Raw genomic sequence first — 56,787 nt, forward strand, 5'->3', positions numbered from 1 at the left:
CGGGCCATTGGTGACTGGATCGGCTTCTATAACACCCGGCGCCCGCATCAGGCACTGGGCATGAAAACGCCTGCTGAGGCATTCGCTTTAGCAGCATGATCTGAGCAGATTCTGCTGGGTCGATACAGGTTTCCGCTGCCGCGCTGGCGCTTCTTGCGTCCTGCGGCGGTGGCGGGGGCAGCGTTTCCGGTCCCGGCATCGGTGGCGATGCCGGAAATTCCGGCGGGTATGGCAACGGCATCGCCGGCACAGCGGCCGACATGCCGTCCGTTCCACAAGCGTCGCGCATGCTCGCGCAGGCTAGCTTCGGCGCAACCACAGCCGACATCGAACGCCTGACCGCCACCGGCTATACCGCCTGGATCGAAGACCAGTTCGCAAAGCCGCAGGCACTGCACCGCGCCTACATCGACAGCATCACCGCTTCGCTCGGCACCTCGGCAACGCAGAACCACTTCCAGGAATCATTCTGGAAGCAGGCCGTCACCGGCGAAGACCAGCTGCGCCAGCGCATGGCCTTCGCGCTGTCGCAGATCTTCGTCGTGTCGGCGCAGGACAGTTCGGTCAACAGTTATCCGCGCGGCGTGGCTTCTTACTACGACACCCTGGCCGCGCATGCCTTCGGCAATTTCCGCAACCTGCTGGAAGCGGTTGCCCTGCATCCGATGATGGGCATCTACCTGACCTCGATGCGCAACCAGAAGGAATCGGGCACGCGGGTGCCGGACGAGAATTTCGCGCGGGAAGTCATGCAGCTGCTGACCATCGGCCTGAATGAACTCAACCCCGACGGCTCGCTGAAAATGATCGACAACCAGCCCGTCGAAACCTATACCAGCGCCGACATCAGCGGGCTGGCCAAGGTGTTCACCGGCTGGAGCTGGGCCGGCGCCGACAAGAGCGACAGCCGCTTCTACGGCGGCAATGCCGATCCCAACCGGGACTGGCTGCCGATGCAGTCCTACCCGAAGTTCCACTCAACCTCCGAAAAGCGCTTTCTCGGCGCAACCGTGCCGGCCGGTGCGACGCCGGAGGTCAGCCTGAAAATCGCGCTCGATACCCTGTTCAATCATCCGAACGTCGGCCCTTTCATCGGCCGGCAGCTGATCCAGCGCCTCGTCACCAGCAACCCCAGTCCGCAATACATCGGCCGGGTGGCGGCCGCCTTCGCCAACAACGGGCAAGGCGTGCGCGGCGACATGAAAGCCGTGATCCGCGCCATCCTGCTCGACCCGGAGGCACGCAGCGATGCGGTACTCGCCGATCCGCGCAGCGGCAAGCTGCGCGAGCCAGTGCTGAGGCTGGCCAACTGGATGCGGACCTTCGGTGCCAAGTCGACTTCCGGGCGCTTCCTGATGTCGAGCAGCCTCGACGATCCGCTGACCTCGCTCGGCCAGACGCCGATGCGCAGCCCGTCGGTCTTCAATTTCTACCGTCCCGGCTATGTGCCGCCGAACACGGCGATCGCCGCCGCCGGCCTAGTCGCGCCGGAGATGCAGATCACCGGCGAAACCTCCGTGGTCGGCTATCTCAATTTCATGCGCGACGTGATTGCCAACGGCACCGGCAACACGCGCGACGTCAAGCCGGACTACGGCATCGAACTGACGCTGGCCGACACGCCCGACAAGCTGGTCGACCGCATCAATCTCCTGCTGATGGCGAACCAGATGCCGACGAGCCTGCGCGGCATGATCATCAATGCGGTGAACTCGGTCGCCATCTCGGCAAGCAATGCCACCAGTGCCGCCACCGCGCGCAGGAACCGCGTCTATCTCGCGGTGTTCCTCACGATGGCGTCGCCGGAATACCTGGTGCAGAAATAGGATCGATCATGACTCACAAACCCAACGCCTCCCGCCGGCACTTCCTGCGCGCCGCATCGCTGATGTCGGTGGTCGGCACCGCCAGTGCGCCTTTCGCGCTGAACCTGCTGACGATGGGTGCGGCCGCTGCCCAGACCGCCGGCGATTACAAGGCCATCGTCTGCCTGTTTCTCGCCGGCGGCAACGACCATGCAAATACGGTGCTGGCGACCGATCCCGGTTCCTGGTCTTCTTACACGTCTGTGCGCACGACCAACGAAGCCGGCTCCATTGCGCTGCCCGCTGCAGGCATGCAGGGAGGCGTACTGCCCATCGTGCCCAATACCGTGCAGCCGGGCCGCGAGTTTTCGCTGCATCCCAGCCTCGGGCCATTGAAGGACCTGTTCGACAGCGGACGCGCCGCCGTGGTCGCCAATGTTGGCCCGCTGGTCATGCCCACCACGAGGGCTCAGTACAAGGCGCAGAGCATTCCGCTGCCGCCGAAGCTGTTCTCGCACAACGACCAGCAATCGCTGTGGCAGTCGTCGCGCCCGGAAGGCGCCAAGTTCGGCTGGGGCGGTCGCATGGGAGACCTGCTGGCGTCGATGAACGGCAATGCGACCTTTACCTCGGTATCGGCGGCCGGCAATGCAGTATTCCTGGCCGGGCAAAGAATCAACCAGTATCAGGTCAATGCCTCCGGCGCGGTGCCGATCGGGGGAGTGAACGGCACGCTGTTCGGTGCGCCGGCCGGATCGAATTCTCTGCAGGCCATCCTGACGGGCAGCCGCAGCAATGTGTTCGAGCAGGATCATGCAGCCATCGTCAAGCGCTCCATCGACGCGCAAGGCGTGCTGAGCACGGCGATGGCGCCGGCCGGTGCCGCCGGCGTGCCGAATCCGACGCAGTACACCAATCCCAATACCGGTGCGCTGGCCAACAATCCGCTCGCCGTGCAGCTGCAGACAGTAGCGCGGGTGATTGCCGGACGTGGCGGCCTGGGCGCGCAGCGGCAGATTTTCTTCGTCAGCATGGGCGGCTTCGACACGCATGATTTCGAGAAAACCAACCATGCCGACCTGATGGCCAAGCTGGCGCATGCGATGTCGTATTTCGATACGACACTGGCCACGCTGGGCGGCGCCGACCTGCGCAAGCAGGTGACGCTGTTCACCGCATCCGATTTCGGCCGCACCTTCACCAGCAATGGCGACGGCACCGACCACGGCTGGGGCTCGCATCATTTCGTGATGGGCGGCGCGGTCAAGGGCAAGGATATCTACGGCACCTTTCCGGTGACGGGCCTTAACCATGCGGAGGATGTCGGCTCGGGCAGCCTGCTGCCGGCGATTTCGGTGGATCAGTATGCGGCCACGCTGGCGAAGTGGTTCGGGCTGAGTAATGGGCAGATCGCCGACGTGTTTCCGAACATCGGCAATTTTTCGGCGCGCGACCTGGGGTTCATGGCATGAATCCGGTACGCGGTTCGAATTTCAGTCTCTCCTGAGTGGGCTGCTTCCCCGTGCGGGGAAGTTTCGGGTGCGGGCGCGACTGCGTGGAGTACGCGGTATCGCATGCAATCCCGCCCTTGCCTGACCCTTCCCCCGGATTTGGGGGAAGGGTTTTTTTTCGGGCGTGGGTGGATGGGACTGGGTAACGGTTGGATTTGAGTCCTTGGGAGTGACAGTTCGTTGCGCTTCCACTCCCTCCCCTTCAAGGGGAGGGTTGGGGTGGGGATGGGTTACAAGGGCATCAATTTCAGCCGCGTCATTTAACCCCATCCCCCTCCTGGCCTCCCCCTTGAAAGGGGAGGAACATTCTTTATGTTTTGACGTCCCCTCTTGAGAGGAAGGCCCCTTCTCTATCTAGCAAGCACAGCAGACACTCAGGGCCATTCCGGTCATCCACCTCCCTCAATTTGAGAAATGGATAACACCCGGAGCCGAAATCAAGTCTTCGGCAACGTCACCCCATGCTGCCCCTGGTACTTCCCGCCCCGGTCCTTGTAGGAAGTCTCGCACACCTCATCGCTCTCGAAGAACAGCACCTGCGCGCAGCCCTCGCCGGCGTAGATCTTCGCCGGCAGCGGCGTGGTGTTGGAGAACTCCAGCGTCACATAGCCTTCCCATTCCGGCTCGAAGGGCGTGACATTGACGATGATGCCGCAGCGCGCATAGGTCGACTTGCCGAGGCAGATGGTGAGCACGCTGCGCGGGATGCGGAAGTATTCGACGGTGCGCGCCAGCGCGAAGGAATTGGGCGGGATGATGCAGACGTCGCCCTTGAAGTCGACGAAGGATTTCTCGTCGAAATTCTTCGGATCGACAATCGTGCTGTTGATGTTGGTGAAGATCTTGAATTCGTCGGCGCAGCGGATATCGTAGCCATAGGAGGAAGTGCCGTAGCTGACGATCTTGTGGCCGTTTGCTTGGCGCACCTGGCCGGCCTCGAAGGGTTCGATCATGCCGTGGTCCTGGGCCATGCGGCGGATCCACTTGTCGGATTTGATGCTCATTGTTTTCGCGAAGTCTTGGGGGAACGGGGCCGGCGCATCACTGAAACGCTCCGGTCCCGGACCGTGGCACTTCCTTGCAATGCGCGAATTCCCGCGATTTTACGCGAAATCAAGGCGCAACCAGCAATCCGGCGCATCTCTTCCAGAGAAATGCCGACTTGGCCGGAAGAGACGCTAAACCGCCTGGCGTGCCGGCTCCGGCTGCAGGCCGGGCGGGTTGTGGAAGATCGAAGACTGGTGCACGTAATGCTGCTGCACGCATTCGGTGTAGGCATCCTTGAGCACCATCGGATCCTGCAGCAGACGGTCCTTCCATTCGCCGAGACGCACCTGGTGCTGGATCAGGCCGCGCAGCACGCCGGAATACTCGGTCAGGCCGACGGTATTGCTGCCGACGAGGATGTCGCGGCTGAATTCCAGGCGCATGTACTTGTAGTTGGCCTGATCGGCGAATTCCACCCACTGCCCGCCGCGTATGCCCTGCCAGTGGCCGAAGGACGCGGAAATCAGGCCCATGGTGTCGTACACGTCGATCTGGCGCACCGCGCGTTGCACGGCATGCTTGTCGGCCATGTTGAGCGCCGCGCAGTAAGCCTGGTCGCCGGCATTCGGCTGGACGCCGGCAATGATGCTGCGGCCGGCGGCTTCGTCGAAGGTTTCGGCACAGTCGCCGGCGGCATACACGCCGGGGACGTTGGTCTGCATGGTTTCATCCACCACCACGCCCTGCAGGAACTTGACCCCACTGCCGCGCAGGAAGTCGATGTTGGGAACGCTGCCGGCGCAGTAGACAATGAGGTCGGCCTGCAGCTGTGCGCCGCTGGAGAGGCGCGCGATGTGCGGCGCGCCAAGGGTCTGCAGCGTGCTGGTGCCGATGGCGACCACGCGCGTCGACGTATGGACCTTGATGCCCTTTCTTTCGCACCAGCGCATGACCATGTCGCCCGCGCCGCGGCACAGCGCGCTGGCCATCATGCGGTCGCGCTTCTCGACCACGGTGAGGTCGACACCGCGCCTGGCCAGTGCTTCCATGACGAGACAGCCGATGAAGCCTGCGCCGATCAGCACCACGCGCGAGCCGGGCTGCGCAAGCGCCGCGATCCGGCGCGCATCCTGCAGCGTCCAGCAGGCATGCACGCCGGGGAAGTCGATGCCGGGAATGGCGGGAACGCGCGGCTTGGACCCGGTGCAGATGAGAAGCTTGTCGAATTCGATGGCGCTGCCGTCTTCCATCTTGACGGTGCGCGTACGGGTGCTGACGTGCGCCGCGCGGCCGAAGACCTGCTCCACTCGGAGCCGTTCGAAATAATCCTTGTCGCGCCGCAGGCGCATGCTGGCTTCGCTGATCTGCCCGGCTATCAGGCTGGGCAGGGCCGTGCGCGAGTAAGGCATCTCTACCTCGTCGCCGACGAGGATGATGTCGTCGGCCGGCGCATTCTTGCGCAGGGTTTCGGCGGCAATGACCCCTGCCGGGCCGTTGCCGAGAATCACATGTCTCATGGAGCCACCCTGCCTTCGCGGCGTGCGTGCAGGCTGTTGAGGCTGTTGGCCGAATTCGTGATGAACCGCATTTCCGTCTCCTGTTGGATAGGACGTCTTTAGGTCTCACTATATTGGCCGTGCCTGTCAGCTCCGTTGAACAAGCTCAATCGGGAGATATGAGCCAGAACAAAGGCGCTGGCGCGAGGCAGAGGCGGATCAAGGAATGATTGCCCAGAAAAATTCCTCGGCGCAAGAATACGTCGTACTTTGGGTGCCCTGTTGAAAAAGCCCTGCCGAAGCAGGCAGCTTCGACAGGGGTTCGACAGTTTCCTTCCATCCACGCATCTGGACTTCGCAAGCAGATGCGCCGTACGCACCATGCCCGCAGAGCCGTCGGCGACCTCTCAACGCTGCATCGATTCCCACACCTTCTGCAGGCGCTTGACCGACACCGGCATCGGCGTGCGCAGTTCCTGCGCAAAGAGCGACACGCGCAATTCCTCCAGCAGCCACCGGAATTCCTGCATCTTGGGGTCGGAATTCTTCTGCCTGTCCTTCTGCGCGCGCTGCCAGGGCGCAGCCACCTGCATCCACTCCGCCATCAGGCGCGCATCGCGTGCAGGGTCGGCGCGCAGCTTCTCCAGGCGGATATTGATCGCCTTTAGATAGCGCGGGAAATGCGCAAGCTGGCCATAGTCGTTGTCGGCGATGAAGCGCTTGCCGACCAGCGACTGCAACTGCGACTGCATGTCTGCGGCGCTTTGCGCATGTGTCTTCGCGCCCTGCAGCTTCTTGGGCAGGGTGTAGTACTCGGACAGCACCTGTGCGGCGAGACGTGCGATCTCGTTGACCAGCAGTCCGATGCGGGACTTGCCTTCGTCCTTGCGGCGGTTGAATTCCTCCGCGTTCTTCGGCAGCGGGTCCTGCATGCAGGCGCGGTCCAGCGCCGCCTGTATGATCTGCTCGCGCAACTCTTCCTGCGAGCCGAGCGACATGTACTGCATGCCCATCTGCTGCAAGCCGGGCACGTTCTTCTCGAGGAACTTGATCTGCTCCCTGAGCTGCAGCGCGAACAGCTTGCGCAGGCCCGCATGGTGCACGCGCGCGGCTTCGGCGGGATCGTCGAAGACTTCGAGGTCGCAGTGCGAGCCCTTGTCCACCAGCGCCGGGAAGCCGATCAGGCTTTGCTTGCCCTGCTGGATTTCGAGCAGTTCGGGCAGCTCGCCGAAGGTCCATGCGGTGAGGTTCTGGTGCTCCGCGGCCGCGGTCTTTTGCGCCTGGCTGGCGGCATTGTTTCCCGCCTTGCTTTCCGCCTTGCCGGCATTCGAAGCCTGCGGCTTGTCGGGCGTGCCAGCGTCCATGGCCTCCATCGCCGCTACCGCATTCTTCTCCGCGATGCGCTGGAAGCTCTCCCTGGCCTGCCCGCCGAACTCCGCCTGCAGGTTGGCCAGGGTGCGCCCCATCTCAAGCTGCCTGCCGTGCTCGTCGATGATCTTGAAGTTCATGAAGTGATGCGCAGGCAGGGTCTCTAGCTTGAAGTCAGTGGTCTTGACGGTAATGCCGGTCTGCTCGCGCACGTCGGCGATCAACATGTCGATCAGGTTGCCCTTGCCGAACTCGGCGCGCTCGCAGAACCCGGCCGCATAGTCGGGCAGCGGCAGGCAATGCCGGCGCAGCTTCTGCGGCAGCGATTTCAGCAGCAGGTGCACCTTTTCCTTCAGCATGCCCGGCACCAGCCAGTCGGCGCGCTCGGCCGATACCTGGTTCAGCGCATACAGCGGCACGGCCAGCGTCACGCCGTCGCGCGGGCTGCCGGGCTCGAAGTGATAGGTCAGCGTCATCGGCACGCCGGCCACCTGCATGGTCTTCGGGAACAGGTCGGTGGTGACGCCCGCTGCCTCATGACGCATCAGGTCGTCGCGGTTCAGGTGCAGCAGCTTGGGATTGCCCGCCGTCGCATCCTTGAGCCACTTTTCGAAGGCGATGCCGGCATGGATCTCCTGAGGGATCAGCTTGTCGTAGAAGCCTGCGATCAGTTCCTCGTCAACCAGCACGTCGAGACGGCGCGACTTGTGTTCGAGGTTTTCGATTTCCCGCACCAGCTTCTGGTTATGCGCGAGGAAGGGAAAGCGGGTCTCGTACTCGCCGGCCACCAGCGCGCTGCGGATGAAGATCTCGCGCGCTTCCTTGGGATTGATCTGGCCGTAGTTGATGCGCCGCTGGCTGTAGACCACCAGACCGTAGAGCGTGGCGCGCTCAAAGGCGGACACCTGAGCGGTGCGCTTTTCCCAGCGCGGGTCGCCGTAGGATTTCTTCAGCAGATGGCCGCCCACCCGCTCCAGCCACTCCGGCTGGATCTGCGCGATGCAGCGCGCGTACAGCCGCGTGGTTTCCACCAGTTCGGCGCCCATGATCCAGCGGCCTGCCTTCTTCGCCAGGCTCGATCCGGGCCAGATATGGAACTTGATGCCGCGCGCGCCGAGGTAGATCGCCTCGTCCTCGGCCTTGTAGCCGACATTGCCCAGCAGGCCGGTCAGCAGCGCGGTATGCAGCTGTTCATAGGTGGCCGGCGACTCGTTCATGCGCCAGCCCTGCTCCTTCACCAGCGTCAGCAGCTGCGAATGCACATCGCGCCACTCGCGCAGCCGCAGCTGCGACAGGAAGTTGGCGCGGCAGCTGTCCATCAATTGCCGGTTGGATTTCTTGTGCTCGATGGCTTCCTCGAACCATTTCCAGATCTTGAGATAGCTGAGGAACTCGGACTTGTCGTCGGCGAATTTCTTGTGCGCGTTGTCGGCGGCGTCCTGCGCATCCAACGGCCGGTCGCGCGGGTCCTGCACCGAGAGCGCGGCGGCAATGATCAGCACCTCGTTGAGCGCGGCGTTGTCACGCGCGGCGAGGATCATGCGGCCGACGCGCGGATCGAGCGGCAGCTTGGCGAGCTGGCGGCCCAAGGGTGTCAGCTGGTTGTTATCGTCGACCGCCCCCAGTTCCTGCAGCAGCTGGTAGCCGTCGGCGATCGCGCGGCCCAGGGGCGGCTCGATGAAGGGAAAGGTTTCGACATCGGCCAGCCGCAGCGCCTTCATGCGCAGGATGACCGCCGCCAGCGAGGAGCGCAGGATCTCCGGATCGGTGAATTTCGGCCGCTGCAGGAAATCCTGTTCGTCGTAGAGGCGGATGCAGACGCCGGCGGCGACACGGCCGCAGCGGCCGGCGCGCTGGTTGGCGGCCGACTGCGCGACCGGTTCGATCTGCAGCTGCTCGACCTTGTTGCGGTAGCTGTAGCGCTTGACGCGCGCCAGGCCGGCATCGACCACGTAACGGATGCCGGGTACGGTCAGCGAGGTTTCGGCGACGTTGGTCGCGAGCACGATGCGCCGCGCGTTCGAGGTCTTGAACACCCGCTCCTGCTCCTGCACCGACAGGCGGGCGAACAGAGGCAGGATCTCGACATGCGGAGGATGGTGCTTGCGCAGCGCTTCGGCGGCATCCCGGATTTCCCGTTCGCCGGGCAGGAACACCAGCACGTCGCCGGGACCGATGCGCGCCAGTTCATCGACCGCATCGACCACCGCATCCATCAGGTCGCGCTGCTCCTTCTGCGCCGACGTGCGGCCATCGGGCCTGTCGGATTTCTCCGCCGGCTCCACCGGCCGGTAACGGATTTCCACCGGATACAGGCGGCCGGAGACTTCAATGACCGGAGGCAGCTTGTCGCCCCGCGCGAAGTGGCGGGCGAAGCGCTCGGCATCGATGGTGGCCGAGGTGATGATGATCTTCAGTTCGGGCCGGCGCGGCAGCAGCTGCTTGAGGTAGCCGAGCAGAAAGTCGATGTTCAGGCTGCGCTCATGCGCTTCGTCGATGATGATGGTGTCGTACTGCCTGAGCAGCGGGTCGGTCTGCGTCTCGGCCAGCAGGATGCCGTCGGTCATCAGCTTGACCGACGCGCCCCGGGACAAGGTATCAGTGAAACGCACCTTGAAGCCTACATGCTCGCCCAGCGGAGAGCCCAGTTCCTGGGCGATGCGCTTCGCGGTGGACGAGGCGGCGATGCGGCGCGGCTGGGTATGGCCGATCAGTCCGGCCTGGCCGCGGCCGAGTTCGAGACAGATCTTGGGCAGCTGCGTGGTCTTGCCGGAACCGGTCTCGCCGGACACGATGACGACCTGGTTGGCGCGCAGGGCCTCCGCGATTTCCCGGCGCCGGCCGGAAACCGGCAGTTCCTCGGGAAAGGTGATGGGCGGCAAGGGATTGCGGACGGCGGGTTCCGGCGCGGCTTTCGGCTGCTGTTGCGGCCTGCCGTTGTCACGCGGATTCTGCTGCCGCGGCTGCCTGGCTTGCCTCGGCTGATCCTGCGGCCTTTGCGGCTTCGCCGGCTGCTTGTGCGTTTTTTCCGTCTTTTCCGCCTGCTGCGCGGTGCGCCCATCCGGCGCGGGTTTCTGTAATTGTTCTGGAGCTGACATATCGGGGGAATTATACAGAGCCGGCCATGCCGGCCCGCAGGAATGCCGGCGCTGCTGGCGCTGCCGGACCGACTGCAAGGGAAGCTCTGTATATAATGCGCATCATGGAAAATCCAATAGAATTCGTGCAATGGCTGCGCTCGGTGGCGCCGTATATCCACGCCTTCCGCGGGAAGACCTTCGTCGTGGCCTTCCCCGGCGAGCTGGTCATGGCCGGCGCCTTGCCCGTCCTGGCCCAGGACTTGTCATTGCTGCATGCGCTCGGCATCAAGGTCGTGATCGTGCATGGTTCCCGTCCGCAGGTCGAGGAGCAGCTGGCCTTGCGCAACCTGACGGCGCGCTATCACAACGGCTTGCGCATCACCGATGCGCCGGCGATGGAATGCGTGAAGGAAGCCGCCGGCGAACTGCGCCTCGATATCGAGGCGGCTTTCAGCCAAGGCTTGCCGAATACGCCGATGGCGCATTCGGCCATCCGCATCATTTCCGGCAATTTCGTCACCGCCCGGCCGATCGGCGTCATCGACGGCCTCGACCTGGAATTCACCGGTGTGGCGCGCAAGATTGCCTATGAGACCATCCACCCGATATTAAGTGCCGGCGGACTGGTATTGCTGTCGCCGCTGGGTTTTTCCCCGACAGGCGAAGCGTTCAACCTGACCATGGAAGACGTCGCGGTGTCGGCCGCGACCGCGCTGCGCGCCGACAAGCTGATTTTCATCACCGAAACACCGATGATGACCGATGCCGAGGGCCGCGAAATCCGTGAGCTCACGGCGGCCAAGGCTGACGTGCTGCTCAAATCCAGCATTCTGCCCCCGGACACGGCCTTCTACCTGCAGCATTGCGTCAAGGCGTCGCGCAGCGGCGTGCCGCGCTCGCACATCGTACCCTTCGAACTGGACGGCTCCGCCATGCTGGAAATCTTCACGCATGACGGCGTCGGCACCATGGTCAGCACCGAGAACCTGGAAACCCTGCGCGAAGCGACCATTGAAGATGTCGGCGGCATCCTCAAATTGATCGAACCGCTGGAAGCCGACGGCACCCTGGTCAAGCGGGGCCGCGAACTGATCGAACGGGAAATCGACTATTTCTCCGTGATTGAACACGACGGCGTAATCTTCGGCTGCGCGGCGCTCTACCCGTTCCCGGCGGAAAAGATGGCGGAAATGGCTTGCCTCACCGTCAATCCGGAAGTGCAGAGCCAGGGCGACGGCGAGCGCATCCTGAAACACATGGAAAACCGGGCGCGCGCCGCGGGTTTCACACGGCTGTTCGTGCTCACGACCCGTACCGCGCATTGGTTCATGAAGCGCGGCTTCGTCCCGGCGACGGTCGACGACCTGCCGAAGGACCGGCAGCACATGTACAACTGGCAACGCAAGTCGCTGGTACTGATCAAGCAACTTTGAAAACCGCGTGTCCTCCAACCGAGGGCGCGTCCGACCCGTTTTGAATCGACAAGGAGTAGAACATGGCCCGCACGGTCCACTGCGTCAAGCTGAACAAGGAAGCCGAAGGTCTGGATTTCCCGCCCTATCCCGGCGAACTCGGCAAGAAGATTTACGAGAATGTTTCCAAGGAAGCCTGGGCCGGCTGGCTCAAGCACCAGACCATGCTGGTCAATGAAAACCGCCTGAACCTGGCCGATGCGCGCGCGCGCAAATACCTGGCAACCCAGATGGAAAATCATTTCTTCGGTTCCGGCGCTGATGCCGCCGCAGGCTACGTTCCGCCTTCCGAGTAAAGACTGCTGCCTGACCGGTGATCAGGTGTCGCTAACGAAAAAAGCCGCTGAATCGCTTCAGCGGCTTTTTTCATGTCCGGTTCCCGCGCTACGATGCCGGGATTCCATAGGCCAGGCTTAGAACGTCAGCTTCTTGACGCCTTCCGCCGTACCAAGCAGGGCCACGTCGGCGCCGCGCTGCGCGAACAGGCCGACGGTGACGACGCCGACAATGTTGTTGATTTCCGCTTCCAGCTTGCGCGGATCAGCAATACGCAGTCCGACCAGATCGATGATCATGCAGCCGTTATCGGTGATTACCGGCTTGCCGTCCTTGACCCGCAAACGCGGCTCGCCGCCGATTGTTTTGAGCTGGCGCGCCACGGCAGCCTGCGCCATGGGAATGACTTCGATGGGCAGCGGAAAGGCGCCGAGCGCATCCACCAGCTTGGAGCCGTCGGCGATGCAGATGAATTGCTTCGCGACCGAAGCGACGATCTTTTCGCGGGTCAGCGCCGCGCCGCCGCCCTTGATCATGGCGCCCGAGGCAGTGATCTCGTCGGCGCCGTCGATGTAGATCGACATGGAATCGACATCGTTCAGGTCAAGTACCGGGATGCCGTGCGAACGCAGGCGGTCTGCCGTGGCTTCGGAGGAAGCGACCGCGCCCTTGACGCGATCCTTGATCTTGCCGAGCTCATCAATGAAGAAATTGGCGGTGGAGCCGGTGCCGACGCCGATGATTTCGCCTGCCGGTACAAATTCGATCGCAGCGCGCGCCACTGCTTGCTTGAGTTCGTCTTGGGTCATGATGCATTGCATGAAAAATCGAAGGTCGTATTCTAGTTCAGTTTGCGCCTCGCCGTAGCGCGTCCGAAGTACGGCGAGGCAGGAATGTGCCGTCGCTCTGAATTAGGTATTTTCTACTACACATGGCAGATGTATGTGTTTCCGATGATAAACTTGCCATAAAGCATTAATCCTGAATCTTGCCCTGAAGTGATGCAAACATGACAACCGTACTCGTGGTGGACGACAGCCGTATCTCCCGCATGCTCTCGCGGCAATTCCTGGCGCAGAAGCAGCCGTCGTGGACCATCGCTGAAGCCGCCAGCGGGGAGGAAGCGATCGCTCGGCTCGACGGCCTCACCCCGGATCTGGTGCTGCTTGACCTGAACATGCCCGGGATGGGCGGACTCGCCGCCGTGGACAAGATCCAGGCCAAATGCCCGACCGCGCGCATCACGCTGCTGACCGCCAATGTGCAGGACGCGATTCAGGACAAGGCCAGGACCTTGGGAATCGGATTTGCGGCCAAGCCGATCACTGAGGAACGCATCGACCAGATCATCGCCAATTTCGGGAAATAGGCATGTTCCAGCTCACCGAGCTTCAGCACGACGCTCTCGTCGAAATCTTCAACATCGGTGTCGGCCAGGCGGCGGCGGCAATGAGCCGCATCGTCAGCGAGGAAGTCACGATGTCGGTGCCCGAGATCACCTTCCAGAGACGCGCCGAAGTCGCGCATACGCTCGGCGCGCAGGAAGGCCGCCGCATCTGCGCAGTCGCGCAGCAGTTCAGCGGCGCATTCAATACCGAAGCCTTTCTCATGTTCCCGGAAGAGAAGAGCCTGGAAATCGTGCGCCTGATGGTGGGCCAAAGCCTGTCGCTCGAAGAATTGAGCGAAATGGAACAGGAAGCGATGAGCGAAATCGGCAACATCATCCTGAATTCCTGCATGGCGACGCTGGCCAATGCCTCCGGCAAGGAATTGCAGGGTTCGCTGCCGATGTACCGCATCGGCACCGGCAACGACATCCTGGGGCAGCCGGGCAAGCAATGGGACGGCGTGGTGATGACATTGAAGATCGATTTCAATATCGAACGCCATCATATCTACGGCTATGTCGCCTTCCTGCTTGATCTGCCGGCGCTGCAGGACCTGACGCAGTACATCGACAGCTATCTGGCCGGCGTAACCGGCTAGGCGGCGGAAAACTCCATGCTGAACTTGCTCGAAAGCGTACTGAAGGCGGTGCGGACCGGCATCATCGTACTGGATGCCGGGCAGCGCATCGTTCTCTGGAACGACTGGATGGCCCAGCATTCCCGCATGGAGGCGCGGCACGTCCTGGGACGAAACTTTGGTGAAGTGTTTCCCGAGATGATCGACGGCCGCACGCATATTGCGATCGAGTCGGCGCTGCGGAACAACTTTGCATCGCTGCTTTCCCAAACGCTCAACAAGGCCCCCTTCCCGCTGTATGCCAAGCCGGCCGATACGTCGAGCGATATCCGCATCCAGCAGGCCGTTCACGTCATGCCGCTGGATGTGACATCGCGGGGGAGGCACTGCCTGGTGCAGATCACCGACGTCAGCATGGCCGTCGCCCGTGAACGCAAGCTGCGTGAAATGGCGGTGGAACTCGAGTCGCAGACCCTGGTGGACGGCCTGACCGGCATTGCCAACCGGCGGCGTTTCGATCTGCATCTCGAAGATGAATTCCGCCGTGCCAAGCGCAATGCCGCACCGGTATCGCTGATCATGGTCGACGTCGATTACTTCAAGGACTTCAACGACAACTATGGCCACCAGCGCGGCGACGATTGCCTGGTCCGGATTGGGGGCGCGCTGAGCGGCGTGCTCAACCGTGCCCGCGATCTGGTGGCGCGCTACGGCGGCGAGGAATTTACCGTGGTGCTGCCCGATACCGACAAGGATGGAGCGCTGCGGGTGGCGGAAGCCATGCGTGCGGAAGTTGCGGCGCTCGCGATCGAGCATGCCTTTTCAGGCGTTGCCAGCCATGTGACCATCAGCCTTGGCGTGAGTACCTTGGTGCCGGAACTGGCTACTACGACGGGAAGTTTGATTCATGCTGCTGACCGTGCGCTTTATCAAGCGAAGCGGGGGGGCAGGAATTGTGTTGCGGTTTATTTGGACGGCAGGTTGAGTTAGTCGTTTGAATATGCTTCTTTGACAGTATCAACATATGCCGTAGGTGTCTTCTCTTGATTCAAGAAGAATAGCGCGAGTTTATAACGCAGCTAATGCACATATTGCGTTCGAGACGAGCAGCAATCGCAAGCATTAAAGAATAGTCCTCCCCTTTCAAGGGGAGGTTAGGAGGGGGATGGGGTTAGATGACTTAGCTGTAACCCATCCCCACCCCAACCCTCCCCTTGAAGGTGCGGGGGTGGAGGTCTCGCGACGCATGAAGGTATCCGAACTCCCACCTCAAAACTCTGGAAGAAGAACAAGCAAACACCTGCACGACATCTTAAAAAGATGCCGCTCTCACCATCTCATTTCCGCAAACCGCTAGCCGCAGCCGCCAATTCCGTAATCACCCCCCAGTCGCCATTCTTCAGCGCTTCCTTGGGCGTCAACCAAGAACCGCCAACGCAGGCAACATTCTTGCACTCCAAAAACTTCGCCGCAGTTTCCTGCGAAATACCGCCGGTCGGACAGAAAGTCACATCAGGCAGCGGGCCGGCGATTGCATTGAGCATGCCGACGCCGCCTGCGGGCACGGCAGGAAACAGCTTGAGCTGGCGGAATCCCGCTTCGCGCGCCGACATCACTTCCGAAGGCGTCATCACGCCGGGCAGCAGGGGCAGACCGCTCGACTTCGCGGCCTCCACCAGGCTCGGGGTCAATCCGGGAGACACGCCGAACACCGCGCCCGCATCGCGTGCGGTGCGAAACTCGTCGGGCTGGGTCAGCGTGCCGACGCCGATGATCGCATCGGGCACCTGCTCCGCCATCGCCCGGATGGCGGGCAGGCCGTATTCGGTGCGCAGGGTAACTTCCAGCACACGGATACCGCCGGCGACGAGCGCCTTGGCCAGCGGTACGGCGTGATCGGGATTGTCGATGGCGATGACCGGAATGACCGGCGAGGTGCGCATGATGTCGAGCAGTGTCATGATTATTGGCGTGTGATGAGTGAGTCTTCGTCGGAATAGTTAACGGCTTGCGGCGTGGCCAGCGTGTTGTGCTGCTCTTCGGGCAGATTCAGCGCCGGCGGCAGGCCGAAGGTGGCAGCGCCCTCCTCGGCGGCGCTGACGCCGTTACGGAACAGGGCGAACAGCTCGCGCCCCATGCCAACCTGGCTGGCCGACAGGTCGGCCGGTTCGATGCCGCGGCGATCCCATTCTTCCTGAGCCACAAGCGCCTGCAGCGTGCCGGTTTCTGCATCGAGGCGGATGATGTCGCCGGTACGCACCTTGCCCAGCGGCCCGCCGGCAAGCACTTCGGGCGACACATGGATGGCCGCGGGAACCTTGCCCGATGCGCCGGACATGCGGCCGTCGGTCACCAGTGCGACGCGGCGCCCCGCATCCTGCAGATTGGCCAGAGCCGGCGTCATTGAATGCAGTTCCGGCATGCCGTTGGCGCGCGGACCCTGATAGCGGACGACGGCGACGAAGTCGCGGTCGAGCTGGCCGGCCTTGTAGGCGTCCATCAGCTCTTCCTGGGAATTGAATACGATCGCAGGCGCCTCGACAATGCGATGCTGCGACTTGACGGCGGATACCTTGATGACGGCGCGCCCGAGATTGCCCGACATCAGGCGCAGGCCTCCGTCCGCCGAGAAGGGATTGGAGGCCGGACGCACCACTTTTTCATCGCCGCTCTTCTCCGCAGCAGGACGCCAGACCACCGAGTCGCCTTCAAGGAAAGGCTCGGTGCAGTGGGCGCGCAGGCCTTTTCCGAGGATGGTGGTGACGTCATCATGCAGAAGGCCCGCATCCAGCAGTTCGCGGATGACGAATCCGGTGCCGCCAGCCGCGTGGAAGTGGTTGACGTCGGCATCGCCGTTCGGATAGATGCGCGTCAGCAGCGGCACTACGCCGGACAATTCGTCGAAGTCGTTCCAGTCGATGACGATGCCGGCGGCACGCGCCATCGCGACCAGGTGCAATGTATGGTTGGTGGAACCTCCGGTGGCCAGCAAGGCGACGATGGCATTGACGATGGACTTTTCATCGACCACACGGCCGACGGGAATATAGTTGCCGCCCTGCTCGCTGATTTCCACCGCGCGGTGCGCGGCGGCTGCCGTCAGCGCATCCCGCAGCGGCGTGTTGGGCGTGATGAAGGCAGTGCCGGGAAGATGCAGCCCCATGACTTCCATCAGCATCTGGTTGCTGTTGGCGGTGCCGTAGAAGGTACAGGTGCCGGCGCCGTGGTAGGACTGGGATTCCGATTCGAGCAGTTCCTCGCGCCCCACCTTGCCCTGGGCATACAGCTGGCGGGTCTTGGCCTTCTCGGCATTGGAAATGCCGGTGGTCATCGGGCCGGCCGGAATGAAGACCGCCGGCAGGTGTCCGAAATGCAGCGCGCCGATCACCAGGCCTGGGACGATCTTGTCGCATACGCCGAGATAGACGGCGGCGTCGAACATGTTGTGGGACAACGCAATGGCCGTGGCCATGGCAATGGCGTCGCGCGAGAACAGCGACAGCTCCATGCCCGGCTGGCCCTGGGTGACGCCGTCGCACATGGCCGGCGTGCCGCCCGCAAACTGAGCAACGGCGCCAGCCTCGCGCACGGCTTCCTTGATGATGTGCGGGAAGCGCTCGAACGGCTGGTGGGCCGAGAGCATGTCGTTGTAAGCCGAAACGATTGCCACCGATGGCGACTTGGTCTGCTTCAGCTTGAGCTTGTCATTGGCGGGAAAGGCCGCGAAACCATGGGCCAGGTTGGTACAGGCCAGGGCGCCGCGATGCACCCCCTGCAGGCGGGCGGACTCGATTCGGGCGAGGTAGGATGCGCGATAAGGCTTGCTGCGTGCGATGATGCGGCGGGTGACCGCGTCGAGCGCCGGGTGTACGGGATGAAGTGACATAGTTCGAATTCCACTGTGTTTTTTGAAATTTTACTACAAAATTGCGGATTGCGCTTCTCGGCCGGCGCGGACTCCTTGTGTTCCTTAAGGTTCGCTACCATACGCATTCCCGAGGCGTCACTGAGAAAACGCAAAACTCGGTTGCGCGACCTGCAATGCTGTAGTGAATTTACCAAAAAGTATTGTATAGTTGGACGCCTCGATTTTTGCAGCTCTTTCACTCTTTCAGCTCTTTGTTTGCCCGGACCGCCCATGCACCAGAACGCACTCACGGAAACCCCTGCATTTCAAGCATTGACCCGCCACCAGGCCGAAGCCGACCGCTGGCAGCTGCGCGATCTCTTCACAAGCCGGCAAGACCGGTTTTCCCGCTACTCCCTCGACGCGGCGGGCCTGTTTCTCGATTACTCGAAGAACAGCATCGACGACACCACCCTCTCCCTGCTGATGGACCTGGCCAGGGAGCGCGGCGTCGAGGCACATCGCGATGCAATGTTCGGCGGAGAAAGAATCAACAATACCGAAAACCGTTCCGTGCTGCATACCGCACTGCGTGCGCCCCGCGGCAGCCGGCTGGTCGTCAATGGACAAGATGCCATTGCAGAGGTTCATGCGGTGCTGGACCGCATGGCGGCCTTCGTCGAGCGCGTACGTTCCGGGCAGTGGCGCGGGCGCAGCGGCAAGGCGGTGACCGACGTGGTCAATATCGGCATCGGTGGCTCCGACCTCGGGCCGGAAATGGTGTGCCGCGCATTGCGCTCTTATTCGCAGCCCGGGCTTTCCTTCCATTTCGTCGCCAATGTCGATGGACACGATCTGGACGCGGTGTTGTCCAGAGTCAATCCGGAAACGACATTGTTCGTGGTCGCCTCCAAGACCTTCACCACCCGCGAGACGATGATGAATGCGCAGTCCGCGCGTGCATGGTTCCTGCAGACCGGCAGCGAGGCGGACCTGGCGAAACATTTCGTCGCGGTATCGACCAATACGGACGCGGTACGCAGCTTCGGCATCGATCCCGACAATATGTTTCCCTTCTGGGACTGGGTCGGCGGCCGCTACTCGGTCTGGTCGGCGATCGGCTTGCCGGTGGCATTGGCGGTCGGCTTCGACAACTTCCGGCAGTTCCTCGATGGCGCCCATGCGATGGACCAGCATTTCCGGACCGCGCCTCTGGAAAGCAACATGCCGGTGCTGCTGGCGATGATCGGCGTCTGGTACCGCAACTTCTTCGGCAGCGGCTCCGTTTCGATCGCTCCGTATCACCAGGATCTGGGCCAGTTCGCTGCCTATCTGCAGCAGCTTGAAATGGAGAGCAACGGCAAGCGCGTCTCCCGCTCCGGACAGGCGCTGCAGGTCGAGACCTGCCCCGTGGTGTGGGGCGATGTCGGCACCAACGGCCAGCATGCCTACTTCCAGTTGCTGCACCAGGGCACGGACATCATCCCGGTCGACTTTATTGCCGCTTTGAAGCCCACGCATGCCCTGCCCGGCCACCATGCAGTGCTGCTCGCCAACTGCTTCGCCCAGTCGGAAGCCTTCATGCTGGGCAAGGATGCCGACGAGGTACGCGCCGAACTGAAGGCGCAGAAGCTGACCGACGAACAGATTGCCACGCTGCTGCCGCACAAGGTCTTCCCCGGCAACCGGCCGAGCAATACCATCCTGATGGAAACGCTGACGCCGGCCGCACTCGGCGCACTGATCGCGCTCTACGAGCACAAGGTCTTCGTCCAGGGCGTGATCTGGGACATCAACAGCTTCGACCAGTGGGGCGTGGAGCTAGGCAAGGTGCTGGCCAAGAACATCGAGCCGGAAATCAACGGCGCACCGCGGCCGGAAGCGCACGACAGTTCCACCAATGGCCTGATCGCGCGCGCCAGGGCGGCATTGTCTTCCTCGCCGGCCTGATGCCGGTGTAACCGAGATACGGCGCGCAGCGTCCAACCTCAGCTTTCCACTTTTCATCATGGTCCCGCCGGCCCGCGCCGGCGTTCCTCCCACATCATGGCACTTTCCGATTTCGATCTGGTTCTTTTCGGCGGCAGCGGCGACCTTGCAATGCGCAAGCTGCTGCCCGCACTCTACAACCGCGACCGCGCCAACGGCCTTCCCGGCACGGCGCGCATCATCTGCGTCGGCCGCCATGGCTGGAGCCGAGAAGAGTTCCTCGAAGCGATGGACCAGAATGCGAAACCGCACATCGCGTCGGGCAATCCGGATGCCGCCACCTGGGAGCGTTTCCGCGGCCGCATCGAATACGTCTCGCTCGACGCCGCCGATGCCGGCACCTACGCCGCGTTGAAGTCGGCCTTGCGCGACGGCCCAGACGACAGCCAGATCGTGCGCGTGTTCTACCTCGCAATGCCGCCCAGCCTGTTCGCAACGATCTGCCGCAATCTCAAGGAAGCCGGCCTGGCAAGCGCCAGCTCGCGCGTCGTGCTGGAAAAGCCGCTGGGACGCGATCTCGCCAGCGCCCGCCAGATCAACCACGAAGTCGGACAGGTATTTTCCGAATCGCAGATCTATCGCATCGACCATTACCTCGGCAAGGAAACCGTCCAGAACCTGCTGGCCCTGCGCTTCGGCAATGTGCTGTTCGAGCCGCTCTGGCGGCGCGAGTGGATTTCCGACGTGCAGATCACGATTGCGGAAGAGCTCGGCGTGGGCAACCGCCTCGATTACTACGATACCGCCGGCGCCCTGCGCGACATGCTGCAGAACCACTTGCTGCAGCTGCTGTGCATCGTCGCCATGGAACCGCCGGTGTCGGCTTCCGCCGATGCGGTGCGCGATGAAAAACTCAAGGTGCTGCGGTCGCTCAAGCGCTTCACGCCCTTCACGCTGGCGCAGGACGTGGTGCGCGGCCAGTACCGTTCCGGCCATGTGAACGGCGTCGCCGTGCCGGGCTACCGCAAGGAACCGAACGCGAATACCGAATCCCGCACCGAAACCTTCGTCGCGCTCAAGGCCGAGATCGACACCTGGCGCTGGGCCGGCGTGCCCTTCTACCTGCGCACCGGCAAGCGCATGGCCGACCAGCTGGCGGAAATCGTGGTGCGCTTCAAGAAGATTCCGGCCTCGATCTTCGCCCGGCCCAACAGCAGTTTCCAGCCGAACAGCCTGCTGATCCGCCTGCAGCCGGAAGAGGAGCTGCAGCTGCAGCTGATGGCGAAAACGCCCGGCGACGGCATGCGGCTGCGCCCGGTCGAATTGGAAATGGATTTCCGCGAAACCTTCAAGACGCCGCGCATGGATGCCTATGAGCGGCTGCTGCTCGACGTGCTGCGCGGCCAGCTGACGCTGTTCATGCGCAGCGACGAACTGGAGGCCGCCTGGGAATGGGTAGAGCCCATCCTCAACTATTGGGAGCAGGAAGGTGACGAGCCCTTGCCCTATACTGCAGGTACCTGGGGCCCCGCGGCAGCGAGTGCGCTTGTCGCGCGCGACGGCCTGCAATGGCGCGAAGAATCGATACCTGAATGACACACTGAACCAGCATGCTGCTCGACTCCATCAGAACCCAGCTTGACGCCCTGTCCAAGTCGGAAAAAAAGGTCGCCGTCGCCGTCCTCAAGAATCCCGACCTGGCGGTCTCGGGCAACATCACCGCGCTGGCCAAGAATGCCCAGGTGTCGGAGCCAACCGTGGTGCGCTTCTGCCGTGCGCTGGGCTACGACGGCTGGCATGAATTCAAGCTGAAGCTGGCGCAGACCCTGGCGCTGGCGCTGCCGAACGCCGACGAGTCGCCGCTGCAGGACGATCTCGCCGCCGACCTGGTCAACAAGATTTGCAGCCGCTCGATCAATACCCTGCTCGACCTGCGCAACAACCTGCAGCCGGCGGCGATAGAAAAGGCGCTGGATGTGCTGGCGCGTTCCAACAAGATCGAATTCTGGGGCCAGGGCACCTCCGGCATCGTCGCTTCCGATGCGCAGCATAAGTTCTTCCGCTCGGGGGTACCGACGGTCGCCTATGCCGATCCGCACATCCACGCGATTTCCGCCGCCCTGCTCAAGAAGGGCGATACGGTGGTGGCGATCTCCCAGCGCGGCAACAGCACCGCGCTGCTGCACAGCGTCCAGCTGGCGCGCCGGGTCGGCGCCGACGTCGTTGCGCTCACGCCCAGCGGCACGCCGCTGTCGGATCTGGCCACCGTGCTGGTGCCGATCGACCTGAGCTTCAACATCGATCCCTACACCCCGATTTCCGCCCGCCTGGCCCACCTGGTGGTGATCGACATCCTCGCGGTCGGCCTGGCGCTCAAGGGCGGCCCCGAATTCCGGAAAAAGATGCAAAACGCACAAAAGGCGCTGCAGAAGCTGGACATGCAGTTCGATTCCTTCCTGCGCCATCCGCCCAAACTCTGATACGCTGCGCCGTCCGGATGTTGTCCTGACGCATGTCTAACCGCCGTTCCGCGATGCGGTTATCATGCAGTTTTTCCGCTCGCCTTTTTTGCCGTATTGCCATGAACCAGCTCGAACAACTCAAGCAGCACACCACCATCGTCGCCGACACCGGCGATTTCCAGTCGATCCAGGCCTTCGCACCGCGCGACGCCACCACCAACCCTTCGCTGATCCTGAAAGCGGTGCAGAAGGAGGAATACCGGCACCTGCTGGAAAAGGCGGTGCGCGACCACGGCGGCAAGCCGACCGGCGACATCATCGACAACCTGCTGGTCGCCTTCGGCACCGAAATCCTGAAGATCATCCCCGGCCGCGTTTCCACCGAAACCGACGCCCGCCTCTCCTTCGACACCGAGGGCACCATCGCCAAGGGCCGCGCGCTGATCGCGCTCTATGAAGCGGCAGGCATTTCCCGCGAGCGTATCCTGATCAAGATTGCATCGACCTGGGAAGGCATCCGTGCCGCCGAAGTGCTGGAAAAGGAAGGCATCCGCTGCAACATGACACTGCTGTTCGCGCTGCCCCAGGCGATTGCCTGTGCCGATGCGCAGGTGCAGCTGATTTCGCCTTTCGTCGGCCGCATCTACGACTGGTACAAGAAATCGACCGGCCAGGAATACACCGGCGCAGACGATCCGGGCGTTCAGTCGGTCAAGCGGATTTACAACTACTACCGCAAGTTCGGCTACAAGACCGAAGTCATGGGCGCGAGCTTCCGCAATACCTCGCAGATCACCGAACTGGCCGGCTGCGACCTGCTGACCATCAGCCCGGAACTGCTGCAGAAACTGGCCGACAGCGATGCGCCGGTGGCACGCAAGCTCAGCCCGGAAGAAGCAGCCGGCGCCGATCTGCAGAAGCTGACGCTGGATGAGAAGACTTTCCGCTTCATGCTCAATGAAGATGCGATGGGTACGGAGAAGCTGTCGGAAGGTATTCGGCTGTTCTGTGCCGATGCGGTGAAGCTGGAGAAGATGGTTGAGGCGTTGCGGTAATCGATAATTCTCCGTAATGACCAAGCATTACGCGCTATTTGCCAAGACATTGATATCCCCTCCCCTTCAAGGGGACGTAGCAGGGGTTTCGCAATGCATGCGTTGCGCCTGCGCAGTCGGAGCCGCTTGCAAGCGGCGAGGTCGAGGGTTAGGGTGGGGATGGGTTTCAAGCACGCAAACAAAACCTATCCCCATCCCAGCCTTCCCCTTGAAGGGGAAGGAGTATTCTTCTTTAAGCTTTGATTGCTGTACGCCTTACGCCAGGGACGACTTCACTACCCACCACGCAGCCCCACCGCCTCCGCCATCGCCACCGAAGCCTCATCCCCCTGCTCCCTTAACCCCGCTTCCACACTGATCCGATTGCGCTGCGGCTGATTCTGGCTGACCTTCCATTTCCCTTCCAGCCGGGTGATTTCGATCTCGATGCCGACGATCTGCTTGAGCAGCGCATCGATGAATTCCGCCGGCGCATCGCCGACCGCCCATGGCGCTTCCCTGCCCGCCTCATGCCGAGCGCTCAAGCGATCGAGCAAGCCGCGCACCCATTCCGGATCCTCCACCGCGCGCAGCCGCCCATGCGCATGCACGGCCATGTAGTTGTAAGTCGGCACCACCTTGCCGTGCTCTTTCTTGGTCGCATACAGCGAGGGACTGATATAGGCTTGCGCGCCCTGGAACACGACCAGCGATTCGATGCCCGCATCCTGCCGCCATAGCGGATTGCTGCGCGCAACATGCGCCTGCAGCGTCCCGAACGGCGAACCGTCCTCGACGATCTCGAACGGAATATGGTTGGCTTGCAGGCCGTCTTCGCCGAGCATCACCAAGGTGCCGAGCGAATGCTCGCGCATCAACTGATGCATGACGTCGATGCGGGTTTCCGCGAACTGGGCCGGGATGTACATGATTGCCTCCTTTCAGCCGCCGGCTTCGACCGGCGCCTCAATGACGATGTCGGTTTTCACGGAATTGGCGATGAAGCAGTCTTCATGCGCGCGATGATGCAGGCGGTCGATGTCCTCAGCCGTCGGCTGCCGCTCCCCGCCGAAATCGATGCGCGGCCTCAGCGCCACGCGGGTCACCGCGACGCGGCCTTCCGCATTCTTCTCCATCACGCCGACGGCCTGATCGACGTAGCGGTCGACCACGAAACCGGCCTTGCCCGCAAGCCACAGGAAAGTCAGCATGTGGCAACTCGAAATTGCGGCGACGAAGGCTTCTTCCGGATCGACCGCGGCTGCCACCGACATTGGCTCTGGCACCACGGACGGCGATGAAGATGCCGCCACGTCGACACCGCCGTCGAAACTCCAGCGATGGCCTCGGCTGTAGCGGTTGTCGGTGAATGTGTCCTGCCCCCGCTCCCAGGCGATAGTGGCGACGTAGGTGTGCATATACGGCTCCTTCAGCAAAATATGCAGATAGCATATTGCTGAATTTGGCTTTCTAAAAGTACCAATAAATGCTAACTTCAAAATACCAATTTCCGGATGCCCGTCATGCATTTCGCCCAATCGCTCGCCACGCTCCAGCTCGACGCGCAATCGGCCACGCCGCTGTTTCGCCAGCTGTACGATGCCATCAAGCAATCCATCCTTGCCGGCAAACTCGGCTCCGGTACCCAATTGCCGCCCACCCGCGAGTTGGCCACGCTGTGCGGCGTGTCCCGGCAGACCGTGCTTAATGCCTATTCGCAATTGATGGCGGAAGGTTATCTTTCCGGTACGGTCGGCAAGGGCACCTTCGTCAGTGCCAGCCTGCCGCTGCAGGCGAGCAAACACGAGCCGGCGGGCAGCCGGCAGCCAATGCGCCCGCTGTCGGCGCGCGGAGAGCGTTTCACCGGCATGCAGACCCAGCTTCCCTTCCACCGGGGGGCGTCGCGCGCCTTCCGCATCGGCATGCCCGGTCTCGATGTCTTTCCCTTTGACGTCTGGGGAAGGCTGGAAGCCCGCCGCTGGCGCAAGCCGCCGCATGACCTCGGCTACGGCGATCCCGCCGGCTTCCGGCCCCTGCGCGAAGCCTTGGCGGGATACCTGCGCGCCGCTCGAGGCGTCCAGTGCGCGGCCGACCAGATCATCATCACCTCGGGATCGCAGCAGGCGGTGTACCTGATCGCCACCATGCTGCTCGCGCCGGGGGACCGGGCTTGGGTCGAAGAGCCGGGTTACCGCGGCATCAATGCTTCGCTGCATGCGGCGGAAGCGCAGGTCTGCCCGGTGGCCGTGGACGGCGAAGGCATGATGGTGTCGCACGGCATGCAAGCCTATCCGGATGCCCGGCTGGTCTATGTCACCCCAACCCACCAGCTGCCGCTCGGCATGACCATGAGCCTGCCGCGCCGGCTGGAATTGCTGGCCTGGGCCTCCGCCGCCAAGGCCTGGGTGATCGAAGACGACTACGACAGCGAATACCGCTATACCGGGCCGCCGCTGGCGTCATTGCAGAGTCTGGACAAGACCGGCTGCGTCATTTACGTCGGCACCCTGTCGAAAGTCCTGTTTCCCGGCCTGCGCCTCGGCTACATCGTCGCGCCGCCGGCGCTGGCGGATGCCTTCGCGCAGGGCAAGGCCATTATCGACCGCCATGCGCCGCTGGTGCCGCAGGCGGTTCTGACGGATTTCATCCTGGAAGGCCATTTCAGCCGCCATATCAAGCGCACTCGCGAAGTGTACGCGGAACGGCGTTCCGCGCTGCTGCAGGCCATTGGCGAGCAGCTGTCGGACCGGCTCGATGTGGGAACCGCCGATACCGGGCTGCATCTGCCGGTCATGTTCCGCCGGTCCTGCGACGATGAAGCCGTGGCGCGCAAGGCATCGGAACGCGGGCTGGAGATACGCGCGCTGTCACACTTCTACAACGCGGAAGAAACGGACATTCCGCAGCCGAGGGCATGCGGCATGCTGCTGGGTTTTGCCGCCATCACGCCAGAAGAAATCAGGCGGGGTACGGACGCGCTAAGGGAGTTGCTGGACGAGGTTGAAGCGAGCGGACAAGCCGAACGGCCGGCGGAAAGGATGCAGCGGACCGGCGGTTCGAGCCGCCGGTCGGCGCCAGCCGTCAGATGAAGGCAAGCAGGGAAAATCCTGCGGAAGCGACCAGCACACCGGCCGCGCGCAGGATACGCCCGCCGACGGCAGGCCGCGTCGCCCAGACGCCGGCCAGGAGGCCGGCGAGGTGCAGCAGCGCGGTTGCCGCAATGAAGCCGGCACCATAGCCAAGCAGCGCTCCGCCCGCAGGCGCCTCGATGCCATGTGCATACCCGTGTACATAGCCGAACAGCGCAATGATGGCCGCGCCGCCCGCAATCGGCATGCGGACCGCGAAGGCGATCAGCAGGCCGAGTGCGGCGACCGATGCGGCGATGCCGGCTTCCATCCAGGGCAAGGCCGCACCCTGGACTCCGCTGTACGCACCTAGGGCCATCATCGCCGGGAAAGCCAGCGGCATGACCCAGGCAACGCGGCGCGGCTGCTGCGCGGCCCACAGGCCGACGGCCAGCATGGCCAGCAGATGATCCCAGCCGAGAATCGGATGCATGAAGCCGAGCGCAAAGCTGGCGCCGGCATGATGGTCGCCCGGATGGGCAAAGGCCGGCGCGGCGCTCAGGCCGGCCAGCAGGATAACGGCGAGTGCGGCGGCGCGGCGCGACACGGATGCTTGCATGGGAAATCCTCCTTGAAATCATTGATCGGTTTGCCGGCTCTGCAATGGTGCGTACGCGCACCATTGCAGGTCATCGCCTCGCCGCAATGGGAATTAATGGGGAGGCATGGCGAAACCGGCACTGTCCGGGTGCATTTGCCGGACTCGGCTTCCACATAGCAAGAGCCGAGCCTGCCTGCCGTCAAATCTTTTCCGTCTCGCCCGATTTCGGCTGCCACTTCATCAGCCGGCGTTCGATCATGCCGACCAGCATGTCGAGCACCAGGGCGAATGCTGTCAGCACGAGAATACCGGCAAATACCGTATTGATATCGAAGGTGCCTTCCGCCTGCAGGATCAGGTAGCCGACGCCGCGCGCCGAGCCCAGGTATTCGCCGACGATGGCGCCGACGAAAGCCAGGCCGACTGAGGTATGCAGGCTGGAAAAGACCCAGGAGGTGGCCGACGGCAGGTACACCTGCCGCAGCAGCTGGCGCTGGTTGGCGCCCAGCATGCGGGCATTGGCCAGCACCACCGGGCTGACTTCGCGCACGCCCTGGTAGACGTTGAAGAAGACGATGAAGAACACCAGCGTGACCGACAGCGCCACCTTGGACCAGATGCCGAGGCCGAACCACATCGCGAAGATCGGCGCCAGGATGACCCGGGGCATGGAGTTGGCGGCCTTGATGTAAGGGTCGAAGACCGCCGAGGTCATCGGCGACAGCGCCAGCCACAGGCCGAAGACCAGTCCGAGCAGCGTGCCGATGCCGAATGCCAGCAGCGTTTCCGTCAGCGTCACGAGCAGGTGGGGATAGATCTCGGCGGGAAAGTTCAGGGTGAACCAGGTGCTGTCGAACATGCCGACTTCGAGCGAGCCGCTGCCGACGGTGAACCACTGCCAGATGCGGACCATCACCTTGAGCGGCTCGCCGAAGAAGAAAGCCACCTTGGGATCGCGCGTGGCCAGATGCCAGGCCAGGAATACCACGATCAGTACCAGGATCTGCCAGAAAAGCAGCGTGCGCGGCTGGGGTTTGATGAGTTTCCACATGGTTGATATCAAGCCTTGATCTTCTGCTGCTGATAACCCTTCAGGACTTCCTCGCGAAGCACATTCCAGATCTGCGCATGCAGTTCGACGAAGCGCGGATGCATGCGGATTTCCGCCACGTCGCGCGGGCGCGGCAGGTCGATCCGGAACTCGCCGATCGGCCGCGTCGCCGGTCCCGCTGACAGCACCACCACGCGGTCCGACATGGCAATCGCTTCGTCGAGGTCGTGGGTGATGAACAGGACGGCTTTCTTCTTTGCGCTCCACAGGTCGAGCACTTCGTTTTCCATCAGCTGGCGGGTCTGGATGTCGAGCGCGGAAAACGGCTCATCCATCAGGATGATGTCGGGATCGAGGATCAGCGTCTGCGCCAGCGCGACGCGCTTGCGCATGCCGCCGGAAAGCTGGTGCGGATAGCGGTCGCCGAAACCCCGCAGGCCGACGCGGGCCAGCCACTCCTCGCCCTGCCGGCGCGCGGAAGCCTCGTCGAGTCCGCGGAACTGCAGGCCGGCGATCACATTCTGCAGCGCGCTGCGCCAGGGCATCAGCGCATCGGCCTGGAACATGTAGCCGGCGCGCCGGTTGATGCCCTTGAGCGGTTCGCCGAAGACCCGGACTTCGCCTGCCGACGGCTCCAGCAGGCCGGCGCCAACGTTGAGCAGTGTCGACTTGCCGCAGCCGGTAGGACCGACCACCGAAACGAATCCGCCGGGCGCGATATGCAGCGTGGTGTCGGCGACCGCAGTATAGCGCTGGGAACGGTCATCCTTGGAAATGAAGGTGCAGGTGATGTTGTCGAGTGCGAGCGCAGGAATCATCTGTCGTCTGTTGTCGCGCCCGCCGGGGCGGGCGATCATCGGCAGTCAACGCCGCGCCGAAGAAAGCAGCGGGCGGCTCATGCGGTCCCGGAAGAAGATCCGGGCGCAGCCAAGTGGGGGCCCGCGCCGGTTCTTCCAAGGGCTTTTCTTATTTGTACTTAGCGTTGGCCTTCTGCGCCATCTCGTTGGTATAGGTCTTGGACAGATCGATAGTCTTGCTGGCAAGCTCGGGCTCGAAGGCCTGCAGGGTCTTCAGCGCGGTCTGCGGACCGGCTTCAGGGAACATGCCGTCGGGAGAGATCGCTTCGCGCACCTTCATGAAGGCTTCGATATACAAGGCCCTGTCGCCAAGGAGATAATTTTCCGGCACCACCTTGATGATGTCGGAGGGGCCTGCCTTCTGCAGCCACTTCAGCGCGCGCACCATCGCGTTGGTCAAGGCCTGGGCGGTGTTCGGGTTTTTCTTGAGGAAGGCTTCGCTGGTATAGAGCGTGGCGGCGGGCATCGGGCCGCCGAAGACCTCGTTGGTATCCTTCAGGGTGCGGGTATCGGCGATCACCTTCACCTCATTTTTCTGCTGCAGCATGGTGACCACCGGATCGAGGTTGGCGATCGCGTCGATCTGGCCGGAGCGCAGCGCGGCGATCGCGCCGGCGGAAGTGCCCACGCCGATGAAGGCGACATCGGTCGGCTTGAGGCCAGCCTTGGCGAGCACGAAGTTGGCCATCATGTTGGTCGAGGAACCGGGGGCGGTCACGCCGATCTTCTTGCCCTTGAGGTCGGCCACCGACTTGTAGTTGGGCATGGTCTTGTTGGAGACGGCCAGGACGATCTGCGGCGCCCTGCCCTGCAGCACGAAGGCGGTGATCGGCTGTCCCTTGGCCTGCATGTTGATGGTGTGCTCGAAGGCGCCGGACACCACGTCGGCGCTGCCGCCGACCAGGGCCTGCAGCGCCTTGGCGCCGCCGGCGAAATCGCTGATCTCGACCTGCAGGCCTTCGTCCTTGAAATAGCCGAGCTGTTCGGCGATCGTCAGCGGCAGGTAGTAGAACAGGTTCTTGCCGCCGACGGCGATCGATACCTTGGGCTTTTCCAGGGTCTGCGCGAACAGGTTGCCGTTGAAGGTGAAGTAGCCGGCCAGGAAAAGCGCCAGTGCGATCGCGAACTGCTTCCAGAAGGTCTTGTTCATGCTGTCTCCAAACTTGTTTTTTGAATGCCGTCAGCGCGGAGGGCTTCCCTTTCTCGTCTGACTAAATCACCCCATCTCGCTTGAGTTGTGTGATGTGTTCATCATCATAACCCAGTGTGCGCAAGACTTCAGCAGTGTGCTCGCCGAGTCCCGGGCCGAGCCATTTCGTTTCGCCCGGCGTTTCGGACAGCTTGGGGGTAATCGCCGGCAATTTGATCGGCGTGCCGTCGGCGAAACTGTGCTGCTCGAACATACGGCGGGCGAGGAATTGCGGGTCGCTCAGCATGTCGCGCACCGAATAGATTTTACCGACCGGCACATCGGCAGCCTTCAGCGCGGCCAGCGCCTCGTCGATGTTCCTGCCGGCGCACCAGGCCTGTATCGCATCATCGATCTCGGCAGTGCGCGGCACCCTGCCGTCGTTGCGGGCCAGGGCCGGATCGTTGGCCATGTCGTCGCGGCCGATGGCCAGCATCAGGCGCTTGAAGATGGCATCGCCATTACCGGCGATGACGATGTTCTCGCCGTCGCCGGTGGTATAGGTATTCGACGGCACGATGCCCGGCAGCGCGCCGCCGGTGCGCTCGCGCACCACGCCGGCGTGGTCGTACTCCGGGACCAGCGATTCCATCATGTTGAAGACTGCTTCGTACAGTGCCACGTCCACCATCTGCCCCTGGCCCGCGACGCATTCGGTGCCCTGCTTGCCGTTCCAGCGGCCGCCGGTGGCATCGCGGTGGCGCAGGGCCATCATCGCGCCGATGACGCCGTGCAGCGCCGCGACGGAATCACCGATGGAAATCCCGATGCGCACCGGCGGTCGGTCGGGGTGGCCGGACACATAGCGCAGGCCGCCCATCGATTCGCCGATAGCGCCGAAGCCGGGCAAGTCCTTCATGGGTCCGGTCTGGCCGTAGCCGGACAGGCGCACCATGATGGCGGCGGGGTTGATTGCCTTCAGCGCCTCGTAGCCGATGCCCCATTTCTCCAGCACCCCGGGGCGGTAATTCTCGATGATGATGTCGGCTTCCAGCGCCAGGCGGCGCGCGATTTCCTGTCCGCGCGCCTCCTTCATGTTGAGCGTCACGCTCTTCTTGTTGCGTGCCTGTACCGTCCACCAGAGCGAGGTGCCGTCCTTGAGTACCCGCCACTGGCGGATCGGATCGCCGCCGTCGGGCGCTTCGATCTTGATGACCTCGGCGCCGAACTCGGCCAGCATGCGCGAGCAGAAAGGGCCGGCGATCAATGTGCCGAGTTCGAGTACCTTGATGCCGGCGAGCGGGCCGGCGGATGGGTTTGCCTGCATGTTCTACCTTGATGTGGAATGCGGCTCCAGCAGGAGCAGTTCGGATTGGATGTTGTCCCTGGCGGGCGCTTCGAAGCGTTCCGCCATCCATGGCGTGAAGTACAGTGCCGGACGTTCGAGGAAGCGCCGCAGCACCTTGGCCCGGCCGGTGAGATAGTCCTGTTCCGGCACCCATGCATATTCCTTGCGGATCGCCTCGCGGTAATGCCGATAGTGCTCGGCAGGCGCGCCGAGTATTGCCAGGTCGAAGTCGAGGAACAGCGGAAGATCAGGCACTTCCATGTCGGTGACAGCATGGCTGATGGTAGCGAGAATGCAGCGTTCGACCTGGGGGATGATATCGGGATCGACCTGCATCGCCCGCATTGCCGCGGCGGCTAGCGCTGCGCTCGCCACTTCATTGCCGCCGGATCGGGATTCGTAAATGATGTCGTGAAACCAGATTGCCAGTTCCACGACCTGGACGTGAGAAAGATGCGCACGATGGGCATCTGCATGCCGCAGCAGCGCTGCGACGTGGCCGAGGTTGTGATAATGCCGGTGAGGCTCGCTGTAATGCCGGTCGATCAGTTGCCACACGTCGGCGGCAGCCCTTTCCGGACATGTCAGGCTGCTGCAAAGCGACTGCCAGCGCAGCTTGAGCCGGGACAGATTCTGCGCGCCTGTTACCCAATCATCCCGTGAGTCTGCAAAGCGCGGCATGAGGGTTCAGTGACTCAGGTGGTGCGGCGGTCCAGCATCGCGCGGGCGATCGTTCCCGCATCCACGTATTCCAGCTCTCCGCCGACGGGTACGCCGCGGGCGAGCCGGCTCACCTTGATTCCGCGCGCCTTGAGCGTCTCGCTGATGTAGTGCGCGGTGGCTTCGCCTTCATTGGTGAAATTGGTGGCCAGCACCACTTCCTTCACCACACCGTCGGTGGCACGTGCGATGAGTTTCTCGAGATGAATGTCCTTGGGGCCGATGCCGTCGAGCGGCGAGAGCCGTCCCATCAGCACGAAGTACAGGCCCTTGTAGGTCAGGGTCTGCTCGATCATCAACTGGTCGGCCGGTGTTTCCACCACGCACAGCAGCGTGGCATCACGCTCCGGGTCCATGCACATTTCGCACAGCTCGTTTTCCGTGAAGGTATTGCAGCTGGCGCAGTGATGGATGCGCTCCACCGCCTGCAGCAGCGCGCGGCCGAGCAGGCCTGCCCCGTCGCGGTCATGCTGCATCAGGTGATAGGCCATGCGCTGCGCCGACTTGGGGCCGATACCCGGCAGCCTGCGCAGGGCTTCGGTAAGAAAATCGAGGCTGGACGGAGATTTCAATTCGGTTCCCTATTGCCGGATTGTGGAAATTGGGATTGCAGGATTTCTGGATGGTGCGCAGGACCATGCCGGGCATGGTCCCGTATCCTGTCTCTGGCCGTCAGAACGGCAGCTTGAAGCCGGGCGGCAGCGGCAGGCCGGCGGTCATACCGGCCATTTTTTCCTGCGACGTGGCTTCGGCCTTGCGCACCGCATCGTTGAACGCGGCTGCGACCAGGTCTTCGAGCATGTCCTTGTCGTCCGCCAGCAGTGACGGATCGATGGTCACGCGCTTGACGTCGTTCTTGCAGGTCATGACCACCTTCACGAGGCCGGCGCCGGACTGGCCCTCGACCTCGATCGATGCAAGCTGATCCTGCATCTTCTTCATGTTGTCCTGCATTTGCTGCGCCTGCTTCATCAGTCCTGCGAGTTGGCCCTTCATCATGGTCTTTCTCCCGAATATTGGTTAGAGGGGTTTGATCGATCCCGGCACGATGGTCGCGCCGAATTCGCGCATCATCGTCTGCACGAAGGGATCGCGCTGCATGTTCTCTTCCGCCTGGCGCTGGCGGGCTTCGCGTTCGGCCACCGCGGCGGCATTGGCCGTCTGGCGGACTGCGCCGATTTCGCTGGTGACGCGCACAGTCTTGCCGAAGTGCTCGGTCAATGCCGCCATCAGCTTGTCCACTGCGCCCGCAGACCTCAGCGTTTCCAGCGGAATGCGCAGATGCAACAGCACGCCGTCGCCGTTGTCTTCGCATTGCAGCAGTTCGCTCTGCTGCGCAAGTTGCTGGACCACGCCGCGCAAGGGAAGTGCCGCAGCCAGCACCGGCCAGTTGCCGTCCCAGCCGAGCGAAGGTATCGGCGTCGGCGCCAGCGGCGGCAATGCCTCCGGCTTGACGATGGCCACCTCGGGCTCGGGCATGGCTGCGGGCGAAGGCGCCGGCATGCGCATGCCCGGCGGCTCTTCAAGCACAGCCGTATCGGCGAGCACTAGTTCCGCGATGCGTGACTCAGTTTTTTTTTGAGCGGCGACGGGCAAGGCGTCGAAGGGAATGGTTTCGTGCATGTGCGCCGGCGCATCGTCCCACGGCGCGCGTGCCAGCGGCACGGAGACTGCCGATGCTGCGGGTGCCGAAGGTGCCGCGGATACCGCTGCTGCCGGCGCGGAAGGCACCTGCGCCGCAGGCCTTGCCATGGCACCGCCCGATGGCGCCTTGCCGCCGTTGCGTGCCGCTTCCAGCGCGGCGCGGGCGGGACTCATGCCGGCCGGGCGCACCGCGGGCGCGGATGCAGGCGCAGCAGCCGCTACCGACGGCCTGGTCGCCGGAGCGCTCGCCCTCGGCGATACCTGTGGCGCCTGCGGCATGGAAGCCGCAGGCGGCGGCACACCGGCTGCACCGTCCGCTCCGCCCATGCCAGGACGGAATGCCAGCATCCGCAACAGGGTCATGGTGAAGCCGGCATATTCGTCCGGGGCAAGGCTCAGGTCATTGCGCCCGTGTACGGCGATCTGGTAGAACAGCTGGATCTCTTCGGCATCGAACAGGCCCGCCAGGCGCAGGATGTCTTCCCTTTCAGGAACGTCGTCGGGCACCGCAGCCGGTACGGTTTGTGCCAATGCGATCCGGTGCAGCACGGTGCCGAGATCCTGCAGGGCTGCGTTGTAGGACAGGCTGCGCGCGGCCATGTCGTCGGCGACCGCGAGCAGGCCGGCACCGTCGCGCGCGGCCAGCGCATCGAGCACCCGGATCAGGTAGGACTGGTCGAGGGCGCCGAGCATGCCCTGCACCGCTTCGAGCGTGACCTTGCCGGCGGCATAGGCAATGGCCTGGTCGGTCAGGGACAGGGCGTCGCGCATGGAACCGTGCGCGCCCTGCGCCAGCAGGCGCAAGGCCTGAGGCTCGAAGGCGATGTCTTCCTGGCCGAGAATGTTTTCCAGATGGCCGACGATATGCCCGGGCGGCATCTGCTTGAGGTTGAACTGCAGGCAGCGCGACAGCACCGTTACCGGAATCTTTTGCGGATCGGTGGTGGCGAGAATGAACTTCACATGCTCGGGCGGTTCTTCCAGCGTCTTGAGCATGGAATTGAACGCATGATTGGTCAGCATGTGCACTTCGTCGATCATGTAGACCTTGAAGCGCGCATTGGACGGCGCATACACCGCCTGCTCCAGCAATTGCGCCATTTCATCGACACCCCGGTTCGACGCGGCATCCATCTCGATGTAATCGACGAAGCGGCCGGCATCGATGGCGACGCAGGCTTCGCAGACGCCGCATGGCCTGGCGGTGATTCCGCCGTTGCCGTCCGGCCCCTGGCAATTCAGCGACTTGGCGAGAATGCGCGACAGCGTCGTCTTGCCCACGCCGCGCGTTCCGGTAAACAGATAGGCATGGTGCAGACGCTGCTGGTCCAGCGCATGGGTGAGCGCCCGCACGACGTGCTCTTGCCCGACGAGCGTTTCAAAGCTCTTTGGGCGATACTTACGGGCGAGAACTTGATAAGACATGGTTGCGCTGGCTGTTGGTTGTAGCAAGCATTTTACCTGACCTGATGCAAGTTATAGACTGCGGATTCAGTTGTTGAAAAAAGGATACCGACATGCAATGGCCGACCCATGAAGTCACCAACCAGGTGCCCGAACTGGCAGACTACGACCTGTTCTCCACCGATATCGCGCTTGCCAACGGCATCCGCCGCTTCGGCGCCGGCTGGAACGAGGAAATACTGCGGGGGCTGGGCGCGCGTCTGGGCACGAAAGAGGTGTTGCATCTGGGCGACCTCGCCAACCGGCATCTCCCGGAACTGGAGACCCATGACCGTTTCGGGCGGCGCATTGATTCGGTGGAATTCCATCCGGCCTGGCATGCGCTGCTGGCTTCCCTGCGCCGGGAAGCGCTGCATGCCCTGCCCTGGATGGAGCCGCGCAGCGGTTCCCATGTGGCGCGCGCCGCCGGTTATTTCCTGCACGCGCAGGTCGAGGCCGGTTCGCTCTGCCCGACCACCATGACCTTCGCTTCGATCCCGGTGCTGCGCAACGAACCCGGCCTGTTCGCCGAACTTGGTCCCAAGCTGTTTTCGACGGAACACGATCCGCGCGACCTGCCGCTGCAGCAGAAGACCTCCATTCTCGTCGGCATGGGCATGACCGAGAAACAGGGCGGCTCCGACGTACGCACCAATACCACCACCGCACGCCCCCTGAACGGCGAAGGACGCGGCGCCGCCTACGCGCTGACCGGACACAAATGGTTCTTCTCGGCGCCGATGTGCGATGCGCACCTGGTGCTGGCCCGCACCGAAGGCGGCCTCTCCTGCTTTTTCGTGCCGCGCTGGCGGCCTGACGGCAGCAAGAACGCGGTGCTGGTCCAGCGGCTCAAGGACAAGATGGGCAATCGCTCCAATTCCAGCAGCGAAGTCGAATTCCAGGACGCCTACGGCATCATGGTCGGCGAAGAAGGACGGGGCATTCCCACCATCATCGAGATGGCCAACCATACCCGCCTCGACTGCGTGATCGGCAGCGCCGGACTGATGCGCCAGGCGTTCGTGCAGGCGGCCCACCATGCCCGGCACCGCAGCGCCTTCGGCCGGCATCTCGCCGAACAGCCGCTCATGCGCAACGTCCTGTCGGACCTGGCGCTGGAGAGCGAAGCGGCGACCCTGCTCATGCTGCGCCTGGCGCAGGCATTCGAATCGCCGCAGGACCCGCTGGAGCGCGCATGGCGGCGCATCGTCACGCCGGCAGCCAAGTTCTGGATCTGCAAGCGCGCGCTGGAATTCACCGGGGAATGCATGGAAGTCTGGGGCGGCAACGGCTATGTCGAGACAGGACCGATGGCGCGGCTCTACCGCGAGGCGCCGGTGAACTCGATCTGGGAAGGCTCCGGCAACGTGATGTGCCTGGATGTCTTGCGCGCCGTCGAACGGGAAACCGAAGGCTTCTTCCTGCTGCTCGACCAGCTGGCCGATGCCGCCAGCGGCCATGATGGCTTGCGGGGTCTGGTGAACGGGCTGCGCAGCGACCTCGCCACGCCGCCGGAACAGCGCGAACTGCTGGCCCGCCGCTTCGCACAGAAGCTGGTGCTTGCCGCTCAGGCCTGCCTGATGCGCCAAGCCGCCCCCTCAGTGATCGCCGATGCCTTCATCGCCAGCCGCCTCGATATGGAGTCGGGGCGCGTATACGGCACGCTGTCGTCAGCCGCATTGCAGCAGGACATACTGAACCGAGCCTGGCCGGAATAAGGAATGTGATGCTTGAGGGGAATATAAGAAAACTGCAGGAAAGAGGCGAGCCTTGTCTACGGCACTTGCGGGAAATGGCTGTGGCTGCTTCGTTCCCGACCTGACCAGGTTGGCCATGCCGCAATGCGCAGGGGCCCGCCAACCCGCATTCTAACAGCAAAGCGGCGGACGCGCCTCCCTATTTCCTAATCCGACCGTCAAATGCCGAGGTCACCCCAGATACGGTCGATCTTCTCCTTGACTTCGGGAGTCATCGCAATCGTCGTTCCCCATTCGCGGCTGGTTTCCCCCGGCCACTTGTTGGTAGCGTCGATGCCCATCTTGCTTCCAAGTCCGCTGACCGGCGAAGCGAAATCGAGGTAATCGATAGGCGTGTTGTCGACCAGCGTCGTGTCCCGTGAGGGATCGACGCGCGTGGTGATCGCCCAGATCACTTCCTTCCAGTCGCGGATGTTCACATCCTCGTCCACGACGACAATGAACTTGGTGTACATGAACTGGCGCAGGAAGCTCCAGACGCCGAACATCACCCGCTTGGCATGGCCTGCATAGGCCTTCCTGATCTGCACCACCGCCATCCGGTAGCTGCAGCCCTCGGGCGGCAGGTAGAAATCCGTGATTTCGGAAAACTGCTTCTGCAGCAGCGGCACGAAGACTTCATTGAGCGCCACGCCGAGCACCGCGGGCTCATCCGGCGGCTTGCCGGTATAGGTGGAATGGTAGATGGGATCGCGGCGCATCGTGATCCTGTCGATGGTGAACACCGGGAACCAGTCCTGTTCGTTGTAGTAGCCGGTATGGTCGCCGTACGGCCCCTCCAGCGCATGCTCGTAGCCGCTCGGATGGGAGTCGTCGAGATAGATGTGCCCTTCCAGCACGATTTCCGCGGAGGCCGGCACGCGCAGTTCGCTGCCGATCGCCTTCACCAGTTCGGTCCGGCTGCCGCGCAGGAGGCCGGCGAACTGGTATTCGGAAAGGCTGTCCGGCACCGGGGTGACCGCACCGAGTATCGTCGCCGGATCGGCGCCCAGCGCCACCGCCACCGGGTAGGGCTGGCCACGGTTGACGATGCCATGTTCGCGGAAATCCAGGGCGCCGCCGCGGTGCGCCAGCCAGCGCATGATGACCTTGTTGCGGCCGATCACCTGCTGGCGGTAGATGCCGAGGTTCTGCCGCTTCTTGTGCGGCCCCTTGGTGATGACCAGGCCCCAGGTGATGAGCGGCGCAACGTCGCCCGGCCAGCAATGCTGGATCGGCAGCTTCGCCAGATCCACGTCCTGCCCTTCCCATACCACCTCCTGGCACGGCGCGGACCGATGTTCCTTCGGCGCCATGTCCCACAGCGCCTTCACCATGCTTCCCAGGCCGAGCACATCCTTCAAGCCTTTCGGCGGCTCGGGCTCCTTCAGCGTGGAAAGCAGGTGTCCGATCTTGCGCAGCTCGCCGACATCCTCCGCCCCCATGCCAAGGGCGACCCGGCGCGGCGTGCCGAAAAGATTGCCCAGCACCGGGATGCTGTGGCCGACCGGCTGCCTGAACAGCAAGGCGGGACCGCCTTGGCGCAGGACCCGGTCGCAGATTTCAGTCATCTCGAGATGAGGCGATACAGGCGTCGAAATCTGCTTAAGCTCGCCAATTTCTTGCATTTGGGCAATAAAATCCCGCAAATCCGAATATTTCATGATTTTTCACAAAGTTTGCGTCTTGTTTATATTTGTAAAATGCAAGCCCAAGTAGTTGATTTTATTTATCTTTTGTTGCACTGCGGATATTTATTATATCGAAAAGTAATGAAATACGGATTTGTTAGTATTGACTCGATATAAACACGCACCTAAAATTCGGCCAGCTTGATGAGCGGTCCTCTCCCCACATTCAGGGACAGGCATAGTAACCCGCTCAAGACTCACGGGATCGGGGTCCCACATGACATTTTAAGGAGTGTTTTCAAAAGGCGTCCGCCTTCCCCCCGAAAAAGTTGCTCTTCCTGCCGGCAGTGTGCCGAGACACCAGGACGGGCAATCGCGATGTCTGCCGGCCAGCGCTGCGCGCGGCTGCAGACAGTGACTGATTCACGTTGACAGCCAAGTGCCTGCAGCAGCTTGTTGTGGCACTTCGTTTGCCGTGAAATTTCAGGAGGTTCAATGATAAATCGATATACGCGGGCAGCGTATGACTTTACCTGTGAGCAGGCCACGCAGTCGGCCGCATGGGCAGTGTTTGCCCGCGACACGATCAGCGGTTTCATGATTACCGCCCGCCATACGCTCACCCTGTTCGGCATCGCTGCATTGGCCATGCTGGGCATCATGTTCGTCAAGCCGGAAGCGGCCGACCGCTTGAAGGCGTTCTCGCCGTTTGTCGCGGCGACTGCGGCTCCTGCGGTGACGAATGCCGCAGCGGAGTCTGAGCGCATGGGGGCTTCGGCCAGCGCCTCCGTCCCGGCAGCTACCGCGACTGCAGCAAAGACGGTTGCGGCCGTTCCGGTTGCGGCCTCGGTCCACGCACCGGCCACGCCGCATGCGGATGCCGTCCAGGCCGGAAATTCCAAGCAGCAGCAATGGGTCACCGAATGGCTCTCGAAACGCTACCGCGTGGCGGCCGACGCAACCAACATGCTCGTGTCGGCGGCCTACCTGACCGCAAAGGAAATCAAGCTCGATCCCCTGCTCATCCTGTCGGTCATGGCCATTGAATCGGGCTTCAATCCGTTTGCCGAAAGCCCGGTCGGCGCGCAAGGACTGATGCAGGTCATGTCCAAGGTGCACCACGACAAGTTTGCCGAACTCGGCGGCGTCAAGGCGGCCTTGAATCCCGTGGCCAACATTCGCGTCGGCTCCCTGATCCTCAAGGATTACGTCGAACGTGGCGGTTCGGTGGAAGCCGGCCTCAAGATGTATGTCGGCGCCGGCGCATTCGAATCGGACTCCGGCTACGGCGCCAAGGTCCTTGCCGAATACCGGCGCCTCAAGGAAGTGGCAACGGGCAAGAAGGTGCCGGTGTTCACCTCCACGGCAACTGCCAGCGCATCTCCCACTACCTCCTCGCCCGCCAAGGCTGCGCCTGCCGAAATGAAGACACAGTCTTCCTCCGAGAGCGCCTCGACGGCAATGAAGGAAAACCGCCCGCTTGCGCAGAATGAGGACCAGCTTGTACCGGCCCTTTGAATTTGTTTGACGTTAATTGCGCCCATGAAAAAAGGAGCCTCGAAAGGCTCCTTTTTTATTGCCCGCCCTTTGGAGCCGGACATCAGCGACCTGGACTGTATTCTGCAAAGAAACGTTCGAGACGGCCAACCGCTTCCTTCAGGTTGTCCATCGACGTGGCGTAGGAGAGCCTGATGTACTGCCGTGCCGTGAAGGGCCCGAAATCCAGGCCGGGCACCAGCACGACGCCCGCCTGATTCAGCATGTCGATCGTCAGGCGGTCGGCATCATTCGACAGCGCCGAGCAATCGGCATAGACATAGAATGCGCCATCCGGGGTCACCGGTACTTTGAAGCCGAGCTCGCGCAGCGCCGGCACGATATAGTCGCGCCGGCGCCTGAACTCGGCCTTGCGTTCCTCATAGATGGCGATCGATTCCGGCTTGAAACAGGCAATCCCCGCATGCTGGGCGATACCCGATGCGCAGATGAACAGGTTCTGCGCAAGCTTTTCAATCTGCGCCACCATGGCTGGCGGCACGACAAGCCAGCCAAGCCGCCAGCCCGTCATGTTGAAATACTTGGAGAAGCTGTTGATGACGATTACATCATCACCGAGCGAGAGCGCGGAATATGGCGCCTCGTCATAGGTGAGACCCTGGTAGATCTCGTCGACAATGGTAAAACCGCCCTTCTCTCTCACCGTCGAGACGATTTTTCCGAGTTCGTCATGCGCTATCGACGTTCCGGTCGGGTTGGAGGGAGATGCCAGCAGAACGCCGCGCGTAGCTGCGCCCCAATGTTCCCTGACCACGGCATCGGACAACTGGAAGCGCTGCTCGGGACCGCTCGGGATCATTTTCGCCCGGCCCTCGAATGCCGCAACGAAATGCCGGTTGCAGGGATAGGAAGGATCGGGCATCAGCACTTCGGCATTGCTTTCCACGAGCGCCGCGCAGGCCAGCAGCAGCGCCGCCGAGGCGCCTGCCGTCACGATGATGCGCGACGGCGCCACGTCAAGCCCGTACACGTCACGGTAATGCGCAGAGATTGCTTCACGCAATGCCGGAATGCCGACCGCGGCCGTGTATTGCAGCCGGCCGTCCGCCAAGGCGCGCGATGCCGCTTCAATCACCGGCGGCGGTGCGGTGAAATCGGGTTCGCCGATGCCCATGTGGACGATGGAGCGCCCGGCGCGTTCAAGTTCTGTCGCCATCTTGGCCAGTTCCATGACATGGAAAGGCGCAATATTGGCAAGGCGGGAAGCCAGAGTCGGAGTCATGAAATCAGGATGTGCGGCGGGAATCGGATGGAATCCCGGCCGCCGCAGATGGATTGAAGATCGGGTAGAACGTGCCGACGGTCAGCGCTTCTTGGCATCGTCGACTTCGACATTGCGCGCCTTGGCGGCAAATTTATCGAGTACGCCGTTCACGTATTTGTGTCCATCGATGCCGCCGAAGGATTTTGTCAGTTCGACCGCTTCGTTGATGACGACCTTGTACGGAATCTCGATATGGTTCTCGAGTTCGTAGGCGCCGATCAGCAGCGCCGCATGCTCGACCGGAGACAGCTGGTCGATGGGCCGGTCGATCAGCGGCGCCAGGTTTTCGCGCAGCGCGGCAGCGTGCTTGATGGTACCGTGCAGCAGCGCATTGAAGTGTTCGGCATCGGCCTTGTCGAAGCCATGCGCTTCGCGGATGTGGGCATCGATGGCGCCCGCATCCTCGCCGGCCAGCAGCCACTGATAGAGGCCTTGCAATGCGAACTCGCGGGCGCGGTGACGGGGGGTCCGGTTCTTGTTCGGGTTGGCGTGAACGGTTTTCTGGTTCATGGCTTACTCTTCGTCAGTGGCTTCGGCAAGTTCTTCCAGTGCAATCGACAGATTGGCCATTTCGATGGCGACGCGCGCCGCATCCGTGCCTTTTTCCGCCATGCGGGCTTCAGCCTGTTCATCCGTGTCGGTTGTAAGCACGGCGTTGGCGATGGGAATGCCGAAATCCAGGCCCACCCGGGTGATGCCGGCGCCGGACTCGTTGGATACCAGTTCGAAGTGGTAGGTTTCACCGCGGATCACGGCGCCGATGGCGATCAGCGCATCGAACTGCTGCGTCTCGGCCATTTTCTGCAGTGCCAGCGGAATCTCCAGCGCACCCGGGACGGTGACATGCAACACGTCTTCATCGGCAACGCCGAGATGCTTGAGTTCTGCCAGGCAGGCAGACAGCAGGCCATGGCAAACGTCTTCGTTGAAGCGAGCCTGCACGATGCCAATGCGCACGCCCTCGCCGTTCAGATTCGTCGCGTATGTTCCTACAGTCATGGTAATTCCTTCATGCGCAGCTGCGCTTAATGAAACTGACACCTCGCCGCATGCATGTTTTCCGATGAAGCCGATGAAACGATGGCGGCATGGCGCGGCAAGGTACGGTTGTTATTGATTGTCGGTTGCCGGCGGCTGCAACACCGCCGTTCAGTTCGTATTCGGTTCGCGTCCCGGTCGCGTTTGTTCGCGCCAGGATCGTTCGGTGTTACGGCTTGGCCTGGTAGCCGACGACTTCGAGGTCGAAACCCGTCATCGACGGCATCTTGCGCGGGCTGGCGAGCAGCTTCATCTTGCCCACGCCGATGTCTTTCAGTATCTGGGCGCCGATGCCGTAGGTGCGCAGATCGAGGCGGGAGCCGCGCGGCTGCGGAACGGACTCGGGATTGTTGAGCGCTTCAAACTGGGAAAACATCTGTTCGGCGGACTCTTCGCAATTGAGCAGGATCATCGCGCCGCGTTCCCCTGCCTTGATTGCGGCCATCGCCGACGCCGCATTCCAGGAGTGCGTGGTGACCTCGGTTTCGAGCAGGTCGAGTATGGATACCGGCTGGTGCACCCGCACCATGGTTTCGAGTTCCGGCGAGATATCGCCATGCACCAGCGCAAGATGTGCGCCGCCGCTGGGCTTGTCGCGGTAGGCAATGGTGCGGAACGGGCCGTGCGCAGTGTGCATGGTCCGTTCGGCCACGCGCTCGATGATGCTTTCGTTCTGGTTGCGGTAGTGAATCAGGTCGGCAATGGTGCCGATCTTCAGATTGTGTTCCTTCGCAAACTCGATGAGGTCGGGCAGACGGGCCATGGTGCCGTCATCCTTCATGATCTCGCAGATGACGGCGGCGGGCGTCAGGCCTGCCAGTTCGGCGAAGTCGCAGCCGGCCTCGGTATGGCCGGCGCGCATCAGGACGCCGCCCTTCTGGGCTTTCAACGGAAAAATATGGCCGGGCTGCACGATGTCGGACGCCTTGGCATTCTTCGCGACAGCCATCTGCACGGTGCGGGCCCGGTCTGCGGCCGAGATGCCGGTGGTCACGCCTTCGGCCGCTTCGATGGAAACGGTGAAGTTGGTACCGTAGGACGTGCCGTTGCGGGTCGTCATCATCGGCAGGTTCAGCAGGTTGCAGCGCTCTTCGGTCAGCGTCAGGCAGATCAGGCCGCGCCCATACTTGGCCATGAAGTTGATGGCTTCCGGCGTCACGAATTCGGCCGCCAGGACCAGGTCGCCTTCGTTTTCCCTATCCTCTTCATCGACGAGGATGACCATGCGGCCGGCGCGCAGCTCGGCAACGATTTCTTGAGTTGTTGAAATAGCCATGACTGAAATCCTATGTAGCCCGCTATTTTAAAGGATTTGGCTGCCCCTGAACTTTCAAGTTCGAAACAAACCGCGGTCCTGCGGCCGCCCTGCTCCGGGCTCCGGTACCGGCCTTCCATCCCCTCACTTTTGCAGGCTGAGCATGCGCTCGACGTAGCGCGCAATCAGGTCGATTTCAAGATTGACGCGCGTGCCGGGTTTCAGGTGCTTGAGAGTGGTGACCTGCACGGTATGCGGAATCAGGTTGATGGAAAATTCGCAGGCCTTCTCCGTATCGCTCACGCGGTTCACGGTCAGCGACACCCCGTTGACGACGACCGATCCCTTGTAGGCCAAATATCTGGCCATGTCGCTTGGCGCTTCGACGACCAACTCCATCGATTCGCCGACCGGATCGAAGCGCAGCACCGTACCCAGGCCGTCGACATGGCCGGATACCAGGTGACCGCCGAGGCGGTCGGCGAGAGTCAGCGCCTTTTCGAGGTTGACTTCACCGAGTACGTCCAGACCAGCGGTGCGGTTGAGGCTTTCACGGGACACGTCGACCGCAAACCCGCTTGCGGTCTTGCTGACGACCGTCATGCAGGCGCCGTTGAGCGCGATCGAATCGCCGAGAGCCACGTCGTCCATGGGCAGGCCGCCGGCATCGACGGTGAGGCGCACGCCGGCGTCGGCTTGTTCGCCCAGGGGAGTAATCGAGGAAATCTTTCCGACAGCAGCGACAATTCCGGTAAACATGATCGAAATCCGTTCAGATGAAACGAGCAAGGATACGCAAATCGGGACCGATCTGCTTGATTTCATGGAAGGACAGCGGCGTCTTTTCATCGAGACTGTCGGCTGCGCGCAGGTCGAACAAGCCCTGCGCATCTCCCAGAACCGTTGGTGCAAGATAGAGCAGGAGTTCGTCGACGCAGCCTTCGCGAATCAGCGAACCGTTGAGCTTGAAGCCGGCTTCGACGTGCAGTTCATTGATCTGGCGCCGGCCAAGTTCCTGCATCAGCGCCTGCAAGTCGACCTTGCCCTGGGCATTCGGCAGCATGATGATCTCGGCGCCCAGCGCACGCAGTTGCGCTTCCTTCTCAGGATTCGGCACGGCAGCGGCAATCCATGTTCCGCCGCCGGCCAGCACGCGCGCCGACGGGTCGATCTGGAGGCGGCTGTCGATCACGATCCGGCGCGGCTGCCGGGGTGTTTCCACCGCCCGCACATTGAGCTGAGGATCGTCTTCCTGCACCGTGCCGATGCCGGTGAGGATGGCGCATGCACGGGCGCGCCACCAATGGCCGTCGTCGCGCGCCGCCGCCGACGTGATCCACTGGCTCTGCCCGTTATGAAGCGCCGTCTTGCCGTCCAGGCTGGCCGCCGCCTTCATGCGCACCCAGGGGCGTCCGCGCTGCATGCGGGACAGGAATCCGATATTCATTTCCCGCGCCGCGTCGGCGCAGACATCCGTCGTGACTTCGATGCCGGACGCGCGCAGCTTGGCAACCCCTTGCCCGCCGACCAGCGGATTCGGATCGCCGAGTGCCGCAACGACGCGGCCGACGCCGGCGCGGATGAGCGCGTCGGCGCACGGCGGCGTCCTGCCGTAATGACTGCAAGGCTCCAGCGTCACATACACCGTCGCTCCGCGCACGTCGGCGCCGCGGCTTGCTGCATCCTGCAGCGCCTGCACTTCCGCATGCGCCTGCCCCGGAGGCTGGGTGGCGCCTGCGCCGATGACCTGGCCGTTCTTGACGATGACGCAACCGACACGCGGATTGGGTGTCGTGATGAACATCGACTTTGCCGCCCATTCCAGTGCCAGCGTCATTGCTTGCGAGTCGTTGAGTATTTCCACGGAGACTTTTCCAAAGCATTGATGAATGAGGTCATGCATTATCCCGGTGATTGCACAGTCGGGACAACTGCCTGCCGCTGATGGCATTTTAGCTCGTGTCCTCATGCGCTCCGCCGCCGGAAACACCGGCTCAGCAGCTGGACTCTCCGGGCTTGGGTTTGCAGACGCGCGGCCGTCCGAGCGCATTCAGGACGATGCGCCGCTTTTCGCCGCCGAGTTCGAACGCAATGGAGCCGGACTGGAACTGCTGCCCGCCGGCCGCGTTGGTCCGCGTCCGCCCGGTGCCGTTGTAGGCGATGTAGGGGTTCGCATTATCGGTCAGCTTGGAGGTTATCGATATTCCGCTTGAGGCCGGCTCGCGCCGATGGATAATCGTTTCGCCTGCATCGAACGACTGGTTGCCGTTCTCGTCGACCAGAACGATCCAGCCGTCGGACCAGTTTGGCCCCGCCGGCACGAGATCGACGCGCCGCCCTCTCTTGATGGCTTCCGAACGGGTCAGCTGGATGGAAGCGAGGAAGTCGTTGGCAGTGCTGGTCAGCCTCTGGCTGTCGATCAGCAGGCCGAACGCAGGCACCGCCATGCCGGCGAGCACGGCGGCAATCAATATGACGACCATCAGTTCGACAAGCGAAAAGCCCGCGCGCCCGCTGCCATGCATTTGCGCGCTGCCAAGTGCTCTTTTCCTCGCGGGCATCATGTTATCTCCAGCAGACAGGGTCCGTCGGAGTCCGAAGGCCATTGCTCGACTGCGCGAGTGAACCGCATGTCGGATCATCGAACTTCGGCTTGGCGGTGACGGTCACGCAATCCCTGATGACTTCTCCTGCGCATGCATCCGCCGACATGTCGTAGAGACTGCCGGCAAGGCTGTCCCCGGAATGGGTCTTGAAACCCTTCGGCGCGGAAGCCGAATAGGCAACATAGGAATTTTGCTGGGAGTAATACCGCTCCTGAGCCTGAAGCGCCTGGAGAAGCGCAGCCTTTCCTTCGCCGCGCTTTGCACGCCGGACGGACTCGACATAGGACGGATAGGCAATGGAAGACAGAATGCCGACCACGACGACCGCAACGAGCAGCTCGATCAGCGTAAATCCGGTCATGTCCGCAGAGCCCGAAACGCCGTGCCCGTGCCGCAGCCTTGGTTTATTTCTTGAACAAGGCATTCCGAATGTCCTCCCAGTTGATGATTTCCCGCCAGCTGAAACGTCCGGCCGGGACTATCGTCTCTACCTTTTCTCCCGCCGCGGCATCTCCGCCCTTGGGCACGCTGTTGCTTGAGCTGGTGCCGCCCGTGCCGAAGTTGACGACGCTGATCCTTTTCGTCACGGCCCTCCTTCCGACTGCGTTGCGTTCCCCGACTTCCACACCGGTGTCAAAAGGGATGGGTGGACTGAGTATGCCGATCACGGAAAGGCGACGGGTCTCGCCGCCCGCAGCCATCCCGCTGAGCGTATCCAGCACATAACTGCGGCCGCCGCCGGTCTGGCAGGGATCGGCGCCGGGAATAAGCGTATTGAAGAAAACATAGCCATTGACTACCAGCGGATTGGTAACGTTGCGTTCACCGGTCTTGTCGGATTCCACGAAGTCGAAATACCACCCTTTCTGCTGATCAGCCCCACCGCCGTAACTGATTTCGGGTCCGGCAATTTCGAAAGTCCCCTGGCTGGTCCTGTCCAGCGTGCGTTTCGCGAGATCGCCGCGTCCGATCGCTGCGGACGGTTGGGCGCCGCTATCGAGCACGCCGTAAAACGACTGGACCGAATAGCCTGAGCTGACCGCATCGTTCTGTTCGATAAATTTTCCGGTACCGAAGAGAACAATGAAGCCGCCGCCCGGTGCGAAGACGATACGAGGCTGGACGGTGATTGGTTGCCGCGCTCCCTTGTGATCCGTTGCGCTGAACATCGGCTCGGTGCCTGAAAGCGCATCGCTCCAGGGTGCGGCGCCGGTGAAGTTGAAACGCCACACATTCCCCTGCAGGTCGCCTGCATAGGCATAGCGTACGGCGCCGTCCGCACCGGTCACCAGTGCGGGCGAGGAAAGTCCGTTTTGCAAAGCTGCATCCTTGCCAGGCATGCGGAGCTTGAAATAGTTTACGCCCTGCTGCCACTTCGCCGACGACAGCTTGTCCAGCGAGAGAAGAAACAAGGCAGTGGCACCGTCGGTATTGAAACGATTGGCGCCGTCATCCTGGTAATTGTTCAAGCCGCTGGACACGACGACGAAATACTTGAATTGCGGCGCGCCGGAAGATGCGCCGGTATTGAACTTGGCGATTACGGGCGCACCCATGATATTGCCCATGTCCGGATCGTCCGCATCGGTGAATTCAAACAGGGCTTTACCGCCGTCCGCGAAATTTGCGGGATCCGTCACATCCAGCGCAAAGACGCCCTGGGCACCCCCTCCCATACCGCTCGCCAGCACCGTCTTCCAGGTACTGCCTACCCGCGCTTCACTTACCGCGATGCCGCCGTCCACATAAGGGCGGTGCTTGTAATCGGGAGAAGTCAGACGGTTCATGTGCTTCAGGACGGCATTGGGAACAAAGGCAAACAATTCCGTACCGTCGCTTGCTGCGAAGGCATGCAGCATGCCGTCATTTGCGCCGACATAAACCGCCCTGGTGCGCTGCTGATGGTTTTTGGCGAAGGTTTCGTAACTGCTGCCGAAATGCGATGCCGACGGTGCGCCGGCAAAGACGGGATTGCTGTTGAGGATATCCCCCAGCACCCGCTTCCTGCTGCGGAAAAAACCGTTCGGCTGATCGGATTCCCATGTCCGTTCGCCGCGCAGGTAGTTCACGCGTGCGGGCCCCTTGCCGTCCGGTTTGCCGTCGACTGGAGATTCGTCGAGCTGCGCCCGCTGCGCCTCGTTCAAGAAGTCCCACTTGAATTCGACACTAGCCATGGCGCCGCCCGCATTGAACTGGCTGGTGAAGATGCGCCTGTCGGCATGCGCCGGCTTGGGAGCCTGCTTGTCCGTACCGGTCAAGATGTGGCCGGCATCCCACTCCGGAGATTTCGCGATATGGATGTGTTCGTTCGCGTCCAGCGTAATTTTCAGTTTCTTCAGACTGCCGCCCCAGCTGCCGGATTCGAAACCCGGCTGGTAGACGTAGGCACCGTCGCTGGAGATTTTCGTAGTAGAGGCGGAAACGCCGGCAATCGTGCCGCTGCCGCCGGCAATCGACGCGAAAACCTTGCCGATGGATTGCATCATCTCGGTCGGCTGGCCGGCAAGAAAATAATTGCGAGGAACAGCCGACGTCCCCGTACCGTCGCTCCACTCGGCATAGCTGCCCCCCGCTGGCACGCCTTCGGATGACATGGTGATGAAAGGATTGTTTTGCGCAGTCCTTGCATCGAACCCGCCGTATTTCGCGGCGAGATAAAGCTGGCTGTCACGGGGAGGCAGGATGCGATTGCTGCCGTCGATCAGGCCATTGCCGCCCTCATCCACATCGATCGCAAAGGTCTTGATCCGGACCGGCTTGTCCAGGCGTATGTCGTTGGTATTGGCCCAGTAAGCCAGTCCCGCCATGTAATAGGTGCCGTGGCCGGAGGCACCGGTATCCCTGAGGTCAAGTCCGGCAAGATTGCCATTCTTGGCCGGGTTCCCGTAAGTACCCGATGCGTCCGTCTCCATGTCGCCGATTCGCTTCGTCCAGTAGGCGACATCGAGTGGCGGCGTCTTGCCGGCGACTTCCGCATCGGCGGAACGAGCGGCATCATAGGCATCGGCCTGGCTGCCGGCCGGCCCGAACTTGGTTCGCGTGTTGCCGGGCACATGACGATCCCAGTGCGTGTTGACGTCGGCAATGCTTACGATGTAATTGCGCTGGCATGAGGCGACGACCGGGTCCTCCCATGTGCCAAGGACAGGAAAGCCATCCTTCATGCTGTTCGTCACATTGCTGATGGCCGCGTCGGTAGGCGCTTTGCCCTGGAAATAGCGTATGCCTTCATAGAAGAGTTCGCTGACCGGATCGTACTGCTTGTATCGCCCTGTTCTGCCGAACTTGTTGAGGTAGTTGATCACGCCGCTGCCGGCGGTTTCGTCCGCATTGTCGGGATTGCTGTAGAAAACGCCCGTCGCCGCATTCCATTCCGAGCGATCATTCAAGGCTTCGGCGAATGACGGCGGCTTGCGCTGTGTCGCGCCGACGTACTTCACAGGAGCGCGCAGCACTCCTCCGTAACGCTGCGCGGTATCGTCCAGCAGATAGCCCATGGCGCCGATTCTGAGCCGCTCCGCATTGCGCTGAATCTGCCCCGCCGGCTTGTAGCCGTCACCGTATTGCATGCACAGATCCTTGCGCACCGGACCTTCGCCAGCGTCGCAGACTGCGACACGCACCAGATAATCGCCAAGCTTCTTGTCCGTTGCGCTGGCAGGCATTTTCCCGGTGCCGTCCCATTGCGACACGCAATACTGGTGTGCCTCATTGCCGTCTATCGTGCCGCTACTCACATCGCTGAACAGGATCTTGTTCCTGCAGGAGACGATATACAGGCGCTTGACGTTGAAAGGCGTCACACGGTTGGGAGCGCTAGCATTGCCGTCCTGCCGGAGTTCGCGCCGCGGGAAGTAGGTGGCATGTGCATAGAAATTCGCTTCCGGCGTATCGGACAATACCGCGCGCTGAAGCACGGTTTCGCCCGGCTTGTCGACGATGCGGTCTCCGCCGGTAAGCGACAGGCGGAGCATGTCGATGGCGGAAGATGCCGCCCAGTTCATGAAATTGCCGCTGAAGGTAGTGCCGTCGCATTCATGAAGCGCGTCCGCATCCTTCTCAATTTCGAAGTAAAGCCCTGGATAAAACGTATTTGGATCGTTGCCCGGATTGCGGTTGCTGCCCTTGTATCGGTAGCATTTCCCGGGATTGAAATAGCCGGCATATTGATGCGTCCGGCTGTAGGTGCCGCCGTCGCCGCGATAAGCGATTCCGACCGTTGGAAACTCCACCGAAAGACTGAGCAGCAGATTGGGATGCACGTTCAGTCGTCCGTCGAACAGCGGAACTTCGGCAATGCTGACCGGTGGATTCGCTGCGGCTGCAGGGAAGTGGCTGCCTGCAAGGAGCAAGATCGATCCCAAAAAAGCCCTTGCCAATTGTCGACTGAACCGCATGTTATTTCTCTCCCTTCCGGTAATACGTCTGCAACACGACCTGCGTCTCTTCCCGCATGCCGAAGCCAATCGCCGTGACGCGATAGAAAACGGTCGGCATTTCGGCGCTATGCCCCTTGTAGGTGAAGATCATGGGTTCGATCACGTATCTAGGAACCCGCGCAGGAAGCGATCCCGCGCCTGACTGAAACGCCGCTCCCGTGAACTGCCCATAAGGCACCGAACTGGCGCTGCCGGAGTCATCGAGAAAATCGACAGCAGCCCAGGCCGGCTTGGCATCCGGACCGGACGGTGCGCGCAGGCCCAACTTGATATTCGACGCACCGGCAATACAGCCCGCTTCGGGAAAGCTTTGCATGTTGTCCGAGCTGAACAGATCGCTGCGCGACCTTGCCGGGTCCGGGGACTGCTCGATATCCATTTCGGCATCCATCAATGCCGCCTCGGCCGCCTGCAGCGCGATCTGGCGATCCCGGTCATTGCGTGACCCCTTTTCCGCCTGCAGGGCGATCTGCGCTGCCGACGTTCCCAACAGGAGAATGACAACGAGCATGAGCAGGGAAACAATAAGCGACATGCCCTGCTGTTGCTGCCGTCGCGGGAGTCGTTGCTGTCGCTGCTGTGGTTGCATCGGCCGTCCAGCTTTCATTGCCGAAGTCCTCCGGGGCTGATGGGCAAATGCAGGGAGTCGCTTGCTACCGTTCATCAATCGGCTCCGTCCGCCGCATTGCGCAATTGGATCGTTGTTGAAAAGACCTTCCGCAAGCGGTTTCGCGTCGATGCAGGAAGGTCTTCCTTGCTCAAGCGGACTCCCTGATCACCGGCGCCGTGCTGTTCCGAATACTCCTTGCCGAACAAGTCATATACGTCAGATGCCGCATTACCGCCAGGATCTGCATTGGCGCTGCCGCGGACAAGAAGCGCCACATTGACTGCGACCACTTTCTTCCAGTGTGTCTTGGCATTGCGGACAGCGGACTCTCCGGCGCCAACAGCGGCATCATCGAGCGCATTGATTGCCGCCGCATTGAGCAAGCGGTTGGATATGCCGTCATTGTCCGTATCCAGGCCGTACAGCACATGAAATGCCTCGATGCCGCGCGCGATGGCGTCCGAACTCCAGCCGTCATCCCCGGAATATTTGCAGTACAGCTGCGGCTCGCCGGTTCCATCCGTGGCCACATAAAAAATACTGGAGCCGCGCTGACCGCCAGCAACCGGAAAGCCGGCGCAATTGAGCATCGTTCCATCCGCCGCACCGAAGAACTGAACGGATAACGTGTCGCTTCCATTGACCGATTGCGTCTGCGGCGACGTCATGCCCGTGGTACTGGCCTTCAGGCTGCGTGCATCCAGGCCCTCGATGCTTGGGCTCATGCCAGGCTTGACGACAGCCGGCGACTCGTTGCGATCCCAATCCACATAGGCGGCCTGCCTTAAGCTTCTGGCGATGATTTCCAGCGCAAAGCGGCCGGTATCATCAATATGCGTTGCGTCGTCGCCGGCCGTGTAGGCGTTCTTGGATGACAGGAATGCCGATGTCGCGGCGATGACGATCAGCAGGCCAAGCGTCAGCGAAATCATCAGCTCGATCAGCGTCAGTCCCTTCTGGCCTGCACTGCCGGGATAGCCATGCAGCGGCCCTGGTCGCCATGTGCGCGATGAAGATCCTGCACTCATGGCACGTAAGGCTCCACGACGAAGGCAACGCTCGGCGGAAACTGTTTCGCGTCGTCCCGGATCAGGCTGCCGTCCGCATGCTTGCCCTGCCAGCCGATTTTGATTACCAGTGAAGAATTGCCGGCGCCCCCGCTGCAATCCCATCTGAATGACTGCGCCGCCGAATTCCACGGTTCGGCATCCCGGCAAACAAGCGCTCTCGCATTCGGCAAGGCAGCGGCCAGCCTGCGCTGCCATTGGTGGATATCGAACTGCGCCAGTTCCTGGCTGTTGCATGCATCCGTGTAGCAGAACTTGGACGGCGCGGCCACCGACTCGGGATTGCCCTGAAAATCGATATTGAGGTAGGGACTATCGGCATTGCCCTGTTTCATGCTTGTGCTGTTTGCGCGCATCTTGTCGGCGAGTTCGCCGGCGAGTTGCACTGCTGCCGACTGGAACGCCGACTGGGTGCTCGAACGCATTGCCGTAAGCTGCATACCGCCTGCTCCAATGACGCCAATTGCAAGAACGAGTACGGCGACCAGCACCTCGACCAGGGAAAAGCCTGTAGAGCAGCCAGGAAGTCTGCGCAAGGCGGCGGAAAGAGGAAATGTCCGACGGAGGCCAAGTCGAATTGCCGAGCCATGCATCGCAATCGGGCGAAGCGACGCGGTCGGGACATGAACCAGGCCGCGCCGTCCCGTTATCGATGACGCACACGACAACATACCCACCTCCACTTGCTGAATTTATCAAACTAGCAACATTATATATTTGTAAGTTGAAATAAATGCAACAATTTCTACAGGAAATGTTGTGTGCGAACCGCACGAGAAATCAGTGCCAGACCGGTCAATGTCTGATTGACTGCGGCGGGGTACTGCAGACGATCTCAGGGAGATTTGCGTTCGGGACCGACTTCGGCGATGGCGTCCTGGAATTCGGCGACGTCTTCGAAGCTCTTGTAGACGGATGCGAAGCGGATATAGGCAATCTTGTCCAGGCGCTTGAGTTCCCGCATCACGAGTTCGCCGATATGGCCGCTGAGCACTTCGCGAGCACCGCTGGACAACAATTTTTCTTCGATGCGATGGATGGCTTCGTCGACCGCTTCCGCGGAGACGGGGCGCTTGCGCAATGCAAGCATGAGGCTGGCGCGCAGTTTTGCAGGGTCGAAATCGGTGCGGCTGCCGTTCTTCTTGACGATCACCGGCATGAGCAATTCGATGCGTTCAAAGGTGGTGAAACGCTTGTCGCAGTGCGCGCAGCGGCGCCGGCGGCGGATCGCATCGCCCTCTTCCAGCGCACGCGTGTCGATAACCTGTGTATCTTCGTGGTGGCAGAAAGGGCATTTCATAGCATTAGGGGCTACAAGTCCGGGAAGGGTGAACGTTCGTTGACATGATTGCCAGTATCGCACAGATCAATCGGAAAAATGAAGATCCGCGGATCGGCTGATGGACTGGGCTGCATGCATGAACAGCCGGCGGAAACTCCGACCGGCTGTTCATGAGGAGACCGAAGCACGGCAGCCGGATTTTCCGGCGCCGTCGGGGTGAATCAGCCGTAGACAGGGAATGCGCCGGTCAATTTCTTGACTTCCGCCTTGACGCGCTCGATGGTGGCCGCGTCATGCGGATTGTCGAGTACGTCGGCGATCAGGTGACCGACCTTGACGGCCTCCTCTTCCTTGAAACCGCGTGTCGTCATTGCCGGGCTGCCGAGGCGGATGCCCGAAGTGACGAACGGCTTTTCCGGATCGTTCGGAATGGCGTTCTTGTTGCAGGTCATGTGGGCGGAGCCGAGAATGGCTTCGGCTTCCTTGCCGGTGATCTTCTTCGCGCGAAGGTCGACCAGCATCACGTGCGACTCGGTGCGTCCGGAAACGATGCGCAGGCCGCGCTCGATCAGCGTTCTGGCCAGCGCGTCCGCGTTCTTCACGACCTGCTGCTGATAGGCCTTGAATTCGGGCGACAGCGCTTCCTTGAATGCGACCGCCTTGCCGGCGATGACATGCATCAGCGGACCGCCCTGAATGCCCGGGAAGATCGCGGAATTGATGGCCTTTTCATGCTCGGCCTTCATCAGGATCACGCCGCCGCGCGGACCGCGCAGCGACTTGTGCGTGGTCGATGTGACGAAATCGGCATGCGGCACGGGATTGGGATAGACGCCTGCGGCGATCAGACCGGCGTAGTGCGCCATGTCGACCATGAAATAGGCGCCGACTTCCTTGGCGATCTTCGCGAAACGCTCGAAATCGATGCGCAGCGCATAAGCCGAAGCGCCGGCGATGATCATCTTCGGGCGCTTTTCGCGAGCAAGGCGCTCCATGGCGTCATAGTCGATCTCTTCCTTCTCGTTGAGACCGTAGGACACCACGTTGAACCATTTGCCGGACATGTTCAGCGCCATGCCGTGCGTCAGGTGACCGCCTTCCGCCAGCGACATGCCCATGATGGTGTCGCCCGGCTTGAGCATCGCGAAGAAGACGCCCTGATTGGCCTGCGAGCCGGAGTTGGGCTGGACGTTGGCCGCTTCCGCGCCGAACAGTTCCTTCAGGCGGTTGATGGCCAGGGTTTCGGCGATATCCACGAATTCGCAGCCGCCGTAGTAGCGCTTGCCCGGATAGCCTTCGGCGTACTTGTTGGTCAGCTGGGAGCCTTGCGCTTCCATGACGGCCGGCGACGTATAGTTCTCGGACGCGATCAGTTCGATGTGATCCTGCTGACGCGTGTTTTCCTGCTGGATGGCGCTCCAGAGCTCGGGATCGACATTAGCGATGGTATGGTCTTTTGTGAACATGAAAACTCCAATCGATTAGGGATGCAAAGTGGGTTTGCCGAAATCGAATGAGGGCCAATGGACATGGACAGGCAGCCTCAGTCGTGCATTCCATTTGGGCTGCCCAGGCGAACGGCGTGAGAGCGCGTGGCGGCTCTCGTATCCCACGTTCCCCGGTGGATGTCCACCTTGTCGCCGGACTGGAATCCGGCATTCGCCAGTTACGTGGGACGAAATGGACCTCGATTGTAAGATAGGACAAACAATTGAGCAAGGAGCCGTTTGCCTCCTGCGGGCAGGGCCGGAGCGAGCGCATTTCTAATCGAGGGCCCGCCTTTCGGCTACAATTTTGCCCAATTTAAACTCATGTACGAAAGGAAATCGCAATGATCGTCCTGGTTACTGGTGCAAGTTCCGGCTTTGGCGAAGAAATAGCGCGCAAGTTTGTACAGAATGGCCACAAGGTCATCGCGACCGGCCGCCGAAAGGAAAGGCTGGAGAACCTCGCAGCCGAATTGGGCGCCGCTCTCCTCCCGGTTGAAATGGATGTCCGCGACAAGGCTTCGATCGCGGGCGCGCTTGCAGGCCTGCCGGCGGACTGGAGCGAGATCGATGTATTGATCAACAATGCCGGCCTGGCGCTGGGCATCGAGCCTGCGCACAAGGCGTCGCTGGAAGAGTGGGAAACGATGATCGACACCAATTGCAAGGGCCTGGTGGCGATGACCCATGCCGTCCTGCCGGCCATGGTGGCGCGCGGACGCGGCACGGTGATCAACATCGGTTCCACCGCCGGCGCCTACCCTTACCCGGGAGGCAATGTCTACGGCGCGACCAAGGCTTTTGTTGATCAGTTCACGCTGAACCTGCGGGCCGACCTGGTCGGCACCGGCGTCCGGGCGACGAATATCGCGCCGGGTCTGTGCGGCGGTACCGAGTTTTCGAATGTCCGGTTGAAGGACGATGCGGCTGCGGCCAAGGTCTATGAAGGTACCGTGCCGCTGACGGCGCGCGACATCGCCGAGTCCGCCTACTGGATCGCCACCCTGCCTCCGCATGTCAACATCAACTATATCGAGATGATGCCGACCTGCCAGGGTTTCTCGCCTTTCAACATCAAGCGCAACACCTAGGAAGGGAGCGGCTTTCGATGCCAGGCATGATCAGGCTGTTCGGAGCCGCCCGCATATCATGAACAAGGAATTTTGCTGGAACGTGCGCGTTTATTACGAGGATACGGATACCGGGGGCGTGGTCTTTTATGCCAACTATCTGAAGTTCTTCGAGCGCGCCCGCACGGAATGGCTGCGCGCGCACGGGATCGGACAGCAATTGTTGGCAGAAACGCATCGCGCCATGTTTGTCGTCAGAAGCACGTCCGTGGATTATCATGCTCCCGCGAAATTAGATGATGAACTGAAACTTACCGTCGTTGTCCAAAAGCTCGGTCGCGCCTCGGTGGAGTTTTTTCAGGAAGCTTGGCGCGTACGGGGAGCAGAAAAAACCTTGCTGACTAGCGGAAGCATCCGTGTCGGCTGCGTCCATACTGAAACCTTCCGCCCACATCCGATACCGGACGAAGTATTAGACCGCATCAGAGCGGCATAGCTTGAATTTCCTGCAGAACGCCGTGCCCCTGCGCGATCGGGGATCGGCGGTATGCGGCCACTACCTGCATTTACATTAATAAAACATGAGCGTCACACACGATCTTTCGTTTATCTCGCTGATCAGCAATGCCTCGCTGCTTGTGCAATTGGTCAT

50 protein-coding genes, 1 other RNA gene and 1 riboswitch (1 of these 52 only partly in view) are annotated in these 56,787 nt (G+C 62.0%); of the genes, 18 read left to right on the forward strand and 33 right to left on the reverse strand.

All coding sequences use genetic code 11. The features are described from left to right. Positions 1-6 precede the first annotated feature (6 nt). The 3 genes from IGW03_RS22595 (at position 7) to IGW03_RS22605 (ending at position 3,277) form a co-directional block, all read left to right on the forward strand. Positions 7-99 carry an integrase core domain-containing protein gene (locus tag IGW03_RS22595; RefSeq protein WP_438943671.1) on the forward strand — a complete coding sequence of 31 codons (93 nt, stop codon included), beginning with the start codon at positions 7-9 and terminating at the stop codon, positions 97-99. A 188-nt stretch (positions 100-287) separates the two neighbouring features. Beyond that, positions 288-1,826 carry a DUF1800 domain-containing protein gene (locus tag IGW03_RS22600; RefSeq protein ID WP_228535955.1) on the forward strand — a complete coding sequence of 513 codons (1,539 nt, stop codon included), beginning with the start codon at positions 288-290 and terminating at the stop codon, positions 1,824-1,826. An 8-nt stretch (positions 1,827-1,834) separates the two neighbouring features. Then, positions 1,835-3,277: a DUF1501 domain-containing protein gene (locus IGW03_RS22605; RefSeq protein WP_194724799.1), complete on the forward strand. Its 1,443-nt coding sequence runs from the start codon at positions 1,835-1,837 to the stop codon at positions 3,275-3,277. 476 nt (positions 3,278-3,753) lie between these two features. On the opposite strand, the gene dcd is transcribed toward IGW03_RS22605, so the two are convergent. From dcd to hrpA, 3 genes are all read right to left on the reverse strand, one after another. Further along, positions 3,754-4,320, reverse strand: coding sequence for a dCTP deaminase (gene dcd, locus IGW03_RS22610; RefSeq protein ID WP_194724800.1), 567 nt, complete (start codon positions 4,318-4,320; stop codon positions 3,754-3,756). 174 nt (positions 4,321-4,494) lie between these two features. Beyond that, the gene (locus IGW03_RS22615; RefSeq protein WP_194724801.1) at positions 4,495-5,820 is read right to left on the reverse strand and encodes an NAD(P)/FAD-dependent oxidoreductase; all 1,326 of its coding nucleotides are present in this window, start codon (positions 5,818-5,820) and stop codon (positions 4,495-4,497) included. Between the two features lie 386 nt (positions 5,821-6,206). After that, a complete protein-coding gene (hrpA, locus tag IGW03_RS22620; RefSeq protein ID WP_194724802.1) occupies positions 6,207-10,265 on the reverse strand; it encodes an ATP-dependent RNA helicase HrpA in 4,059 nt (1,352 codons plus the stop codon). Positions 10,266-10,369: 104 nt separating this feature from the next. On the opposite strand from hrpA, the gene argA reads away from it, so the two are divergent. Both argA and IGW03_RS22630 read left to right on the forward strand, forming a co-directional pair. Beyond that, complete coding sequence (gene argA, locus IGW03_RS22625) at positions 10,370-11,680, forward strand: amino-acid N-acetyltransferase (protein WP_228535957.1); 1,311 nt, start codon at positions 10,370-10,372, stop codon at positions 11,678-11,680. A gap of 62 nt (positions 11,681-11,742) precedes the next feature. Next, the gene (locus tag IGW03_RS22630; protein WP_151637301.1) at positions 11,743-12,015 is read left to right on the forward strand and encodes an oxidative damage protection protein; all 273 of its coding nucleotides are present in this window, start codon (positions 11,743-11,745) and stop codon (positions 12,013-12,015) included. A gap of 117 nt (positions 12,016-12,132) precedes the next feature. Here the strand turns inward: IGW03_RS22630 and rpiA are convergent, their stop codons facing one another. Continuing rightward, a complete protein-coding gene (rpiA, locus tag IGW03_RS22635; protein ID WP_194724804.1) occupies positions 12,133-12,804 on the reverse strand; it encodes a ribose-5-phosphate isomerase RpiA in 672 nt (223 codons plus the stop codon). A 200-nt stretch (positions 12,805-13,004) separates the two neighbouring features. Here rpiA and IGW03_RS22640 point away from each other — a divergent pair, with 200 nt between their 5' ends. From IGW03_RS22640 to IGW03_RS22650, 3 genes are read left to right on the forward strand one after another with little or no spacing between them, the layout of a single operon-like run. Then, positions 13,005-13,364, forward strand: a complete 360-nt coding sequence (locus IGW03_RS22640; RefSeq protein WP_194724805.1) for a response regulator — start codon at positions 13,005-13,007, stop codon at positions 13,362-13,364. A gap of 2 nt (positions 13,365-13,366) precedes the next feature. Then, positions 13,367-13,981, forward strand: coding sequence for a chemotaxis protein CheX (locus tag IGW03_RS22645; RefSeq protein ID WP_194724806.1), 615 nt, complete (start codon positions 13,367-13,369; stop codon positions 13,979-13,981). Between the two features lie 15 nt (positions 13,982-13,996). Further along, on the forward strand, positions 13,997-14,950 hold the full coding sequence (locus tag IGW03_RS22650; protein ID WP_194724807.1) for a diguanylate cyclase: 954 nt from the start codon (positions 13,997-13,999) through the stop codon (positions 14,948-14,950). Positions 14,951-15,297: 347 nt separating this feature from the next. Here IGW03_RS22650 and IGW03_RS22655 read toward each other — a convergent pair whose 3' ends face one another. Together IGW03_RS22655 and edd are read right to left on the reverse strand one after the other, a co-directional pair. Then, positions 15,298-15,921 carry a bifunctional 4-hydroxy-2-oxoglutarate aldolase/2-dehydro-3-deoxy-phosphogluconate aldolase gene (locus tag IGW03_RS22655; protein ID WP_194724808.1) on the reverse strand — a complete coding sequence of 208 codons (624 nt, stop codon included), beginning with the start codon at positions 15,919-15,921 and terminating at the stop codon, positions 15,298-15,300. A 2-nt stretch (positions 15,922-15,923) separates the two neighbouring features. Further along, complete coding sequence (gene edd, locus IGW03_RS22660; RefSeq protein ID WP_194724809.1) at positions 15,924-17,846, reverse strand: phosphogluconate dehydratase; 1,923 nt, start codon at positions 17,844-17,846, stop codon at positions 15,924-15,926. A 252-nt stretch (positions 17,847-18,098) separates the two neighbouring features. Between edd and pgi the strand changes: the two genes are divergently transcribed. The 4 genes from pgi to tal all read left to right on the forward strand — a co-directional run bounded on the left by pgi (position 18,099) and on the right by tal (position 23,253). Further along, positions 18,099-19,757 (forward strand): glucose-6-phosphate isomerase, encoded by a 1,659-nt coding sequence (gene pgi / locus IGW03_RS22665; RefSeq protein WP_194724810.1) that lies wholly within the window; start codon positions 18,099-18,101, stop codon positions 19,755-19,757. 96 nt (positions 19,758-19,853) lie between these two features. After that, the gene (gene zwf, locus IGW03_RS22670; protein ID WP_194724811.1) at positions 19,854-21,332 is read left to right on the forward strand and encodes a glucose-6-phosphate dehydrogenase; all 1,479 of its coding nucleotides are present in this window, start codon (positions 19,854-19,856) and stop codon (positions 21,330-21,332) included. Between the two features lie 14 nt (positions 21,333-21,346). After that, positions 21,347-22,216 (forward strand): SIS domain-containing protein, encoded by an 870-nt coding sequence (locus IGW03_RS22675; protein WP_194724812.1) that lies wholly within the window; start codon positions 21,347-21,349, stop codon positions 22,214-22,216. 101 nt (positions 22,217-22,317) lie between these two features. Then, positions 22,318-23,253, forward strand: coding sequence for a transaldolase (gene tal, locus IGW03_RS22680; protein ID WP_194724813.1), 936 nt, complete (start codon positions 22,318-22,320; stop codon positions 23,251-23,253). A 275-nt stretch (positions 23,254-23,528) separates the two neighbouring features. Here the strand turns inward: tal and IGW03_RS22685 are convergent, their stop codons facing one another. Further along, positions 23,529-24,161 (reverse strand): FMN-binding negative transcriptional regulator, encoded by a 633-nt coding sequence (locus tag IGW03_RS22685; RefSeq protein ID WP_194724814.1) that lies wholly within the window; start codon positions 24,159-24,161, stop codon positions 23,529-23,531. A gap of 12 nt (positions 24,162-24,173) precedes the next feature. After that, a complete protein-coding gene (locus IGW03_RS22690; RefSeq protein ID WP_194724815.1) occupies positions 24,174-24,650 on the reverse strand; it encodes an OsmC family protein in 477 nt (158 codons plus the stop codon). 105 nt (positions 24,651-24,755) lie between these two features. On the opposite strand from IGW03_RS22690, the gene pdxR reads away from it, so the two are divergent. Then, on the forward strand, positions 24,756-26,321 hold the full coding sequence (gene pdxR, locus IGW03_RS22695) for a MocR-like pyridoxine biosynthesis transcription factor PdxR (RefSeq protein ID WP_194724816.1): 1,566 nt from the start codon (positions 24,756-24,758) through the stop codon (positions 26,319-26,321). On the opposite strand, the gene IGW03_RS22700 is transcribed toward pdxR, so the two are convergent. From IGW03_RS22700 to IGW03_RS22740, 9 genes are all read right to left on the reverse strand, one after another. Beyond that, positions 26,314-26,919, reverse strand: a complete 606-nt coding sequence (locus IGW03_RS22700) for a HupE/UreJ family protein (RefSeq protein WP_194724817.1) — start codon at positions 26,917-26,919, stop codon at positions 26,314-26,316. The two genes, pdxR and IGW03_RS22700, sit on opposite strands and share 8 nt — an antisense overlap. A 181-nt stretch (positions 26,920-27,100) precedes the next feature. Continuing rightward, the gene (locus IGW03_RS22705) at positions 27,101-27,952 is read right to left on the reverse strand and encodes an ABC transporter permease (protein ID WP_194724818.1); all 852 of its coding nucleotides are present in this window, start codon (positions 27,950-27,952) and stop codon (positions 27,101-27,103) included. Between the two features lie 8 nt (positions 27,953-27,960). Continuing rightward, positions 27,961-28,770: an ABC transporter ATP-binding protein gene (locus IGW03_RS22710; protein WP_194724860.1), complete on the reverse strand. Its 810-nt coding sequence runs from the start codon at positions 28,768-28,770 to the stop codon at positions 27,961-27,963. Between the two features lie 148 nt (positions 28,771-28,918). After that, on the reverse strand, positions 28,919-29,959 hold the full coding sequence (locus tag IGW03_RS22715) for an ABC transporter substrate-binding protein (protein ID WP_194724819.1): 1,041 nt from the start codon (positions 29,957-29,959) through the stop codon (positions 28,919-28,921). 61 nt (positions 29,960-30,020) lie between these two features. Next, positions 30,021-31,265 (reverse strand): CaiB/BaiF CoA transferase family protein, encoded by a 1,245-nt coding sequence (locus IGW03_RS22720; protein ID WP_194724820.1) that lies wholly within the window; start codon positions 31,263-31,265, stop codon positions 30,021-30,023. 3 nt (positions 31,266-31,268) lie between these two features. Continuing rightward, positions 31,269-31,967 carry an HD domain-containing protein gene (locus IGW03_RS22725; protein ID WP_194724821.1) on the reverse strand — a complete coding sequence of 233 codons (699 nt, stop codon included), beginning with the start codon at positions 31,965-31,967 and terminating at the stop codon, positions 31,269-31,271. A gap of 14 nt (positions 31,968-31,981) precedes the next feature. After that, positions 31,982-32,578 (reverse strand): recombination mediator RecR, encoded by a 597-nt coding sequence (gene recR / locus IGW03_RS22730; protein WP_194724822.1) that lies wholly within the window; start codon positions 32,576-32,578, stop codon positions 31,982-31,984. Positions 32,579-32,678: 100 nt separating this feature from the next. Continuing rightward, entirely contained in the window at positions 32,679-33,005 is a 327-nt protein-coding gene (locus IGW03_RS22735) for a YbaB/EbfC family nucleoid-associated protein (RefSeq protein WP_194724823.1), read from the reverse strand. 21 nt (positions 33,006-33,026) lie between these two features. Beyond that, on the reverse strand, positions 33,027-35,075 hold the full coding sequence (locus IGW03_RS22740; protein ID WP_194724824.1) for a DNA polymerase III subunit gamma/tau: 2,049 nt from the start codon (positions 35,073-35,075) through the stop codon (positions 33,027-33,029). Between the two features lie 92 nt (positions 35,076-35,167). On the opposite strand from IGW03_RS22740, the gene IGW03_RS22745 reads away from it, so the two are divergent. Then, entirely contained in the window at positions 35,168-36,811 is a 1,644-nt protein-coding gene (locus IGW03_RS22745) for an isovaleryl-CoA dehydrogenase (protein WP_194724825.1), read from the forward strand. 41 nt (positions 36,812-36,852) lie between these two features. Here the strand turns inward: IGW03_RS22745 and ffs are convergent. Together ffs and ubiD are read right to left on the reverse strand one after the other, a co-directional pair. Continuing rightward, an RNA gene (ffs, locus tag IGW03_RS22750) (signal recognition particle sRNA small type) lies at positions 36,853-36,951 on the reverse strand. 57 nt (positions 36,952-37,008) lie between these two features. Then, a complete protein-coding gene (gene ubiD / locus IGW03_RS22755; protein ID WP_194724826.1) occupies positions 37,009-38,493 on the reverse strand; it encodes a 4-hydroxy-3-polyprenylbenzoate decarboxylase in 1,485 nt (494 codons plus the stop codon). Positions 38,494-38,955: 462 nt separating this feature from the next. On the opposite strand from ubiD, the gene IGW03_RS22760 reads away from it, so the two are divergent. Then, entirely contained in the window at positions 38,956-39,978 is a 1,023-nt protein-coding gene (locus IGW03_RS22760) for a transglycosylase SLT domain-containing protein (protein WP_194724827.1), read from the forward strand. An 82-nt stretch (positions 39,979-40,060) separates the two neighbouring features. Here IGW03_RS22760 and IGW03_RS22765 read toward each other — a convergent pair whose 3' ends face one another. The 14 genes from IGW03_RS22765 to glyA form a co-directional block, all read right to left on the reverse strand. Beyond that, positions 40,061-41,239 carry a pyridoxal phosphate-dependent aminotransferase gene (locus IGW03_RS22765; protein ID WP_194724828.1) on the reverse strand — a complete coding sequence of 393 codons (1,179 nt, stop codon included), beginning with the start codon at positions 41,237-41,239 and terminating at the stop codon, positions 40,061-40,063. An 81-nt stretch (positions 41,240-41,320) separates the two neighbouring features. Then, positions 41,321-41,791 (reverse strand): transcription antitermination factor NusB, encoded by a 471-nt coding sequence (gene nusB, locus IGW03_RS22770; protein ID WP_194724829.1) that lies wholly within the window; start codon positions 41,789-41,791, stop codon positions 41,321-41,323. A 3-nt stretch (positions 41,792-41,794) separates the two neighbouring features. Beyond that, positions 41,795-42,280: a 6,7-dimethyl-8-ribityllumazine synthase gene (gene ribH, locus IGW03_RS22775; RefSeq protein ID WP_194724830.1), complete on the reverse strand. Its 486-nt coding sequence runs from the start codon at positions 42,278-42,280 to the stop codon at positions 41,795-41,797. A 208-nt stretch (positions 42,281-42,488) separates the two neighbouring features. Beyond that, positions 42,489-43,595, reverse strand: coding sequence for a bifunctional 3,4-dihydroxy-2-butanone-4-phosphate synthase/GTP cyclohydrolase II (ribBA, locus tag IGW03_RS22780; RefSeq protein ID WP_194724831.1), 1,107 nt, complete (start codon positions 43,593-43,595; stop codon positions 42,489-42,491). A 123-nt stretch (positions 43,596-43,718) separates the two neighbouring features. Then, complete coding sequence (locus tag IGW03_RS22785; RefSeq protein ID WP_194724832.1) at positions 43,719-44,333, reverse strand: riboflavin synthase; 615 nt, start codon at positions 44,331-44,333, stop codon at positions 43,719-43,721. 13 nt (positions 44,334-44,346) lie between these two features. After that, on the reverse strand, positions 44,347-45,438 hold the full coding sequence (gene ribD / locus IGW03_RS22790) for a bifunctional diaminohydroxyphosphoribosylaminopyrimidine deaminase/5-amino-6-(5-phosphoribosylamino)uracil reductase RibD (protein ID WP_323745012.1): 1,092 nt from the start codon (positions 45,436-45,438) through the stop codon (positions 44,347-44,349). 130 nt (positions 45,439-45,568) lie between these two features. Continuing rightward, positions 45,569-46,138: a GspH/FimT family pseudopilin gene (locus tag IGW03_RS22795; RefSeq protein ID WP_228535959.1), complete on the reverse strand. Its 570-nt coding sequence runs from the start codon at positions 46,136-46,138 to the stop codon at positions 45,569-45,571. Position 46,139: 1 nt separating this feature from the next. Then, positions 46,140-46,541 (reverse strand): type IV pilin protein, encoded by a 402-nt coding sequence (locus IGW03_RS22800; protein WP_194724863.1) that lies wholly within the window; start codon positions 46,539-46,541, stop codon positions 46,140-46,142. A gap of 43 nt (positions 46,542-46,584) precedes the next feature. Next, positions 46,585-50,544 (reverse strand): pilus assembly protein, encoded by a 3,960-nt coding sequence (locus IGW03_RS22805; RefSeq protein ID WP_194724833.1) that lies wholly within the window; start codon positions 50,542-50,544, stop codon positions 46,585-46,587. A gap of 34 nt (positions 50,545-50,578) precedes the next feature. Continuing rightward, complete coding sequence (locus IGW03_RS22810; RefSeq protein WP_194724834.1) at positions 50,579-51,208, reverse strand: pilus assembly PilX family protein; 630 nt, start codon at positions 51,206-51,208, stop codon at positions 50,579-50,581. Between the two features lie 74 nt (positions 51,209-51,282). Further along, a complete protein-coding gene (locus IGW03_RS22815) occupies positions 51,283-52,257 on the reverse strand; it encodes a PilW family protein (protein ID WP_228535961.1) in 975 nt (324 codons plus the stop codon). Next, positions 52,254-52,967: a type IV pilus modification protein PilV gene (gene pilV, locus IGW03_RS22820; protein WP_323745013.1), complete on the reverse strand. Its 714-nt coding sequence runs from the start codon at positions 52,965-52,967 to the stop codon at positions 52,254-52,256. The genes IGW03_RS22815 and pilV overlap by 4 nt, the downstream gene beginning before the upstream one ends. 164 nt (positions 52,968-53,131) lie before the next feature. Further along, the gene (gene nrdR / locus IGW03_RS22825) at positions 53,132-53,596 is read right to left on the reverse strand and encodes a transcriptional regulator NrdR (protein ID WP_194724836.1); all 465 of its coding nucleotides are present in this window, start codon (positions 53,594-53,596) and stop codon (positions 53,132-53,134) included. 203 nt (positions 53,597-53,799) lie between these two features. Then, the gene (glyA, locus tag IGW03_RS22830; RefSeq protein ID WP_194724837.1) at positions 53,800-55,044 is read right to left on the reverse strand and encodes a serine hydroxymethyltransferase; all 1,245 of its coding nucleotides are present in this window, start codon (positions 55,042-55,044) and stop codon (positions 53,800-53,802) included. A 94-nt stretch (positions 55,045-55,138) separates the two neighbouring features. Continuing rightward, positions 55,139-55,258: riboswitch (ZMP/ZTP riboswitch) on the reverse strand. Positions 55,259-55,409: 151 nt separating this feature from the next. Here glyA and IGW03_RS22835 point away from each other — a divergent pair. The 3 genes from IGW03_RS22835 to tolQ form a co-directional block, all read left to right on the forward strand. Continuing rightward, a complete protein-coding gene (locus tag IGW03_RS22835) occupies positions 55,410-56,156 on the forward strand; it encodes an SDR family NAD(P)-dependent oxidoreductase (protein WP_194724838.1) in 747 nt (248 codons plus the stop codon). 58 nt (positions 56,157-56,214) lie between these two features. Next, positions 56,215-56,631: a tol-pal system-associated acyl-CoA thioesterase gene (gene ybgC, locus IGW03_RS22840; RefSeq protein ID WP_194724839.1), complete on the forward strand. Its 417-nt coding sequence runs from the start codon at positions 56,215-56,217 to the stop codon at positions 56,629-56,631. An 85-nt stretch (positions 56,632-56,716) separates the two neighbouring features. Then, positions 56,717-56,787, forward strand: the 5' end (the start) of a protein-coding gene (gene tolQ / locus IGW03_RS22845) for a protein TolQ (RefSeq protein ID WP_194724840.1). It continues 631 nt past the right edge of the window; 71 of the gene's 702 nt are visible here — the first part of the coding sequence; its start codon is at positions 56,717-56,719; the stop codon falls past the right edge of the window.

Source organism: Noviherbaspirillum malthae, assembly GCF_015352985.1.
In the GTDB taxonomy this organism is placed as follows: Bacteria; Pseudomonadota; Gammaproteobacteria; order Burkholderiales; family Burkholderiaceae_D; genus Noviherbaspirillum; species Noviherbaspirillum malthae.

What these genes read in the sequence shown, in the direction of transcription:
- pilV (WP_323745013.1), bottom strand. Translation starts at nt 52,967, where the DNA reads ATGTTGTCGTGTGCGTCATCGATAACGGGACGGCGCGGCCTGGTTCAT.
- IGW03_RS22720 (WP_194724820.1), bottom strand. Translation starts at nt 31,265, where the DNA reads ATGCAGGCAAACCCATCCGCCGGCCCGCTCGCCGGCATCAAGGTACTC.
- ubiD (WP_194724826.1), bottom strand. Translation starts at nt 38,493, where the DNA reads ATGAAATATTCGGATTTGCGGGATTTTATTGCCCAAATGCAAGAAATT.
- IGW03_RS22630 (WP_151637301.1), top strand. Translation starts at nt 11,743, where the DNA reads ATGGCCCGCACGGTCCACTGCGTCAAGCTGAACAAGGAAGCCGAAGGT.
- IGW03_RS22740 (WP_194724824.1), bottom strand. Translation starts at nt 35,075, where the DNA reads ATGTCTTATCAAGTTCTCGCCCGTAAGTATCGCCCAAAGAGCTTTGAA.
- IGW03_RS22615 (WP_194724801.1), bottom strand. Translation starts at nt 5,820, where the DNA reads ATGAGACATGTGATTCTCGGCAACGGCCCGGCAGGGGTCATTGCCGCC.
- hrpA (WP_194724802.1), bottom strand. Translation starts at nt 10,265, where the DNA reads ATGTCAGCTCCAGAACAATTACAGAAACCCGCGCCGGATGGGCGCACC.
- IGW03_RS22785 (WP_194724832.1), bottom strand. Translation starts at nt 44,333, where the DNA reads ATGTTTACCGGAATTGTCGCTGCTGTCGGAAAGATTTCCTCGATTACT.
- IGW03_RS22710 (WP_194724860.1), bottom strand. Translation starts at nt 28,770, where the DNA reads ATGATTCCTGCGCTCGCACTCGACAACATCACCTGCACCTTCATTTCC.
- ribH (WP_194724830.1), bottom strand. Translation starts at nt 42,280, where the DNA reads ATGACTGTAGGAACATACGCGACGAATCTGAACGGCGAGGGCGTGCGC.
- edd (WP_194724809.1), bottom strand. Translation starts at nt 17,846, where the DNA reads ATGTCACTTCATCCCGTACACCCGGCGCTCGACGCGGTCACCCGCCGC.
- IGW03_RS22735 (WP_194724823.1), bottom strand. Translation starts at nt 33,005, where the DNA reads ATGATGAAGGGCCAACTCGCAGGACTGATGAAGCAGGCGCAGCAAATG.
- glyA (WP_194724837.1), bottom strand. Translation starts at nt 55,044, where the DNA reads ATGTTCACAAAAGACCATACCATCGCTAATGTCGATCCCGAGCTCTGG.
- IGW03_RS22760 (WP_194724827.1), top strand. Translation starts at nt 38,956, where the DNA reads ATGATAAATCGATATACGCGGGCAGCGTATGACTTTACCTGTGAGCAG.
- dcd (WP_194724800.1), bottom strand. Translation starts at nt 4,320, where the DNA reads ATGAGCATCAAATCCGACAAGTGGATCCGCCGCATGGCCCAGGACCAC.
- IGW03_RS22645 (WP_194724806.1), top strand. Translation starts at nt 13,367, where the DNA reads ATGTTCCAGCTCACCGAGCTTCAGCACGACGCTCTCGTCGAAATCTTC.
- IGW03_RS22705 (WP_194724818.1), bottom strand. Translation starts at nt 27,952, where the DNA reads ATGTGGAAACTCATCAAACCCCAGCCGCGCACGCTGCTTTTCTGGCAG.
- IGW03_RS22810 (WP_194724834.1), bottom strand. Translation starts at nt 51,208, where the DNA reads ATGCAACCACAGCAGCGACAGCAACGACTCCCGCGACGGCAGCAACAG.
- IGW03_RS22675 (WP_194724812.1), top strand. Translation starts at nt 21,347, where the DNA reads ATGCTGCTCGACTCCATCAGAACCCAGCTTGACGCCCTGTCCAAGTCG.
- ribBA (WP_194724831.1), bottom strand. Translation starts at nt 43,595, where the DNA reads ATGGCTATTTCAACAACTCAAGAAATCGTTGCCGAGCTGCGCGCCGGC.
- IGW03_RS22650 (WP_194724807.1), top strand. Translation starts at nt 13,997, where the DNA reads ATGCTGAACTTGCTCGAAAGCGTACTGAAGGCGGTGCGGACCGGCATC.
- tal (WP_194724813.1), top strand. Translation starts at nt 22,318, where the DNA reads ATGAACCAGCTCGAACAACTCAAGCAGCACACCACCATCGTCGCCGAC.
- IGW03_RS22800 (WP_194724863.1), bottom strand. Translation starts at nt 46,541, where the DNA reads ATGACCGGATTTACGCTGATCGAGCTGCTCGTTGCGGTCGTCGTGGTC.
- rpiA (WP_194724804.1), bottom strand. Translation starts at nt 12,804, where the DNA reads ATGACCCAAGACGAACTCAAGCAAGCAGTGGCGCGCGCTGCGATCGAA.
- pgi (WP_194724810.1), top strand. Translation starts at nt 18,099, where the DNA reads ATGCACCAGAACGCACTCACGGAAACCCCTGCATTTCAAGCATTGACC.
- IGW03_RS22655 (WP_194724808.1), bottom strand. Translation starts at nt 15,921, where the DNA reads ATGACACTGCTCGACATCATGCGCACCTCGCCGGTCATTCCGGTCATC.
- IGW03_RS22690 (WP_194724815.1), bottom strand. Translation starts at nt 24,650, where the DNA reads ATGCACACCTACGTCGCCACTATCGCCTGGGAGCGGGGGCAGGACACA.
- IGW03_RS22700 (WP_194724817.1), bottom strand. Translation starts at nt 26,919, where the DNA reads ATGCAAGCATCCGTGTCGCGCCGCGCCGCCGCACTCGCCGTTATCCTG.
- argA (WP_228535957.1), top strand. Translation starts at nt 10,370, where the DNA reads ATGGAAAATCCAATAGAATTCGTGCAATGGCTGCGCTCGGTGGCGCCG.
- nrdR (WP_194724836.1), bottom strand. Translation starts at nt 53,596, where the DNA reads ATGAAATGCCCTTTCTGCCACCACGAAGATACACAGGTTATCGACACG.
- pdxR (WP_194724816.1), top strand. Translation starts at nt 24,756, where the DNA reads ATGCATTTCGCCCAATCGCTCGCCACGCTCCAGCTCGACGCGCAATCG.
- IGW03_RS22605 (WP_194724799.1), top strand. Translation starts at nt 1,835, where the DNA reads ATGACTCACAAACCCAACGCCTCCCGCCGGCACTTCCTGCGCGCCGCA.
- IGW03_RS22815 (WP_228535961.1), bottom strand. Translation starts at nt 52,257, where the DNA reads ATGAGTGCAGGATCTTCATCGCGCACATGGCGACCAGGGCCGCTGCAT.
- IGW03_RS22685 (WP_194724814.1), bottom strand. Translation starts at nt 24,161, where the DNA reads ATGTACATCCCGGCCCAGTTCGCGGAAACCCGCATCGACGTCATGCAT.
- IGW03_RS22715 (WP_194724819.1), bottom strand. Translation starts at nt 29,959, where the DNA reads ATGAACAAGACCTTCTGGAAGCAGTTCGCGATCGCACTGGCGCTTTTC.
- IGW03_RS22725 (WP_194724821.1), bottom strand. Translation starts at nt 31,967, where the DNA reads ATGCCGCGCTTTGCAGACTCACGGGATGATTGGGTAACAGGCGCGCAG.
- ybgC (WP_194724839.1), top strand. Translation starts at nt 56,215, where the DNA reads ATGAACAAGGAATTTTGCTGGAACGTGCGCGTTTATTACGAGGATACG.
- nusB (WP_194724829.1), bottom strand. Translation starts at nt 41,791, where the DNA reads ATGAACCAGAAAACCGTTCACGCCAACCCGAACAAGAACCGGACCCCC.
- zwf (WP_194724811.1), top strand. Translation starts at nt 19,854, where the DNA reads ATGGCACTTTCCGATTTCGATCTGGTTCTTTTCGGCGGCAGCGGCGAC.
- IGW03_RS22795 (WP_228535959.1), bottom strand. Translation starts at nt 46,138, where the DNA reads ATGATGCCCGCGAGGAAAAGAGCACTTGGCAGCGCGCAAATGCATGGC.
- IGW03_RS22745 (WP_194724825.1), top strand. Translation starts at nt 35,168, where the DNA reads ATGCAATGGCCGACCCATGAAGTCACCAACCAGGTGCCCGAACTGGCA.
- IGW03_RS22600 (WP_228535955.1), top strand. Translation starts at nt 288, where the DNA reads ATGCTCGCGCAGGCTAGCTTCGGCGCAACCACAGCCGACATCGAACGC.
- IGW03_RS22835 (WP_194724838.1), top strand. Translation starts at nt 55,410, where the DNA reads ATGATCGTCCTGGTTACTGGTGCAAGTTCCGGCTTTGGCGAAGAAATA.
- IGW03_RS22765 (WP_194724828.1), bottom strand. Translation starts at nt 41,239, where the DNA reads ATGACTCCGACTCTGGCTTCCCGCCTTGCCAATATTGCGCCTTTCCAT.
- IGW03_RS22640 (WP_194724805.1), top strand. Translation starts at nt 13,005, where the DNA reads ATGACAACCGTACTCGTGGTGGACGACAGCCGTATCTCCCGCATGCTC.